Below are 57,671 nucleotides of genomic sequence, written 5' to 3'. Positions count from 1 at the left end.
TTGTGGAAGCAACAGGCGCTAGTTATGAAGTAGCGACAGAGTATTATGAAAAGGCAGAACGTAACGTAAAAGCTGCCATTGTTATGGTGTTGTTGCAGTGTGAATATGGGGAAGCACTGGAGAAACTAAAATACGCTAAAGGGTTTGTGAAGAAAGCACTATAAAATAATAGGGAGGGGGATTCTATTATGAAGAAAGAAGAGAGAATGGCCAAGGAAATTTCGGAGCAACTTGGAGGAATAAAAAATATTCGTAGTATTGCTCATTGTATGACGAGACTACGATTAACGCTTCATGATGAAAGTAAAGTAAACATGGACATTTTGAAAAAAGTTGAAGGCGTTATGGGTGTTATAGAAGATGAGACGCTTCAAGTTGTCGTTGGTCCAGGAACAGTAAATAAAGTGGCAGCTGAAATGGAAGGTTTGACAGGACTACGAATTGGTGAGGTAGCAGATCATCACCTTGAAGATATTGGGCAAGAGATGAAATCAGAGATTAAGAAGAAAAATAATACACCGGTGAAAAACTTTTTACGAAAAATAGGAAGTATTTTCATCCCATTAATTCCAGGTCTTGTTGCGTCAGGAATTATAAACGGGGTTGCTAACTTTGCGAAAAACGCTGGTGCTGATCCAAATGCAACGTGGTTACAAATGTTACTACTCATTGGCGGGGGTATCTTTACATTCTTAGGAATTTTAGTTGGTTGGAATACAGCGAAAGAGTTCGGCGGGACACCGGTTCTTGGGGCAATTGCTGGCATTTTAATTTTCAATCCGGCGATGGCAAACGTAAAATTGTTTGGTGAAGCATTAGTGCCCGGACGGGGCGGATTGTTCGCAGTTATTTTTGCAGCATGGCTTATGGTTGTAGTGGAAAGACAAGTTCGAAAAGCAGTGCCGAATGCAGTTGATATAATCGTGACACCACTCATTACTGTATTAGTTGTAAGTATCGTAACGATGTTAGCAATTCAGCCATTAGCAGGTTTCTTATCAGATGGTATTACGAGCGGAATTAATGCGATTTTAAATATTGGCGGAGCATTTGCTGGCGCAGTACTTGCGGGAACATTTTTACCTCTCGTTATGGTCGGATTGCATCACGGTTTAACACCAATTCATATGGAATTTATTAATCAAACACACGTAACACCTTTATTACCAGTACTAGCAATGGCTGGTGCTGGCCAAGTGGGCGCAGCAATTGCGATTTATGTGAAAACAAAAAACAAACGACTTCGAAATGTAATTAAAGGTGGATTGCCAGTTGGCTTTTTAGGAATTGGTGAGCCGTTATTATACGGGGTTACATTACCACTTGGGAAACCGTTTATTACTGCTTGTTTAGGAGCGGCTGTCGGTGGTGCATTCCAAGCAGTTATGCAAACAGCTTCTCTTGGAATTGGCGTATCAGGGCTATCTTTAATTCCGTTAATTGCTGACAATAAATATTTACTATATTTCTTAGGTTTAGTAATTGCATATGCTTTCGGATTTATCTTTACGTACTTCTTCGGATTTAAAGAAGAAATGGCAGAAAACATATAGAGAAAGGGATTCCTTTCTCTTTTTCTATTAATAGAGAGGGAGATTTATATGATCGGAGTTTCCATTTATCTTTCAAAAGAACGAGTAGAGAAACAAGAAGAGTGGCTAAAAGTAGCGAAGGAACATGGGTTTACATCTATTTTTACATCACTGCACATCCCAGAAGATGATCCAAATACGTATAAAGAGTTAATTCAAATATTAGGGAAACAAGCTTTTGCACATGAAATGGAGCTAATGGTTGATGTTTCTCCAAAATCGTTACACCATTTAGGGCTAACATATGAAAATGTGGAAGAGCTATTGGACTGGGGCATTACCGGTTTAAGAATGGATTACGGCATTGCGCCAAAAGAAATTGCAAGCGTATCTCATAAGATGAAAGTAGCTTTAAATGCGAGTACGATTACAAATTCATTTTGGAAAGAATTACTTGCAGAACATATAAGAGTAGAGAATGTAGAAGCATGGCATAATTTTTACCCACGTCCAGAGACAGGACTAGCAAAGTCCTTCTTACAAAAACAAAATCAATATTTACAGAAGTGCGGAATAAAGACGATGGCATTTATTCCAGGAGATGCGGAAAAACGAGGTCCGTTATATGAAGGGTTACCAACGTTAGAAAAACATCGCAATATGCGCCCGCTTGAAGCGTACTTAGAACTTGTTCAAGATTGTGGTGTTGATAAAGTGTTGATTGGAGATATAAGCGCAAGTTTGGAAAGTATGCAAGAAGTAGCTAGTGCGAGTAGAGGGATTATTCCATTGCGTTACAAATCATTTATAACTGATAAAGAAGTATTAAAAGTGGTGGAGCAAGTGCATACAAATAGACTAGATCCGGCTCGTGATGTTATTCGATCTGTAGAATCAAGGGAAGGAAATAGAGTGGTGATAAAGCCGATGCATACAATTGTAAGAAAGAAAGGTAGCATTACAATTGATAATGAATTGTACGGTAGATATGCAGGGGAGATGCAAGTTGCCACACATGATTTACCTGTAGATGAGAAAGTGAATGTTGTTGGAATGGTTGTGGAAGAGGACGTTTCTTTGCTGCCTTATATTGGCGCTGGAAAAATGTTTCAACTTTTTCTATGCGATAGAATAAAAGCTTGAATTAGCGCTATTTTGTAAGAAAACATTATCCGTAAAACGGATAATGTTTTTTGTTTTCTTTAAAAAAGTATTTGACGAATGAAATAAAATACCGTATTGTTTTGACTTGTGAATAAAAGTTCACCATAACGAAACAAAAAGGAGAGTTCAAAATGAATCAATATATTGGGAATTTAATTATTCGTATCGTGTTAGGAGTTACGTTTTTTGCACACGGTTTAGCAAAGTTTCAATCAGGTATCGATAATGTAGCAGGGTGGTTTACAAGCATCGGTTTACCAGGTGGCCTTGCATACGGCGTAGCAACTGTAGAATTAGTTGGTGGTATATTATTAATTATCGGTTTAGGTGTACGATATGTAGGATTGTTATTCGCTCTTATTTTAGCTGGAGCTATCGTAAAGGTAAATGGAGCAGCAGGTTTATTAGGAGATGGAAAGAATCCAGGATATGAATTAGATCTTGCATTATTATCAATGGGTGCGTATTTATTCGTAGTAAAAGCAGAAGGATATGTAGATCGTTTCTTAAAAGAGAAAGTAATGAAAACGAAGTAAATTTTATTTATAAATTGTTGACTTGAAGAATTATTGTAACTATAATGATTACAACTGATGAATTACGAATGAAACAATTTAAATATTTTTTTACACAAGATGTAACTACATTGGTTACGTCTTGTGTAAAAATAAATAAACGGGAGGAAGTAATATGCCTAAATCAAATTTAGAAATTATTCAAAGCACGTATGAAGGATCAGCTTCTTCGAATGCAAAGCATTTAGCAGAAGCCCTCTCTGAAAAAGTGGAATGGACAGAGGCAGAAGGTTTCCCGTATGGCGGAACATATACAGGCGTAGAAGCTATAATGGAAAATGTATTTAGCCGTTTAGGATCAGAATGGGATGATTATAAAGCAAGTGTAAATACATATCATGAAGTAAGCGGAAAAGATGTAATTATTGCTGAAGGTATGTATTCTGGAGTTTATAAAGAAATAGAAAAATCATTTGAAGCAGAATTTGTTCATGTATGGCAACTTGAGAACGGAAAAATCGTGAAGTTTAAGCAATATGTAGATAGTTATATTGTTAAGGAAGCGATGAAGAGATAATGCTTTTTAAATGGATCGTAGGTATATGCATTACAATTATAGTAATTTTCTCGTCTATAGTTGGCGGAAAGAAATTGCTTGCATATGTGGAAAAAGAAAATAAAAATATTCAAACCGAGCGAGCGACAAACGAAAAAGAGAAGAAAGCTGCAGAAGAGGTCCCGCAAATTAGTGAAGGTGAAATTATTTCTACTATGCATAAAATGGTGCACCAAAAGGTAAAATCCTCTGAAAAATGGGGATTTGTAGAGATGACAAAAAAGGAAATTTCTAATGTAAAAAGAGATATTGAAAATAGTACAGGTTTTCAATATAAAATGAAGTTATTTTCTATTATAAATAGATGGGAAAAAGGAGATTTTTCTCAAACTGTTGAGGAGCATAACTTTTTATGGAGCCTTCAAGGTGGAGATACTGGCAAGGCGACGGAACGTTTATCGCCAGAAGAGGAAAAGCAGTATATAAGAGAAATGAAGAGTAAATAAAAACATCGCCAACCTAGATGACGATGTTTTTTCATTAAGAATGTTTTCGTATTAAAGGTCTAGTTGGCTGAACGGCAACAGTTTTGAAATGAGAAAATAAATAACATCCTGTTACAACGACAATTGTCCCTAAAATTTGTATCCACGTTAATTCTTCTCCGAGAAATATGAATGCTAAAATGGCTGTGAAAATTGGATTGAAGTTTAGAAAAATACCTGATGTAGTTGCGCCTAATTTTTGTACGCCAATATTCCAAAATACCATACAAAGAACTGTCGAAATAAGCCCAGTATATAAAAGTGATGTGATGAAAGAAGTATTTATATTTGAAACAGTGAAGCTACCTATGTTAAACGGTAGTAATAAAATAACGCCGAAAATACCAGAGTACAACGTTGCCATAAGTGGTGTAGTTGTTTTTGTTGCCCATTTACTACAAACAGAATAGATTCCCCAAATACAAACTGCTGCAATCATCCATAAATCACCGCTATTAAAATGTAGTGAAAATAAAAGCGAGAAATCACCTTTTAATAGGACGAGGATGACCCCGAAGAATGAAAGAATCATGGATAGGATTTGAAGTGTATTTATTTTTTCTTTTAGAAATAATACTGAAAATAATGCGATTGAAATTGCATTCAATGTAGAGATAAGACCTACATTCGTAGCGGATGTTTTTTCTAATGCTAAAAATTGAAAGATGTTAAAAAGAGCGACTCCTGAAATTCCCATGAATATTAACGGAAGTATCGCGGTACGTGGTGGAAGGATTTTCTTTTCTTTAAACCATACCATTGGTAATAAACAAACAATCGCAATCAGCCACCTTAAACTTGTCAGTGTCATCGGTGATGCATGATCGACGAGTGATTTTCCAACGACGAAATTTCCTCCCCATAATAGGCTCGTTAGTAATAGTAAAAAGACGTAAAAATAAGGCATGATAAAATCCCCTTTTTTGTAATCAATACTAATTGTAAATAATTTTAGCATTTTTCTTTATTATGTAATATATTCTTTTGTATAATGGTGAAAACTCGATAAAATATTTAGTTTAAAATGATATTTACAGAAAAATATTCAGTTTTATATAAATTATAAGTTGTTTTTTCGAATAATCATCGGTAAGAAAAAAGGAGGAATTGTAATGGAGTCGTCTGTTATTAAAGTGTTGGATGATTTGGATGTACAAATTTTAGATATATTGCAGAAGGATTCACAAGTAAGTAATGCAGAGCTGGCACGTCGCGTTAATTTATCACCGGCTGCGATGCATGCAAGAATAAAAAGGTTAGATGGGGAAGGTTTCATCGATAAGCAAGTTGCGATTTTAAATCAAGAAAAGCTTGGGTTTGATTTATTATGCTTTATTTTTATGAGTACGAATATTCATCAATTTGACAAGTTGGAAGTGTTGGAGAAAGAATTAGAATCAATGCCGGAAGTGTTAGAATGTCACTGTTTAACAGGAGAGTACGATTATTTATTAAAGGTTGCAAATCGTGATCGTAAAGAACTAGAGCAGTTTATTAGAAAGCTGAATAAGCTTGGTATTACACGTATACAGACGAGTTTGGCACTTCGTGAAATTAAATATTCAACAGTATTGCCGATACGAGATGAGGAACCGAGCATCGATTAGATTGCTTGGTTTTTTGTTTGTATAAAGTGATTGACGAGGAGAAAAGAGAGCTGTATTATTATATAAAATTATGAATTAAAATTCATTTAAAGTTATAAATATTAATATCGAGGGCAAGGGGATGTAATATGAAAATCTGTAATGCGGTGACGAGTGATGTGAAAGAAATTTATAGTCTTATTGAGGTTTATGCAAAAGAGGGAGTTGTTTTACCACGTTCTCTTTTGTCTCTTTATCAATATTTGCAATGTTTATATGTTATGAAAGAAGATGAGAGAATTGTTGGAGTTGCTGGATTGCATGTATTAGGGGAAGATCTTGCAGAAATACGATCGTTAGTAGTTTCGCATACATATGCAGGGAAAGGAATAGGGCGTATGCTCGTAAATCATGTAATGGAGGAAGCTACGAAAATAAATGTAAGAAGAGTAATTTCCTTAACATATGAAACAGTATTTTTTCAAAAGTGTGGATTTGATTTTGTAAATAAAGAAACGTTGCCAGAGAAAGTATGGATTGATTGTAGACATTGCCCAAAGATGGATTATTGTGATGAGGTGGCGATGGTTCGGTATGTTGGATAAAAAATTTATAGAGAAAAAGTTCCCACTATTATTTACAGATATAGTGGGAACATATATTTCCATAAGAAATGGATAGGTTATTAAGAATTTGAATTCGTTTGTCTTACGGCAAAATTATAAAGTGGATCTTTAAGTTCATAGTTATACGTTAAACCGTCGACAATTCCTACAACTTTATCATTATCATAAAGGTCGAGCATAAATTGTGCCATTTGTTTTGCAGTGTGGAATTTTGGTACAACATTATCGTATTGGAATTCATCAATATCAAATGAACGCTTCGCAAATTCTGTTTCAGTTGCAGCAGGAGCTAAAACTTTTGCTTGCAGTTTTGCGCCTTGTTCTTTCAGTTCGTGAGACAGCCCTTCTGTAAAGGCACTTACATAAAATTTTGTAGCGCAATACGTAACAGCATCAGCAACAATCGTGTATCCGCCGCCCGATGAAACGTTAATAAGCTGTGTTCCGTCAACCATTGAATAATCTCGAACGAAAAGAGAAGAGAGTATTGTTAGTGCTTCTATATTGACATGCAACATCGTCTCGATTTTATTTAAATTTTGTTCGGCAATTGAGGCGAAATTACCAAAACCTGCGTTATTAATCCACGTTTCAATTTGAAAAGCTTGTAGGCTTTCATAAAGTTTATAAACATCTTCAGTAACAGATAAATCAGTTCGTCGAATGACAACATCTAACTCTGGATGCATTTCGTTAATTTTCAATTTTAATCCATCTAATTCTTCTTGTCTTCGAGCTACAAGTACTAAATTTTTCCCGCGAGATGCAAATGCTAAAGCTGCTTCATAACCAATTCCGGAACTTGCACCAGTAATAACAGTGTATTTCATATAAAATCCCCCTAAATTCAAATTTATTTATGGTTAGATTGTATTTGTTAGAGTATACTCTAAGTCAAATGTTTTTTATAAATTTGATACGTTCATAAAATATATAAGGATAAGCATGTGGAGGGAGTTTAGTATGTATACAATTAGTGAGGTAGCAAAATTATTAGGATTGAGCACACATACACTACGTTATTATGAAAAGGAAAATATATTGATTGCAAATCGTGATACAAATGGAAATCGACTTTACGAAGAGTCACATATAAAGTGGTTGCAGTTTGTAATGAAATTAAAACAAACGCAAATGCCAATAGCGAAAATAAGAGAATACGCTAGATTATATACAGAAGGGGCGCATACAACAGAAGCTCGTTTACAGCTCCTAGAAGATCATAGGAAATCTATTCAGATTCAAAGAGAAAACTTAGAGGTTACAGAGAAGATGCTTGAGAATAAAATTCGTGCATACAAAGGCTCATTGGAAAATAAATAGATGGTTGTTATGTGATGAAAAATGGATTTTATCTATGAGTATTTCATCATAGTGTATGGATAAATAAAAAAGAGCAGCTAGCAAAAGCTAACTGCTCCATTCAAGGGATCTCTCCAAGGGGGAGTGGAGAAAATATTATGTTACTAGCATTATTGACAGATTATTAGGAAATATACAAATAGGATGAAAGAAATTTTAAATAAACTTTCGGCATTGACAATTTTTAAAATGTTCATGTACAATATATATGAATGACATTCAGTCATTTTCATGTGACAGGATGCAGTTAGCTTAGAAATGGAACAAATACAATGGTAAATGAGGATGATAGTTGTTTTTATATAGTATTGATGAAAGAGTATATTTTTTTAAAATAAAAATGACTGATAGTCAGTCATGAAGGGTGAGAGGTATGAAAAATAGAGCTTGGTTATATGTCATATTAACATGTATCTTTGAAATTTTTTGGGTGTTTGGTTTTAATACGGCCGATACTTGGTGGCATTGGATTATTATTTTAGGAGTTATTGCTGTTGATTTTCACTTCCTTTCTAAAGCGTGTGAACATCTTGCAACAGGAACTGTATATGCTATTTTCGCTGGAGCTGGTACGGTAGGTACTTTCTTAATGGATGTATTTCTTTTCGGTGGAAGTTTCAGCGCAGGCAAACTATTCTTCATTCTTATGGTAGTAGCCGGCGTTATCGGTTTAAAGTTAGCTGACAATAAAGAAGAAACTGTGGAAGGAGTTGCTTAAAAATGGGTTGGTTTTTCGTATTTTGTGCTGCAATTAGTGAAATAGTCGGTGTGATAGGACTTAAAATGTATAGTAAAGATAAGACATTAGCCAATGGTGCGATTTATATAGGTGGGTTTGCTACATCCTTCGCATTTTTGTATACTTCCTTCTTATTTTTACAAGTAAGTGTCGCGTATGCGGTTTGGATTGGTATCGGAACAGCAGGTGCAGTTTTGTTAAACATGTTCTTGTTTGGTGAGTCGAAAAGTAAAGCGCGTATCATTAGTGTGTTTCTTATTGTATGTGGAGTGACAGGATTAAAGGCACTTTCTTAAAGATATATTGTATTTTTATCTCCTAATTGTTTATTAGGAGATTTTATTATAAAAAAATGATTTCCTCTTAGAGTTCACTATCATTGACAGTACAATCGATTATCTTATAAAATGAGTGACAGTCATTCAATATGCGTGTGAAAGGGTTTAGATGATGAATAAAAAAGAGAAAATTGTCTATGCAGCTATTGAAGTGTTTCAGGAAAAGGGCGTCGAAAAAACGAAGATTTCTGATATCGTGAAATTAGCTGGCATTGCGCAAGGAACTTTCTATTTATATTTTCCTTCTAAGTTATCTGTTATGCCTGCAATAGCAGAAGTGATGGTTGAAAAGATGATACTTGCAGTGAAAGAAAAAGTGCAAAACGATGCGCCTTTCTCAAGTAAAGTGACGCAAGTAATAGATGCGGTGTTTCACTTTATAGCTGAATATCGTGAAATACAGGCTTTAATGTATGCTGGTCTTGCATCTACAGAACATATAAAAGAATGGGAAGCTGTGTATGAGCCCCTTTATATGTGGCTAAGTGAATTTTTAAATGAGGCAAAAGAAGCTGGTGAAATTCGTGATTCGGTTCACGCAGAGCGAACAGCGAAGTTATTTATCGCTCTAGTTGAATCAGCAGCGGAACAAGTGTATTTATATGATCATAAAGATGATGAGCAAGTCGATTTGCAAAAGGCAGAAGTACTAGATTTTTTAACACATGCACTACATATAAAGAAATAGTGAGATGAACCTGTCTGAAAAGGTAGGTTCATTTTTGAGGAAAACTGAATGATAGTCATTCATCTAATGCGTATGTATGTGTGGAAGGATAGTGTGAAATTCTAACGAGTAGGGGGGCATCTCTACTCATGACTAGCCCACAAATAGAAGGATAAAGAAAAAGCTTCTTGGGCATTATTTTTTGAGAGGAACTTACGGGAAGAGGTGTTAAAAAGTGAAGAAACCGATAAAAGAACAAAAGATGGTATTGGTCATTCTTTTGAGTAATATATTTATCGCTTTTTTAGGGATTGGATTAATCATTCCGGTTATGCCGTCCTTTATGAATGATATGCATTTAACAGGGAAGACGATGGGATATCTCGTTGCAGTGTTTGCAATGGCACAGCTCATTACTTCACCTATTACAGGCCGGTGGGTTGATCTTTACGGTAGAAAGAAAATGATAATCATTGGATTATTTATTTTTGGTGTTTCAGAGCTTCTTTTTGGATTAGGAAAAGATGTATGGATGCTTTATGTAGCAAGGGTATTAGGCGGAATTAGTGCTGCTTTTATTATGCCTGGTGTTACGGCGTATGTTGCGGATATTACATCTATTCAGGAACGTCCAAAGGCGATGGGATACTTATCTGCGGCTATTAGTACTGGATTCATTATAGGGCCTGGAATCGGCGGATTTATTGCAGAATACGGTATACGTGTGCCGTTTTTCGTTGCAGCAGTAATTGCTTTTATAGCATGTGTGATTTCGATCTTTATTTTAAAAGAACCGTTAACGAAAGAAGAACTTGCAGAGATTTCTTCTAATACGAAGGAATCAAGTTTTATTGGTGATTTAAAGAAATCATTACATCCAATGTATGCAATTGCATTTATTATCGTATTTGTACTCGCATTCGGATTATCAGCGTATGAAACAGTGTTTAGCTTATTCTCTGATCATAAATTTGGCTTCTCGCCGAAAGATATCGCAGCAATTATTACAATTAGTTCAATCTTTGGGGTAGTTGTGCAAGTATTTATGTTTGGCAAATTGGTAGACATGTTCGGTGAGAAAGTGTTAATTCAAATATGTTTAATTGTAGGTGCAGTATTAGCATTCGTCTCAACTGTAGTCTTTAATTATTGGATTGTACTTCTCGTTACTTGCTTCATTTTCTTAGCATTTGATCTACTTCGTCCAGCTTTAACGACATTTTTATCAAAAGCAGCCGGAAAAGAGCAAGGATTCGTCGCTGGTATGAACTCGACTTATACGAGTTTAGGGAATATCGCAGGACCAGCGATGGGCGGAATATTATTTGATATGAATATTCATTATCCATATGCATTTTCAGGCGTTGTTTTAATAGTTGGTCTCGGCATTACATTTATGTGGAGAGAGAAACAGTTGGCTGAAAGTTTTGCGAAGTAATAAAACCCCTTACGACGTGAGGTAAAGTGACCCCCGACAACGGGACACATATCAAAACACCTAAACCATCTGTTCCCTAAATTCTTTAGGGGATAGGTGGTTTGGTTTTCATTGAATTTTCACATAATTGTAGTGATGAATGTATTCTAGCACAATCTTTCGCACAGTTTGGATACTTTTGTTATCTTTTGTGAATTGAAAGCTTCACTTTTTAAATGGCCAAAGAAGCTTTCCATGACGGCATTATCATGGCAATTTCTTTTACGGGACATGCTGGTGATGATGCCGTTTTGTTTGGCATACGCTTGAAATTCCTTCGCAGTATAAATACTTCCTTGATATGAGTGAAGGATGATATTTTTTACTTTTCACTCTCTCATTGCTTGTTTCAATGTCTTCGTCGCTAATGTCAGTGTTTGTAATTCGTTGATGACACAACTAATAATTTCGCGATTAAGGGCATCCATGATCGTTGATAAATATAAGGTACGCTCTCCTAATAAGAGATACGTCACATCCGTAAACCTGGATGTATTGAATTGGCACTCCAATCGATCAGGGGCTACCATTGGTTCCGCACCATTGATATATTTCTTTTTTTCGACGTCCTTTACTTTCTCTTCTAAATGGGATACCACCCGCATTTTAACGAAAGTATACGCTAAGCAAATTTTGACATAAAAAAAGCCGATTTTTCTACTCTAAGAAATTTTCGATTCTAATTCGTTATAGGTTAGTTGTTACTTTGTGTGCTTCATATTCTTTCACTATTTTATAAAAGTATTTTTCTTCAGTTTTAATAGTTTCATAAACTTAACTCCTGTTATTTCACTATTTTTCTACCTTGGATAAATTTCTTGTGTGAATATTTTACATATAAAATTATCTATTTACATTTTCTACCATAATTATACCTCTACAAACTAATATTGATTTCCTAATAATCCGTTTTAATATTAAAATCTTAAAAGTAATTAATCTTTTGTAGGAAGATATTTTTAAGCACATTTATTTTGCTTAAAGGTATCTTTAAATAGCATAAGTGAACAAGACTTGCTGGAAGTAATGAAATAAGAGCAATATTTAAAATAAGATTGCAAAATGCAGAGAGTTTAAAAATTTAATGAAAATTTTATATTTGCCCTACATTTTATTTAATTAATTTTCTCTATCTTATACATGTTGGAATTCATATAATACCTTTCTGTTAAAGAAGGAATTGTACTAAGTTACGCATTAGATAAAAAGTGATAATGAAAGGTAAATGTATAATGAAAAAAATAAAAAAGTTAATTGTTCCAATTAGCTTCAGTTTATTGCTAATTGGATGTAGCGGTAAAGAATTGAATGGGAATTGGAGATTAGCGGATAATGACACTACTTGTCCGGTTTCTTACCAGTTTGATAAAAAAATCGAAGTTAATCCAGAAAATAAAAAAAAGAAAACTATATGGTTAATAGAGATGCATACTCAAAAAATATCAAATGAATATAAAAATGCAGGGACATACACTTGGCTTGATAATGAATGGATAAATATTGATTACGGCAACAATTTTACTCAAAAACAAAAAATGGTACAAGATAAAGACAAATTAACAATTTATTTTCCATGGGTAGAAAAAGTATGTACGTATAAAAAAACAAAGTAGGATGCCTTCAAAATTATAGAAGAAACTATGGATTGATAAAGGAACTTTAGATGTATGGCTAAAAAGTAATCTAGATATTATATATATTTGATATGTATGTAATGGAATACGAGCTGGTTTTGCTTGTTATCTATTCAATGATACTTTATTCCAAACTTGACTGTATGCGATAAGTTCTATTTATAATGGAGCTACATTTTCAATGAGGGAAAATATTAGAATGATGCTAGTAAGGTATTTAAAAATATGCTTTATTAGAGACATTCTGCACTTTCCTTCTGAAAATGATAAGATTTCAATGTAGAAACGTGGAATTTTATAGCCATTCAAAAAATACTAAAAGAATTTGTCTTTTTAAGGGAATGATAGGAATTCAAACTATTTTCAAAAAGAATGAATTACACATTAGTAATTTTGCAGATGAAATTAATAGAGTAATCAATTTTTTTATTTGAATATAAGGAAAAAAAGAAGAGGTAGGATAAAATGAAGCCGATTACAATTCTAATAGCTGATGATGACTTGAAGATTGCTGAATTAATTGAAATACATTTAAAAAAAGAAGGATACCAGGTTGTAAAAGCAACTGATGGAGAAGCCGCAATTGAAATTATTCAATCGCAGGCAATTGATTTAGTGGTTTTAGACATCATGATGCCAAAAATGGATGGTTATGAGGTGACGCGTCAAATCCGTACTAAACAAAATATGCCAATTATTTTCTTAAGCGCGAAAACATCTGATTTTGATAAAGTGACGGGTCTTGTACTAGGTGCAGATGATTATATGACGAAACCTTTTACACCAATTGAATTAGTTGCACGTGTGAATGCTCAACTCCGCCGATTTTTTACGTTAAATCAGTCGAAAGTAGAAGAAACATCTGTTTTAGAGGCTGGAGGCATTGTTATTGATTTTGAGAAAAGAACGGTACATGTATACGGAGAACGAATTGATTTGACACCAAAAGAGTTTGATATTTTATATTTATTGGCAAGTCATCCGAAAAAAGTATATAGCCTTGAAAATATTTTTCAGCAGATATGGACAAATGATTATTATGATGATAACAATAATACAGTTACGGTGCATATTCGTACTTTACGAAAGAAACTTGGAGAAGATAAAAGGAAGAACAAGTTAATAAAAACGATATGGGGAGTAGGTTATACTTTCAATGGCTAAAATAGTAAAAAGTTTTAGGTTTAAAATGATTGCCTTGTTTGCACTAAGTATGATGTTAGCAGCTTTCGGAACATATATAATTTATAAAACATTAGGGTTCTCTTTTAGAATGATGGTTAGTCATGAAGACTATGTAGCAAATAGAGTGGTTGGGGGAAGTATTTATTTCTCTTTCCTTTCCTTCACTTTGCTATCTATTTTATTCTTTTTCTTTTTAACGAAACCTTATTTAAGGTATTTTGATGAAATTTCTAATGGCATTCATCATCTCTCTAAAGGAGATTTCACACATAAAGTTTATATTTCATCAAATGATGAATTCAGCGATATTGCACGCGCAATTAATATTGCAAGTGAAAAATTAAAAGAGGCGGTTGAACGAGGAGACTTTGCAGAAAGTAGTAAAGATCAACTTGTTGTTAACTTAGCTCATGATTTAAGAACACCATTAACATCTGTCCTAGGTTATTTAGATTTAATTCTCAATGAGAAAAACTTAACTGCGGAACAAATTAAATATTATTCTACAATTGCATTCGCAAAATCACAACGACTTGAAAGTTTAATTGATGAGTTATTTGAAATTACACGAATGAACTATGGTGTACAACAAATAGATAAAAAAAACATTAATATAAGTGAATTGCTCGTGCAATTAGATTTGGAATTATATCCATTATTAGAGAAAAATCAATTAGAGGCTAGATTACATGTTGCACCAAATTTAACTATCAACGGTGACGGGAATTTGTTAGCACGAGTATTTGAAAATCTTCTAACAAATGCGGTTCGATATGGAAATAATGGGAAGTTTGTTGATATGAATGGATACATTGAAGATGGAGACGTTGTTGTACAGATTATTAATTATGGAGAAAGTATACCAGAAGAAGAGTTACCTTATCTTTTTGATATGTTTTATACAGGTGATAAAGCAAGAACAGTACAGAAAAATAGTACGGGTCTTGGATTGTTTATTGCTAAAAATATTGTTGAGAAACATAATGGGAAGATTTCTGCAGAAAGTAATGTAGTGAGAACAATTTTTGAAGTGAGATTACCAAAAGAAGAGAATTGAAAAATTTAATAAATATTTAATTATTACCCCACTTTTTATTTAATTAATTTCTTCTATCCTATTTATAGGTTAGGCCAAAGAGAAATTACTAATAAAAGGTGGGGCTTTTTATATTGCGAAAAGTATACGCCTAGATTTTTATCACAATTTGATTTTAAAAGAGATATGTTAATACTTTGAAATCTAATTTATATATAATTTCTAAAAATGTTAACTAATTATACAAACGGAAATAATGGTCTCCAAAAATAAAGTACAAGAAATAGTGAGGATAATATGAAGACAGTAAATAAGGTAGTCATTGTTGGTGTATTAACAGTTGGTATAGGAGCTGGGGCTTATATGAATTTTGCCGGAAGTTCTGAACCAGTTATGACCTATAAAACATCTGAAGTACTAGAAAAACAAATCGAAAATAAGCAAAAGTTTGCTGGTGAAGTGATTCCAAATGGAATGGAGATCATTTCATTTGATCCAACAAAAGGTACGAATGAACTAGCTGTTAAAAAAGGCGATGAAGTAAAGAAAGGACAGCTTCTGTTTAAATACAATGATCCAACTGTTAAACAAGGTGTAACAGAAGTGGAAATGCAAAAGAAAATTGCACAAAAAGAAGTAACATTACAACAAAAACAAATTGATGCAGCAAAACAAAAGCTACAAAAAGATAAAAATGCTGGTCTTCCTGCAGAAGCAGTAAAAGCGTCAGAGATTGAAATTCAACAATTAGAATCACAGCTTGAAATGAAGAAGTTTGAAGTAGAAAAAGCGGATGAAATGATTAAAGTAGCAAAAGAGAAAGTAAACACACTTTCTGTTATGAGTCCTGCTGACGGTGTAATTGATGATATTATTACAGCTTCTAATGAAAGAAACGGTATGAGCGGAATTACACTTCGCCATGCAGGTCCATTTAAAGTAGCAGGTCAAATGTCTGAATTTGAACTTGCTAATGTAAAAATTGGACAAGAAATAACAGTTTCATCAAAAACTGTAGCGGGTAAAACATGGACAGGAAAAGTAACAGAAATTGGTTCTACACCATTAAAAAGTATGGATGAAAACAAAACAGTTTCTAGTTATCCATTTACTGTGACGTTAGACAATAGTGAAGGCTTACAAAATGGTTTCCACGTATACGTAGAAACTAAATCAGGCGAAGCAAAGGGTACAGTCATTCCAAAGACCAGTATTTTAAAAAAAGGTGATAAAAACGTTGTCTTTGTTGTAAAAGACGGAAAAGCAAAAGAACAAGTTGTTACGGTTGAATTTGAAACAAGTAATGAAGCAAAAATTTCCGGAGTGAAAAAAGGAGAAAAAATTATCTCTAGACCTACTGTAAATCTAAAAGATGGTATGGAGGTTGCCACGCAATGATTAATTTACAAGGCATTACAAAATCTTTTCAAAATGGTGAAGAATCCATTCAAATATTGCACGGAATTGATGTAACGCTAAATCAGGGAGATTTCACTTCTATCATGGGGCCTTCTGGTTCTGGTAAATCAACATTAATGAATATTATTGGGTGTTTAGATAAGCCTACGACAGGTTCCTATGAATTAGCTGGACAAAATATTTCAAACATGTCTGAAACCGAGCTTGCGCATGTTCGTAATAAAGAGATTGGATTCGTATTTCAAAACTTCATGTTACTGCCACGACTTACAGCGTTGCAAAACATTGAATTACCACTTATTTATGCGGGAGTCGATAAAAAGGAAAGACAAGAGCGTTCATTAGCAGCCTTAACAAAAGTTGGTTTAGCTGATCGCGCTACCCACTTTCCAAATGAATTGTCAGGTGGACAAAAACAACGCGTTGCAGTTGCACGCGCAATTGTAAATAACCCGAAATTTATTTTGGCAGATGAACCAACAGGTGCACTAGATACGAAAACAAGTGAACAAATTGTAAATCTATTTTATGAATTAAACAAGCAAGGTTCAACGATTATTATGATTACTCACGATCGTGAAATCGGGGAAGCCGCAGCACGTCAAATCGTTATTCGTGACGGAAACATTGTTCAGGATTGGAGAGAATAAAATTGAATATACATGAAAATATACGTATGGCTATCTCTTCTATCTTTGCCCATAAAATGAGATCTATTTTAACGATGCTGGGAATTATTATTGGAATCAGTGCGATTATTACAATTCTCGCAACGGGGGATGGAAATACTGCAAAGATGCAAAAAGAGATTGAAGAGAGCCGCCATATGGATGAAATTAATATAGAGTATATCAACCCAGATTTTCCGCTGGAAATAGCGAAGATTACACCAGATATGGTAAAGCAATTAGAAGTAATACCAGGTGTAAAGGATGTGTACCCACATGTAAATATGGACGTAAAAGCATATGTAGGTTCAAAAGAAGCTTCTCTTAATTTAAATGTGGGAACAGGTAATTTTATGCAGGATCACAAACTACGAATGATACATGGGCGTGAGTTAACAGAGACTGAGCTGGAAAAACCAATTCCTGTTTTGATTATCAGTGAAGCTCTATTTAAAAAACTATATGATACATGGGAAAATGATTTATATATAGATATAAAAGGAAAACCATATAATATTGTCGGGGTGTACAAATATGATAATATATGGCAATCAAATGTGTATGCAGGATATACCTCGGTTGACAATGCACCGTTGATCTCAGGTGTTGAGGAATATAATGCAGTGACCATTAAGTTATCTTCTTCTAGCGAGCGAGAAATTGTAGGGAAACAAGCTGTATCTGTATTAAATGGATTGAAACCACCAGAATTTGAGCATCTATTTACAGTAGAGGATGAGACAAAAAACGATTTGGTCGTAGAAGAATCATTAGATACGATGAAAATGGTATTCACTGGTGTTGCTGGAATCTCTTTAATCGTAGGTGGTATTGGTGTGATGAATATCATGCTTGTATCTGTTACAGAGCGTACACGTGAAATAGGTGTTCGAAAAGCACTTGGTGCAACGAGAAGGGAAATATTAATGCAATTTCTTATTGAAGCTTGTATTTTAACAGCATTAGGTGGAGTAATTGGTTTTGTGTTAGGTATTTTCTTTGCTTGGGTATCGGCAATCGTAGGTGGATGGCCACTTGTTATTTCTGTAAATCTCGGTCTACTATCTGTTGGAATATCTATATTGATTGGCATTGCCTCTGGTATACTTCCAGCAAATAAAGCAGCTAAACTAGACCCAATTGATTGTCTACGATATGAATAATAGTTGTAGGTGAAAGATAAGATATTTTAGAAAAGAGTAAATACCCCTATGAGTATTTACTCTTTTTAAAAATAAGGATTTTCATGATATAAGCAAAAATTTAAACAATCTTAATTCTAATTTTATATAGATTTCTTGGCTGTAAATACTAAGAGGAGAGAGGAATATAAAATGAAAACAGTGCTAGAAGCAAAAAATATTAAAAAAGTATATGACACAGGTGGAAATACATTTGAAGCGTTAAAAGGGATTAACTTACAAGTAAAAGAAGGAGAATTTGTTGGAATTATGGGCCCTTCTGGTTCAGGTAAGACAACTCTATTAAATGTTCTTTCGACAATTGATCATGTGACGAGTGGTGAGATTTTAATAGATGGAAAAGATATTGTAAAAATGAGTGATGATACGTTGGCATTATTTCGGCGCAATCATTTAGGTTTTATTTTTCAAGATTATAACTTATTAGATACGTTAACGGTCAAAGAAAATATCGCATTGCCTCTCGCTTTATCAAAGGTGAAGGTTAGTGAAATTGATCGGCTTGTTCTTGAAATCTCTAAGAAGTTTGGCATGGATCATATCTTAAGTCAATACCCATATCAAGTATCTGGGGGACAGAAACAACGCTGCGCAGCATCACGTGCCATGGTTACGAATCCGAGTATGATTTTTGGGGATGAGCCAACTGGGGCGCTTGACTCTAAATCAGCAACGGATTTATTAGAAAGTATGAAGTCATTAAATGAATATGATAACTCAACCATATTAATGGTAACGCATGATGCGTTTGCGGCAAGTTATTGTAAACGAGTGATTATGATTAAAGATGGTGAATTATATAAAGAATTACACCGTGGAGAATTAACACGTAAGCAATTCTTCCAACAAGTCATTGATGTAATGTCTTCCATTTCTGAAGATAAGGCTGATGATCTTATCTAATATGGCCATTTATAACATAATGTGTGATTAAAATAATGTATATTTTGTAGAAATAGTTTTTAGGAGGTTAAAATAAATGATTTTAATTGAAATCGTTCAACGAAATATAAGGCGAAATTTTAAGGAGTATATACTTTATTTTATATCTTTAGCTTCGAGTATGCTGATTTATTTTATATTTGCGTCACTTCGATATAGTACGCAAATAAAAAAAGAAATGCTTAATAATGTAATGATTAATAGTGTTCTTCAGTCTTCAAAAGTGATACTCATTATTTTTATAGCCATATTTATTATTTACTCTACTAATTTTTTTATAAGAAAACGTAAAAAAGAGATAGGGTTATATTCTTTACTAGGTATTACTAAAAAACAAATTGGTACGATGTTATTTTGTGAAACATTAATAATGGGGGGCGTAGCTTTAATAGTTGGGATATTGATTGGCAGTATAAGTTTTAAGTTATTTTTAGAACTTCTAATGAGTTTGATGAAATTAAATGTGCCAATTACGTTCGAGTTATCTATAAAGGCCATAATAGACACAATTATTGTTTTTTTATCGATTCTATTATATACAGCTTGGAAAAACTCGCGCTTAATTTATCAATTTCCATTAATTGAAATGTTCCAAGCGAATCATAAAGGAGAGAGTATGCCAAAAGGATCTAAATATTTGGCATATATAGGTCTTATTTTAATTGGCTTTGGTTATGTTTTAGCATTCTTTTTTCGCGAAGTCGTAAAATTTGTGCAGAACCCTGAGGACCCTATGCGTCCGCTAATGGATCCTAAAATAATCCCGTTATGTATTTTGATTGCGATTGTTCTTGCAACCTACTGTCTATTCACGTCTTATACAGTTATTGTATTAAAGAAAATTAAAAGTAAGAGCAATATCTATTTTAACGGTATGAATATACTAAATATTTCACAGTTGTTATATCGAGTAAAAGGAAATGCCAAATTACTTGCGACTATTGCTATCTTAAGTGCCACAGCTTTAACGGCTGTTAGTACAGTTGTATCAGGATATTATGTAGGGCAATCTGAAACAAATGAAGATTTTATGCAACTGTATGGAGTTACATTATTTATTGGAAGCTTTTTAGGAATTATATTTGTACTAGCAACTGGTTCTATTATTTATTATAAACAACTATCTGAAGCACATGCTAATCAGAAATACTATGAGGTTCTTCGTAAGATAGGTGTTACGAAAAAAGAAGTAAGAAAGTCAATTTCTAACCAAGTTAGCTTTAGTTTTATTTCACCTATAATAGTCGGACTTACTCATAGCTTATTTGCTTTACCAATAATAAACAACATGCCTATATACAGTATTATGATTCCTATTTCCATTAGTTCTATTGCATATTGCATAATCTATTTTGGATATTATATATTAACTGTTAATTCGTATTTTAGAATTGTGTATAAATAATAAATTCTTTTGATATTGCGTAATAAAATTAGGAAATACAACCTATCAAGTTCTAAAGAATAATGAAATGAACAAAAGCCGATACCCTTAACGTGTAGGGAATCGTTTTTTTCTATATGGGGTACCGCCACATCGCTATCAAGCTAAGAAAACAAAATTCCTCCTAAAATGAAAAAATAAGCTATTCTTTCTGTAGAATCGTAGGAAAGGATGGCGTTTTTTAATTTTTATAGATACTTTGTGGTAACCTCAAGTAGGAGGATTTAGCACAGTCAAATAATAATATCTTTTGTCTAGAAAGGAGAATGTTTTTTGAAATATAAATTAAGAAAAAAATTAAGCGTGTTTTTTATAGGAGTACTAGTACTAGTACTAATCGCTTCTATTTTCGTTTATTATAAGTTTTTAACACCTTCAGCAGATATTCAACAATACAAGGCATATTATGCTCCAAAAACAACACAAAAAGTATTGAATCACGGTGAGGTAAAGGTCACATTCTTAGGAACATCATCTTTACTATTTGATGATGGAAATACGCAAGTAATGATTGATGGTTTTATTTCTAGGCCATCCTTACCAAAAATATTGTTCAGCAATATAAAAACAGATGAAGATACTGTGGATAAAATTTTTAATCAAATAGGGGCTGATAATAATAAACTTAAGGGATTATTTATTGCACATACACATTATGATCATGCGTTTGATTTAGCTTATATAGCTAAACGAACTGGAACACATGTATATGGTTCAGAGTCAGCAATTAACATAGGTATTGGTGGTGATATAAATAAGAACCAGATGTCTGTATATGAAGTAAATAGGGCTATGAAGTTTGGTGATTTTACTGTTACTGTCCTTCCATCGAAACATTCACCAACCTTTGATGAAGGAGAAAAAATAAAAAAGCCACTTAAACAACCAGCTAAAGCACTAGACTATCATGAAGACTCTTCATATGATTACTTGATTACGTATAATAATAAAACTTTCCTTGTTAAACCAAGTGCTAACTATATAGAAGGTGTATTAGATGATATTCGAGCTGATGTCCTGTTTTTAGGAATAGGGGGATTAGGAAAGCAGGAAAGTGCTTTCCTAAATATGTATTACGAGCAAACTGTACGAAAAGTACAACCGAAGCTTGTTATTCCAATACATTGGGACGATTTCACCAAACCATTGACAGATACTCTTGAAGCAATGCCTAAATATGCGGACAATACTAAAAATGGATTAGATTTTATAATTCAAAGGACAAAAGCAGATAAAATTGATCTTCAAATACTACAAGGTGTTAGAAGTATTTACTTCTAAAAAAGGATCCACCACACCTCTATCAAGTTAAGAAACATAAAAAAACGATAATAATGAAATTCCGTGCTAAAAAAGCTACAAAATTTTCGTTTAGGGGCAATCTGTTCTGTTAGCTTGATGGCGATGTGTCTGTACCCCTATATCATCTTTCAGATCTTCCGTTCGTTGTAATGAGCGATAAAATATGGAACGGGGTAATTCTAATACGTTACGCAATTCTTTTACTGTTATTTTTGTTTGTACATTTTTCCATAAAGTAACTACAGTTTCTGATTTCAGCCCCTTTCGATTTCCAGATACTTTCCCCATACAAGTAATTTTGTTTTAGGTGTTTATTTTCTATACGTAGCTATTCTAATTCACTGAGCTCTTTTGGTCTTTTTCCATAAGAATATTGTTTTCCTACAGGTTGTGGAAACCGATACGTTTGATCTGTACGATACCATTTCATTTCATTTCATCTATGTCTTAATTTGGGAAACATTTTTAATTCCGAGTTTCTCCATAATGGTCCGATTGGAATACCCATCCTTTTTCATTTCAATCACTTTCCACTTTACTTCTTCTGGGTAATGAACTCTTATTTTTTTCATGTACCACTATTCGGGTTCACTTCACTTTAACGGTAAGGCTTTTTTGTTTTATAAGCTTAATCCAAACCGTTTTAATTCAATAAAAATCCCCTCTAATTGCTTTCCTTTATCCGTTAATGTGTACTCTACACGAGGCGGAACTTCTGGATATACTTTTCTCGTTATAATGCCTTGAGACTCTAATTCTTTTAGTCGAAGTGATAATGTTTTTGGACTAATACCATCCATTGATTTTTGTAAATCACTAAAGCGTAATGTTCCTTCGATAAGAAGATCACGAATGATTAAAAACGTCCATTTTGTACTAATTACATCAAGCGTTTTAGCGATAGGGCAAGGTATGCCCGGTAAACCTTTCGTTAATTCAACTGGATCTATATTGCTCATGGAACTAGCCTCCATAAAATTTTTTTGGATGAATTTGCTTTATAGTATCACAAAACTATACTTTTGGTAACTATATGAAAAAAATATCACTACTTCCATAAAGGAAGTTAGTGCATATACAATAGCAATACGAAACAAAAAGGATTTATATAAGGAGGTGGTGATTTCCATGGGGTTAAAAAAGTTACTTGGATTTCTTAGTTTGTTTGTTATTTGTATTGTGCTTGTAGCATGTGGTGTGGAACAAAAAACTGAAGTTCAGTTATTAAAAGAAATGCCAAAGCCAAAAGCAATGACAATTGATCCCTCACTAAGTAAAAAAGAAGCGACAGAAATGGTTCATGCGGCGCAGCGTTTTTATGCATTTTGGGATACAGGTAAGGAGGAACTTATTCCGCAGACTGTTACTAAAGATTTCTTCGATAATACATTGCCGAAAGGGCGACCACAAGGCATTGAAGGATTAAAGTTTGCAGCGCAAAATTTTCGTAAAGTTGTGCCTGATATACATTGCGAGATTGAAGACTTATTAGTTGTTGGTGATAAAGTAACGGCCCGTCTTTCTTTTACAGGAACGCATAATGGTAAGAAAATTAATTTTTTTGCAATTGATATTTTACATGTGAAAGACGGAAAGATAACAGACGATTGGCATTTAGAAGATAATCTTACACTACAGCAGCAACTCGGCTTAATAGCTGAAGAGTAGATCATATAGGGGAGAGAAAAACGATGAAAAATATATTTATTATAAATGGACATGAAAAATACGGTACAAAGGAAGGACGATTAAATAAAACGTTAGTAGATTATATGGTTACTGTATTAGGCGAGAATCATCATGTGAAAACAACAACGATTCAAGATGGTTACAATATTAAAGAAGAACAAGATAAGTTTTTATGGGCTGATGTTGTGATTTATCAAACACCAATTTACTGGTTTAGTGTTCCAGGCTTATTTAAAACGTATATGGATGAAGTATATGAATACGGTTTGTTCTTTAAAGGTGCAGATGAATATGGAACAGGTGGTTTATTAAAAGAGAAAGAGTATATGTTCTCTACAACTTGGAATGCACCTGAAAAAGCATTTGGAGATAAGACAAAGTTCTTTGAAGGAGAAAGTTTAGAATCAGCGCTTAGTCATTTACATCGCGTGCAAAAGTTTCTCGGTATGAGTCCGTTAAAGAGTTTTGCTTGTTATGATGTGGTGAAGAATCCGGATATAGAGAAGTTTTTAGTGAACTTGAAAGATCACTTAGATGGAGTAATTAAATAATAGTATGTGAAGAAGGTACTGCTAAGGATGTAGTACCTTCTCCTTTTATAATGACTCACATTTTAAGACATGGATGGCTGTATCCATAACTTCGCAAAATTTGCCCAACCGAATGAATCAATTGTTACGTTTTTTAAAGAAGAAGGGTATGTTTTTCTTTTTAAAACGTGATAGTTAAATAAAATGATGTGTTCTGCTTGTAAAAACTCTTCAATCTCATACATGAGTTCATAACGCTTTTCTTTATTTTTTTCTAGTAAAAATGTATCTAGTAAACAGTTAATTTGTTTTTCGTAGTGCGGGTCCATGAACCGATTTACGAAGCAACTTTTATTTTTAAATACATTTAAGAATGCAATTTCATGATTGGCAGCAAATACTTCTCCCATGAAAATAATATGAGCATGTTTATCAATAGAGCGATTCATATAATCTGAAACGGGAAATGGGTGAAGCTCTACTTGTATACCTAAACTTTCACATCGTTCTTTTAAGAAATACGCATCATTTGCACTATCTTTAAATGCGAAGAAGTAAATATGTATCGTTTCTCCATTATATGTACTCTTTTTCAAATACTCTTTTGCCTTTTCTAAAGAGTAGGATCTTCTTGTTGCAAGGCGGCTTCTATCAGGGAAAAAGCTTGATGCAGCAATTGTCCGTCTACCCTCTATGTTACGAAGTATCATTTCAACATCATATAGTTCTCTCCAAGCTTTTCGAAAGTAAATGTCGTGATGAGGACCAGGTTTTGTAAAGTTGAAGCTAGCATAAATACAACCTATTTCTTCTATTTGTATATCATGCCTTTCATTTTCCTCTTCGTTTGGTAGTTCATAATCAGCATCTATTTGCACATGGTCAGGAATACCCCAAAATTCAATACGGTCTAATAACGCGCGCTCTTTAAAATAATGGGTGAACGCTTCGAGTATGATATTATCTTCAGAGTAATGAGCAAGTTTGAAAGGTCCAGTACCTATATAATGATGATTTTGAATACTCGTATCACGCGGTAAAATTGCGAGCTGCATTGAACTTACATAGTGTAAGAAAAATAAATTTGGTTTTGCTAAATGGAATCGAATTTGCAGTGGTGATGGTGTTTCAATTTCAACAATTTCTTCTGTTAACCATTCGAAAGGGGATTGAACTTGCTTTAGTCTTTCAAATGAAAACTGTACATCTTTAGAAGTTAAAATTGATTCATTGTGAAAATATATATCTTTTCGTAAATAAAAGGTCCACGTAAGTCCATCTTCACTTAATTCCCACGTATGCGCAATGTGAGGCTCCATTTTTTCAGTAACATCGTTATAGACAACTAACGTATCAAAAATTTGACTCGTAAGATGACTCTCTGTAGTTACAGCCACAAAAGCCGGATCTAATGGGAATATCTTTCTCGATATAGGAATCTTTAATACGTCGTACATATCATTTGAAGGTTCGTATCCAAAATGATGATGTAGTTTATTTTCTATCTTTTTTTGAAGTGCAAGGGGTAGGGGTTCTTTTAAAAGAAGAAAGATATCTTTTAATTTTTCTTGTGCTAACAGTTCATCTGTATAGGACTCAATCGCTTCTACGAAATTATGTATAAATAGAATTTCCGTTTTATTTCCGCGGCCTCGCCCTGGAGTCCAGCTAATTAATTGCTCCTCGCTCATTTTCTTTAATAAAATCTTTACGTTTTTCGTACTGCAATATAAAACATCCGCTAATTCTTGTAAGCTATTTCGCATATGTTGTTGATCTTGTGCATGTAGTCTTAGTCTAATGTAATAGTCCATAATTTTCATATATACACTTCCTTCTATCATAAAAGGGGAAACTCTTTAGAATATTCTAACCTTTTTCTTCCTTTTTTTCAAAGTAAAATAAGTAAGCATAAGGAGGGGAAACAATGGGATTTTGGAGTATGCATCGAAATATAAAAATTAGAATTATAACATCGTTTTTAACACGTACTGTGTCCACGATGATTTTTCCATTTATGGCGATTTATTTTTCCGTAAAGTTAGGTAGCGCGATTGCTGGTGCGTTACTACTTATTAATGTCATAGCTTCATTAGTAATTGGTTTATACGGTGGATATGTTGGAGACCGGCTTGGGCGTAAAAAGGTTATGATTATCGGTCAAAGTATACAAGTCATTTCCATTGCTTGTATGGGAGTTGCGAATTCGGATTACGTTGACTCACCGTGGTTAACATTTATCTTTATGCTAGTGAATAGTTTAGGGTCTGGACTTATGAATCCTGCGACAGAGGCGATGTTAATTGATGTGAGTACACTTGAAAATCGAAAAGTGATGTACAGCATTAATTACTGGGCTATTAACTTATCCATTGCAATTGGAGCGATATTTGGTGGATTACTATTTGAAAACTATAGATTACAATTGTTTATCGTATTAACTCTTGTTGCCATTATGACTTTATATGTGATGGCTGTGTATATGGAAGAAGTGTATGTAGCACGAAAAACGATGGAGAAGAAAAATGTATTAAAAGATATGGCAGATAGTTATAAAGTCGTGATGAAAGATAAAGCATTTTTAATTTTTTGTGCAGCGAGTATATGTACATTATCGTTAGAGTTTCAAATTAATAATTATTTAGGGGTACGTTTGCAGAAGGAATTTGAAACGGTTCACTTTTTATTCGGGAATGGTTTTACGTTTGATTTAACAGGGATTCGCATGTTGAGCTGGATTTCTGCAGAGAATACAATTTTAGTTGTGTTATGTTCAGCACTTCTTATTAAAATGCTGAAAAGCTTCAACGATTTGAAAATCTTATATGTAGGCTTATTTATTTACACGATTGGATTTACAATACTCGGAACGAGCAATAGCTTATGGATTTTATTAATTGCAGGGCTTTTCCAAACGGTAGGCGAGATGATGTATGTGCCAGTGCGTCAATCTATTATGGCAGATATGGTGCCAAATGAGGCAAGAGGTTCTTATATGGCGATTAACGGAATGGTCTTTCAAGTTGCAAAAATGAACGGGGCATTAGGTGTTATGCTAGGTTCATTTATTGCATCTTGGGGCATGAGTGCTCTGTACTTTATCGTTGGTATGAGCAGTATTTTATTATTTATGAAGGCGATAGGGAAAGAGAAGTATGAGGGGGAGGTTTCTCAGATTGGATAAAACGATATGAAAAGCGATGCTAGAAATCGCTTTTCATATGGCTTTTAAAACGGATCAACTTCAGCTAAATCAGGATTGCTATTTGGGTTTGTTAATAAGACTTTCAGCTCACCTACTTCAGAGAGCGCAACGAGGATATAACCACTAATAAGGACGACGAGTCCGATGACCCTTAATGTTTGCAGTGTAATATCACGGCTATTGTTTTCGGAGTTGTCTTGGGGCGTTGAAGGTGGATTGTTATTCATAAATAGGGCTCCCATCTTTTGTATTTATATATGTGCGAAATCATTATTTAACTTATGGATAGGAATTATATAGTCATTTTCACTATATGAGAAATGCCTATGAAAAGTGATAAGGAATTTTGGGGCGAGAAAAGGGGGGAATCCAAAAGATTATTAAAACTGAACTTTTGGATTCCCCTCTTTTTATTTATCTTGCTATTTGTGGTGGTCGGATTTCCTGTAAACGACCAGTTGGTGAGGGCTAATTAATTATTTTCATGTAAATACAAGGAGGTTAGTTAACCAAAGTAGTTATCCTAATATACGCAACGATTCTTCAATAAACGCTGGGATGTCCTCTGGCTGTCTACTTGTTACTAGCTGATTTTGACATACGACAACCTCTTTGTCATGAAAGTTCCCGCCGGCATTTTTCAAATCGACTTCAATAGATTTATATCCAGTTACATCGCGTCCTTCAAGTGTTTGTGCAGTGGTGAGTAGCTGAGGTCCGTGACAAATAGCGAAAACAGGTTTTTCCGCATCCATAAATGCTTTACTAAAGTGAACAAAACGTTCATCGGCACGAAGTATATCTGGAGAAAATCCACCCGGTATGAAGAGGGCATCAAAGTTCTCTGGAGAAACATCATCAATACTTTTATCAATCACGACTTCACTTTTTCCTTGCTTACCGTGTACCGTTTTCCCTTTTTCCATTTCAATAGTTGTGAATTCATATCCCTTTTGTTTAAAAGCTTCTACTGGCTCTGTGTATTCTGTATCCTCGAAATAATCCGTTATTAAAATAGCAATTTTTTTACTCATTCTAATCCGCTCCTTATATTATATTATCGGCTCCAGAATCTTCCTTGGGCAATGCCTTCTATAAATGATTCAATTGAAGTATTTGTTAAGTTGTAAACTCCTGCTCCATCCAGTTTAATCTTACTATGGTCCAAAGCATGAGGATTACTAAGGACATGAGCTATCGGTTTAAAATGTTTAAAAGTAGTTTCTGCAAATTCTAAAACAGGGGGTTGAATGACAGACTCACTACTAAACACTAATACTGCATCAAAAAGGGAGGAGTCTGTTGTTGTATAAGTATCAGTTACTTTAATGGAATCATTGAACTGATAAATTTTATTATCTATGATACTATAGTTAATTCGGTGTTGTACAAAAGCTTGAATCCATTCGGACAGAAGTGAGACGCTTGGATCACCATTTAATAGAATTGCAACATTTTTGGAATCAGATTTAAAAATAGTATTGGACATACTTAGTGCAGGTGATTTTGCATCTGAATTTACTTCGTGATTTTCCTTAGGTAAAGGAGCTCCAATAATGTTAGCGACTTCTTGTGCTAATTGACGATCGACGTGGTTTAAGAGAGCAATTACATTTGCCTTCACCATGTCTGATTTACACTTCCCAACTTCAAAGCAAAAAGCTTCTTTTATGTGCTGCTTTTCAATAGGGCTCATACTATTGTAGAAAAGTTTAGCCTGAGAATAAAAGTTAAGAAAGCTTTTACTGCGACCTCTAATTTTATGCCCATCAATCTTTTCTTGATAATGTTCATATCCTCCTTGTTCGGCTTGGACGGTTGCAGGTTGATTGTTATTTAATCCATTAGGATGATAGCTTGTTTGACCGCGATGAATCTGCATTTGATGCATACCATCACGTTGATTATTATGAAAAGGACATACAGGCTGATTAATAGGAATTTGATGGAAATTAGGGCCCCCTAAACGAGATAATTGTGTATCTGTATAGGAGAATAATCTTCCTTGCAGAAGAGGGTCATTTGAAAAATCAATACCTGGTACGACATGACCAGGGTGAAAAGCTACCTGCTCTGTTTCAGCAAAGAAGTTATCAACATTTTTGTTCAGTGTCATTTTACCAACTAATTTTACGGGAACTTCTTCTTCTGGCCATAATTTCGTTGGATCTAAAATATCAAAATCAAATTTATGTTCATCTTCTTCTGGAATTAGCTGTAATCCAAGCTCCCATTCAGGATAATCCCCTTTTTCAATTGCTTCGTATAAATCTTGACGATGAAAATCAGGATTTTTCCCGGCAATCTTTTGAGCTTCATCCCATACTAATGAATGAATCCCGAGGGTAGGTTTCCAGTGAAACTTTACGAAATGGGCTTTTCCTTCTGCGTTAATGAGTCGAAATGTGTGAACTCCAAAACCTTCCATCATTCGTAAACTACGCGGAATAGCTCGGTCGCTCATTTGCCACATGACCATATGAGTGGACTCAGGATTATGAGCAACAAAGTCCCAAAAGGTATCATGAGCGCTAGCTCCTTGAGGAATATCATTATGTGGTTCTGGTTTAACTGCATGGACAAAATCAGGAAATTTAATAGCATCTTGGATAAAGAATACTGGCATATTATTACCCACTAAATCATAGTTTCCTTCATCTGTATAAAATTTTGTGGCGAATCCGCGTACATCTCTTACTGTGTCGTTGGATCCTTTAGAACCTTGAACGGTTGAGAACCGTACAAATACAGGTGTTTTCTTTGAAGGATTAGTAAGAAAATCTGCTTTCGTATATGTTTCTAAAGATTCATAAAGCTGAAAATAACCATGAGCGCCAACCCCGCGTGCATGAACAATCCTTTCGGGAATTCGTTCGTGATCAAAGTGGGTCATTTTCTCACGAAAGTGAAAATCCTCCATTAAGGTTGGGCCTCTTAAGCCCATCTTTAAAGAAAATTCATCTTCAGCTATTTTTACCCCTTGATTTGTTGTTAAAGCATGTTTGCATTGATTGTCAGTAACGTGATGCTTCAATTGTTCCGTTTTTTTATTCACAATATAGGCCCCTCCTTTACTCTGTTAATTAATAGATACCCTTTTTATTAGGTCGTAAACATGTATTATCGTTTTTGTATGTAAAAATCATAAAATATCGGTTGTTTCAGTGATTCTTGTTTGAGGAAGCAAAATAAAAAAGCCAAGGATAATTTATTTTCTCCTTGGCGTTTAAGATATTTCTTTTCGTTAAAACGAAGAAACGCGTTGCTTCGTTTTTGGTACAATAATAAATTTGATCCAGAGTAACCCGACAATCATAATGATAAGGCTATGTAAAAATTGACCTGTAGCAATGAGTATAACACTCGAAAATACAATGAGTTGAATACTTAGCAATATAAAGATTAAGCTAAGAAATTGTTTCATTCTTTCTTCAGTATGGATTGGATATAATGCTGCAATAATATTTCCCGAAAAATATTTCCATAGTGAACGAAGCTGCATAGAGATCATATATAGAACGATGTAAGTGATAGCACCTTTTACGTATATATTTGGTATGAAATATAAGGCGAAAGCACCGATCAATCCTAAGCGAATATATATACCGAAATAATCATTTCCACGTAAAAATGCTAGTGTATGTAAGTAGAAGAAAGTTGCTCGTTTTTTATGTAATAAAGGTTCAATCCAATTTGTAAGCCATTTTCTTTTATTTACTTGTTTATTCAGTTGCGGAACATCTGTGAAAATGCTAGCAAATTGATAAAAACGAACGTTCATTTTTTCTTCTTGCTCAATTATGTAATCCCACGGTATTCGTTTTGTAGGCTGTTTTTTCGTATATAGAAGTAGGAAAGCAAGTAGTAAGAGTAGTCCGCCCAATATGAGAACATTTGCGGAATAAAACAGCATGTAAATGATTAGGGCGTTACAAGTAATACGAATGATCAGCCATATATTTTTTTCGTGACTATCACGCCACATCCAATGTATGTACATGTTCCAGGCTTTCGTAATCATTAACACGATAAAGATTGTACATAAAAAAGGTACAGTTAATTGTAATGATTGCATAGCAAGTGGAACGAGAATAAGGAACGTAAATAACAATGGGAAAAGCTGAATGATGTAATTGTATAGAAGAGATTTGTTGAAATAAGATGTTAATTTCTCTTCTAGTGCTAGTAAATAGACAGCATCAGGTTTTTGAATAAATGTACGGATAGGGCATCTCGTTATAAGGAATGTAAGTACAATCGTTATAATTATTAAAGATATTCCTTTAGAAGGAGATGCTTTTAGAAACTGAGCATAATAATATGCGCCAACGCATGAAATAAAGATAAAGCTATATAGTAAACCGTTAATCATACGTGCAAAGTATGTAATGATATTTTGAATATGTTGTTGGAAGCGACTGCTCCATAGCGATTCGATTGACATGTTTTTCACCTCTTTGTTCTATTATATATGTTTTACAAAAGAAAAAACGAGCAAATTGCGTTATGCAACTTGCCCGTTTTTCTTTTCGTTATTTTTTTTCTGATCACGATTCATTAATGGATAGAAAGCAAATCCAATTACGAATAAACCAATTCCGAGAAGGAACGTTTTTATATCGGATGCGCCAGTTTTAATAACCCATAGTGCGTAGCAAAGTGCGATAACTGCGACTATGCCATCTGTAATTCTTGCCCGCATTTCATTTTTATATGTTTCACCAGTTGCGACTAGTTTTAACTGGAAGATTGGTGAAACGAGATATGGAATGAGGTAGGCCAGTGTTGATACGGTAATAACGAATGTATAAGCTTCCGCAATGGTTCCTGATAATGTTGAGAATAGGAATACTTGCGACATAATGTTTGTTAATCGTAATGAGTAAATTGGACTTCCTTTTTTATTTGTTTTCGTGAAGAAGGAAGGGAAGAAACCTTCTTTTGCTGCTTGATAAGGTACTTCTGAGCTTAATAAAATCCAGCCTAAGATAGAACCGAACAGGGAAGTAAGAGCAAGTAATGCCATCAGTTTCCCGCCGCCGTGACCCATTGCAGCATTTAGTGCATCTGCTAATGGACGTTCAGAAGCTTGTAATTTATCAACGTGAAGTACACCCATTGTTAAAATTGTAATTCCTAGGTAAATCGCAACTGTAATAAGTAATCCCGCAACTGTTGCACGTTTTACCGTTTTTGGAGAAACAGCACGGTTTGATAAAAGAACGGCTGATTCAATTCCGATAAACGCCCAAAGCGTTGTAAGAGCAGCTAAATTTACTTGTGAAAGAAGACCATGTGATGCACCTGATTTATCAATCATCGGTGTGTACCATTGTCCAAACTTAGAAGCTTCGAATGCAAATAACGTAACGACGATGAATAAAAGGAATCCAGTTACTTTCGTTGTTGTTGCTAAGAAGTTTAGTTTTCCAGCTCCGCTTACACCGTTTGTTAATATAATATGAGTTCCCCAAAGTAAGATGGAACAAATCGTAAATGTAATTAGTTTTCCGACTTCTACGTTAAACGAGCCGATTGAAAATAGTAGTCGCGTATCTTTCATAATTGGGAAGAAGAGTGATAAATATCCCGCAAATGATGTAATGATGGCAACGTTACTTGCCCAGTTTGCAACCCAATATCCCCATACCATACTGAAGCCAGCCATTTTTTTCTTTTTTGGTGTTGAGAATAAAGCATATGCATGACTTTGTGGCCCTGTCGTTAAATCAGGACGACGAATTGCTAAATTACCGAAAACAAGAGCTAGCATTAAAACACCAAACCCTGTAGTTAACCAAGCTAAAGTGACACCGAGTGGGCTTGCTGTTTGTGCCAACGTACTTGGTACCATGAAAATACCAGCGCCAACCATGTTACCGACAACGAAAGCTGTTAGTACCCAAAAGCCCCATTTTTTTTGTTGCATAGAAAAATACCTCCAAAGTTAGTATAACCAAGTCAAGCGAGGAGATATGTATGTCTTCCTGAGTCAGGAAGAGAAGTCCCAAACAAAACAAAAAAAGCACGTAATCTGCCGCTACATGCTTTCTATCTTATAAGAAACCCACGACATACCTCTCGATAGCTCTCCACAAACGAAACGTTTGTGACAGTTCTGCACTTATTAAATGCAGACCCAGCAAGCGTGCATGGTGGACACGACTTACTTCGGCAACCATTCCTTTCTCATTCCTTCATCAATGCCACTACATCTCCTGAAATGATACTCTTAATGACTGCAACCTCTACCTCACCGAGATACGAATGAGGATTTAAATATTAAATTAACGTATTTAAGAGTAACAAATGAATTTTTATACGTCAATGGATATAGTAATAATCAGATTATAGAGAACAGTTTGTGATTAAAAGTAAGAGGGATTGTTATGTGATATTTGAATTTTCGTAATATAATACATGTTATTAGCGCTAGATGATTGAAAAGGGGATGAAGTATATGTCTGTATGTCATAAACATTCAGTAATAGGTGTGCTAGATTCGGGTGTTGGGGGATTAACAGTTGCGAGCGAAATTATAAGACAATTGCCTAAAGAAAGCATTTATTATATTGGTGATAATAAGCGTTGTCCGTATGGGCCAAGAAGTGTAGAGGAGGTGCAATCTTTCGTATTTGAAATGGTTGAGTTCCTCAAACAGTTTCCATTAAAAGCGCTAGTCGTAGCATGTAATACTGCTGCAGCTGCTGCATTGAATGCGCTACAAGAAGCACTTTCCATTCCAGTTATTGGCGTTATACATCCAGGAGCAAGAGCGGCAATTAAAGTTACAAAGAAAGGGGAAATCGGGGTAATTGGAACTGTAGGTACGATAAAATCTAATATGTATGAAAAAGCATTACACGAGCTGGATACATATTTGGAAGTGCATAGCTATGCTTGCCCGACTTTAGCCACAGTTGTAGAAAATCAATTAGAAGATACAGCATATGTCACGCAGCAAGTGAAACAAGCTTTACTTCCATTAACGAAAGAAGATATAGATACGTTAATTCTTGGATGTACGCATTATCCACTTTTAGAGTCCTATATAAAAAAGGAACTAGGAGAAGACATAACGATTATTAGTTCTGCAGAAGAAACAGCGATAGAGTTAAGTACCATTTTACAGCATAAAGGAATTTTGTCTGACAATCTGAATCTGAAGCATCGCTTTTTTACAACGGGATCTGTTTTATCATTTGAACATATTGCTGAGCGATGGCTAGGGTATCAAATTTCTGTAGAATGTGTACATTTGCCTATGAAAAATGCGTGTATATATAATTAAGATTTAGTAAATTACTTTTTTAAATAAATGAGGTTCGTTTCATAAGAAGGAAAGAATAAGCTTTTAATTGAAGTGTTTAAGGGCAGTTCAATTAAAGGGGAGATTGGATTATGGAATTATTAAGATCTCAATTATTTGCTTTAGAGTATATTTCAAAATATGCAGAGAACAAAAAACGTGGGGCTAAAGCAACGATTAATCATATACTTAAAATGTCTAATATTACAGATGAAATATTTGAAGAAGCTGTCGCTAATTTAAAATCTCATGCAAGGATTGCTTTACACTTTCATCCAGACAGACTAGATTCGAATATGAAAAGTGTTGCTGAAGCACTGTTTGAGCAAGGAGTATATAAAAGTCAGTTTGAAACATTGCTATCTAATGGAAGCGTATCTGCTTACCCTGGTGGTGAACGTGACCTTTGGGAAAAGAGAATATTTGGAGGAGCATATCAATTAGAAGGCGTAACGAATGATCAACGGCCAAAATATGGAGCGCTAAATTTAATGTTACATCCAGATGGGCCGGCTCCGCGTTTTGGTTCATGTTATTTTCTCTTATCTCCAAAAGTTTCTTCGCGCTCTACATATACGTATTTAGATTCGCATCAAGATCCGAAAGAAAAGGGGACTTATGAGGAGTTTGATATGATTTTAGCTGCTCTTTTGGAAGAGACATTTGTAGGAGATTTTGCAATTGGTGAAGGGAATTTGACTCCAACAATATTAATTAATCATTTACTGGCTAACCTGAAAAGGCCGTTTATAGATTTAGTAAGCAAAGAGCCAGCCCGTAATCTTAATCATTATATCGAAGCGCAAATTCATGGAGAGATTTCTCTTAAAGAAGACGTAGAGGTGCTTGTTGCAGATCCTTCATTTAAGGGTACGGATGTAGGAAGAGTTTTAGAAGAAATTTGCCTGAAGTATGCGATTGATTTGTATTGGCACATCGGTTTTGTACTTGCGGTAGACGAAGTTCCGATGGATTTTAGAGGTTCAAAAATGCCATCTTTAGCAAGACGCATTGCACGGAATCATTGCATCGATGCAAATATAATTGGCTCTGCTGTAGTGGATTTGAAACGCAATCCATTATCTTGGAGTGATCGTGGAACTTATGAAGAAGTGCTTCAGGAATTAAAATTATTATGGCATGTTTTAGTTCGATTTGGAAAACCAAATCGGAAGTAGAACGAAATACTCCGTTTTTCGGAAGTATTTATATAGAAAAGAAGCTGATCTAAAAATAGATCAGCTTCTTTTTATAAGATTAAACTAAGTTTAATACAGTTACTTTTTCACGTGTCATAGACTCAAGGCTCTTACGAATACCTTGTGCGCCCATACCTGAACCTTTTACACCGATGAATGGGAAGTGGTCAGGGCCGCGCTCTGTGCGTCCGTTAATTTGTACAGAACCAGTTTCGATTTTGTTAGCAATTGCAAATGCTTTGTTAATGTCTTTAGTGAAGACACTTGCTTGCAGACCGAACTCTGATTTGTTAGCAATTTCAATTGCTTGTTCATCTGAAGAAACACGGATGATTGGAAGGATTGGGCCGAATGGCTCTTCCCAAGCAACTTTCATCTCTTCTGTTACGTGATCGATTAATGTTGGGTAAATTAAGTTACGCTCACGTTTGTTACCGATAACGATTGTAGCACCTTTTTCTACAGCGTCGTCAACTAAACCTTGAACGAAGTCAGCAGACTTGTCGTCAATTAATGGAACGATTGTGCTGTCTTGTTCTGGAGATCCAACTGATAGTTCAGCTACTTGCGCTTTTAATAAGCTAACAAGCTCGTCCGCTACGTTTTCGTGTACAAGTACACGTTTAATAGCTGTACAACGTTGACCAGAGTAAGAGAATGCACCGCTTACGATATGGTTTGCAGCATCTTGTAAGTCAGCATCTTCACGAACGATACCAGGATCTTTACCACCAAGTTCTAATACAAGTGGAATCATTGAAGCTTTTTTCGCTAAATGTTTACCTGTGTTTGTACCACCTGTGAACGATACCATATTGATGCCTTCGTGCTCTACTAAGTAGTCACCAATTACAGAACCGCGTCCTGTAGCTACGTTTACAAGACCTTTTGGAAGGCCAGCTTTGTGAAGTGCTTCAACCATTTTAATACCACTAATTGCACCTTGAGTTGCTGGTTTGAAAATAACAGCGTTACCCATAATTAATGCTGGTGCAAGTTTTGCAGCAGATAAGTTTACTGGGTAGTTAAATGGTGCGATTGCTAATACAACACCAAGTGGTGCGCGTTGGATAATCGCAAGTTTAGATTTTGTACCGCCCGGGAAGCTATCGCCCATCATGCTTTCTCCGTGCATATGTAAAGCTTCTTCGATCGTGTAACGAATGAAGTCAGCTGTACGAACAACTTCTTTCTTCGCATCTTTATATCCTTTACCGACTTCTTTCATAATGATATCGGCAATTTCATCCTGCATATTTACGAGCTCATCAGCCCATTTATATAAGTATTTTGCGCGATCTTGTAGGGAAGCTTCAGCCCATGATTTTTGAGCTTCTTTTGCAGATGCAATTGCTTCATCCACTTCTCCGCGAGTAATTGCTTGTACTTGTCCAATTACTTCGTGTAAGTATGGAGATGGAATTTCGATTGTTTCTCCTGAAGAGCTTTCTCTCCATTCTCCATTTAAATAAAATTTGTACGTATTGCTAGTTGTCATGATTAGTCCTCCTAAAATAGCAACTTGTAAGAGTGAGTATAAGGTGATTGTAGGGGGTTTGATAACATTTTTCAAATGAAATGTTTGTGAAAACGATTTCTTATTCTTTTTTTATTTTGTATACCCTTTCTTACAGAACATTCCTTTATTTCAGAATGATGTAGCGTATATTTTCATGCGGTTTGTGAAAAAATAATTGACAGAATACTCAATAAAGTTGTAAGATTATAAATGGAAAATAAATGAAGGGGGTGTGCGTAATGATTGTAATCGTAAATGTAATGGGCTTAGCTCTGTTAAATGGCAGAAAACATTCATATCATTACGCAACCCGTACGGATATATAGGGCATCTTTGTCTTATAAAAAGCGTACGTTGCGTATATCGTAACGTACGCTTTTTATGCATTCCTGTGCATATCGTCAAGCGGCGGTATGCTTTTTTTTGTTTATTTTCCCTTGTTTAGTTCCGATAAAAAACTTTGGAAGGTGGAAAAATGTGATGAGATTGTATGGGTTACGAAATGTAAATGTGATGGGTCTGGATAGTGGATAAAGAAATGAGAGGTAAACGAGAACGAGAAGGGAGAGGTTACATTGTTATCAGTATTACTAAAGTTAAAATGGTTTTTTAGGGAGCACTGGAAGAGATATAGTATTGCCATTGGAGCTCTTTTAATTGTGAATATAGTTGAAGTTATTCCCCCGAAAGTGTTAGGGGTTACGATAGATAATATAAAAACAGGAACGTTATCGAACGAAGCAATTATGCAATCTATTCTTATTTTAATAGGGGTTACAATCGTTGGGTATGGTCTTACTTTCGTATGGCAACATCAATTGTTTGGAGGTGCATTTGTACTTGAGAAAACGATGCGCTCTAAATTTATGGGGCATTTACTTAAGATGACGCCGACTTTTTATCAAAAAAATCGTACTGGCGACTTAATGGCGAGGGCAACGAATGATTTAAAAGCAATCGCTATGACAGCTGGTTTTGGTATATTAACACTTGTGGATTCTAGTTTATACATGCTTACGATCGTTTTTATGATGGGATTTACAATTAGTTGGGAGCTTACATTTGCAGCGCTTATTCCGCTTCCAATTATGGCGTATGCGATGAATATATATGGAAAGAAATTGCATGAAAGATTTACCGTTGCGCAAGATGCGTTTGGTGATATGAACGATAAAGTGCTTGAATCAATCGCTGGTGTGCGTGTTATTCGTGCATACGTACAAGAGAATGCAGATGAGGAAAGATTTCATCACTTAGGAGATGACGTCTACGAAAAAAATATGAAAGTAGCGAGAATTGACGCATTATTCCAACCAACCGTGAAAATGCTTGTTGGCCTTAGTTATTTAATCGGTTTAGTGTACGGGGCATATCTTGTATTTCAATCAAAGGTAACACTTGGTGAACTTGTTTCATTTAACGTGTATTTAGGGATGATGATTTGGCCGATGTTTGCAATTGGTGAATTAATTAATGTTATGCAAAGAGGAAATGCTTCGCTTGACCGTGTGAATGAAACGTTAGCGTATGAACCAGATGTAAAGGATCCGAAACATCCAAAGCTTGTGCAAGAGCCGGATTATATTCAGTTTGATGACGTTACCTTTTCATATCCTTCATCAACTGAAACAAATTTAAAAAAGGTTTCGTTTACCTTAAAACAAGGGGAGACGCTTGGGGTTGTCGGAAAAACAGGAAGCGGGAAAACGACGCTTGTACGTCAGCTTCTTCGTCAATATCCACTTGGAGATGGAGATATTGCAGTTTCTGATGTGACATTAGATAAAATGACGAATGAAAATGTACTCGGCTGGATTGGTTATGTACCGCAGGAGCATATTTTGTTCTCAAAAACAGCGCGAGAAAATATTTTATTCGGAAATAGGGAAGCGACTGAAGAAGAACTAGAGAAAGCAATTGAAATTGCTGCGTTTAAAAAGGATTTAGAGTTTTTACCAGAAGGGTTAGAAACGCTCGTTGGAGAGAAAGGTGTTTCTTTATCAGGAGGGCAAAAACAAAGGATCTCGATTGCAAGAGCTGTTATTCAAAATCCAGAAATTTTAATTTTGGACGATTCTTTATCAGCTGTAGATGCTCGTACGGAAGCAGCGATCATTGAAAATATAAGAACGGAAAGAAGCGGAAAGACGACGATTATTACGACGCATCGTTTATCAGCAGTGCAACATGCGGATTGGATTCTCGTTATGGATGAAGGCGCAGTTATAGAAGAAGGTACGCATGCTCAGCTTATCCAAAAGGGAGGCTGGTATGCCGAACAGTTTGAAAGACAACAAGGTGAAAGTGAAAGTGCGGATAGTGGGGTGAAAATATGAGCGTTTCAAAACGATTGTTTCAATACGCGATGAAAGTGAAAGGGACGATTTTTGCTGCGATGTTAATGTTATTTATTTTCGTCATCGCAGAGCTTGCTGGTCCTTTCGTCGCTAAAACGATGATTGACGATCATATCGTCGGGATAGAGAAACCTTGGTATGAAACAGAACAGAGTGAAGATGCTGTTTCGTATAATGGGGCTTTTTATAAGCGAAGTGATCGCTTTGAACAAGGCGAGAAAAAAGGAAAAGAAGTACGCGTGATGCAAGTCGGTTTTCAATATTATTTTGTACCGAATAAAGTAAATGTAGAAGGATCACGTACTGTAAAAGGGGATATGATTACCGTTCAAAATGGTAAGGCGGTGCAAGTTTATAAAGCGAAAGCATTAACAAAGGAAGAAGTATTTGCATTTTATAAGCCAGAAATAAACCGTCTATTATTACTTGGTGGTGGCTATTTTGCTTTATTAGTAGTCGTATCATTATTTGCATACGGAAAGCAGTTCTTCTTGCAAAAGGCAGCGAACAAAATTATTCAAATTATGAGGGAAGATGTGTTTTCTCATATTCAAACGTTGCCGATTCGTTATTTCGATCATTTACCAGCAGGGAAAATTGTATCGCGTGTCACGAATGATACGGAAGCCATTCGTGATTTATATGTAACGGTACTTGCGACATTCGTCTCTAGTATCATCTATATTATAGGGATATTTGCGGCATTATTTTTACTCGATGTAAAATTGGCAACGATATGTTTACTCATTATCCCGATATTAATCGTTTGGGCAATTCTTTATAGAAAATACGCGTCTGTATACAATCATAAAATGCGCTCTCGTTTATCTGATATTAACGGAACAGTAAATGAATCCATTCAAGGGATGCCAATTATTCAAGCGTTCCGTCAAGAGCGTGAAACGAAAAAAGAGTTTGAAGAATTAAATGGCGATTATTTTAAGTATCAAAATAAAATTTTGAATTTAAATGCAGCAACTTCACACAATTTGGTATCCGTATTAAGAAATATCGCTTTCACAGGTGTGATTTGGTATTTCGGTGGCGCTTCATTAAGTGCTACAGGCGTCATTTCTCTAGGGATACTGTATGCGTTCGTTGATTATTTAACACGATTGTTCTCACCGATTACAAATATGGTGAATCAGCTTGCTAACTTAGAACAATCGCGTGTTGCATCAGAGCGTGTTTTTGAATTGTTAGAGGAAAAAGGAGAAGCAGTAGAAGAAGAGCGTATGCCTCGCTTACAAGGAAATGTGAAGTTTGATAATGTATCGTTTTCTTATAATGGGAAAGATGAAGTGTTAAAAAATATTTCTTTTGAAGCGAAACAAGGGGAGACCGTGGCACTTGTCGGTCATACTGGATCAGGAAAAAGTTCTATTATGAACGTACTCTTTCAGTTTTACGAGTTTGAAAAAGGAAAGCTTACGATTGATGGTCATGATGTAAAAGAGATGCCGAAACAAGCAACTCGTGAACATATGGGAATTGTACTGCAAGATCCGTTTTTATTTAGCGGAACAGTAGCATCTAATGTAAGTTTAGAAAATGAAAAAATTTCAAAAGAGCGCATCGTAAAAGCATTGCGTGATGTTGGTGCTGAAAGATTTGCGAACAATATAAATGAAGAAATTACGGAGAAAGGAAGTACTCTTTCAACCGGAGAACGTCAGCTTATATCGTTTGCTAGGGCGCTCGCTTTTGACCCAGCCATTTTAATTTTAGATGAAGCGACATCTAGTATCGATACAGAAACAGAGGCGATGATTCAACAAGCGCTAGAAGTTGTGAAAAAAGGAAGAACGACATTTATTATCGCTCACCGACTTTCAACAATTAAAAGCGCAGATCAAATTATTGTGCTTGATAGAGGAACCATTTTAGAAAAAGGGTCTCATGATGAGCTAATGAAAAAGCGCGGGCGTTATTATGATATGTACAAAACGCAAATGGAAGGGAACCAGAGCGCTTAATAGGTAAGGTGGAGAACTTGTGATTTTCACAAGTTCTTTTTTTAGTGAATCAGGGCAGTTAAATAAGAAGTATTATTTTACCTTTCGTACAATAAATGCTATATTAAAAAATGTTACTTATTTTTTGTATGTAGCATTATTTTTCCCTTTTGTTTGATTATGAAGAAAAAGGATAAACTAAATAAGAACATTTTCATTGAAAAATTGTTCAAGATTGCATACAATCAATATAGTTTTTAAATTCCTATCAGAATACTTGGAGGATTACTATCATGAAGAAATTATTTTCAGTGCTTGCAGTAACTACATTAGCGATCGGGATTGTAGCCGGCTGCGGTAAAGAAGAGAAAAAAGATACAGCTAGTCAAGACGCGTTACAAAAGATAAAACAAAGCGGTGAACTTGTAATTGGAACAGAAGGTACATACGCACCGTTCACATTCCATGATTCAAGCAATAAATTAACTGGATTTGACGTTGAACTATCAGAAGAAGTTGCAAAACGTTTAGGTGTAAAACCTGTATTTAAAGAAACACAATGGGATAGCTTACTTGCTGGTTTAGATGCAAAACGTTTTGATATGGTTGCAAACGAAGTTGGTATTCGTGAAGATCGTCAAAAGAAATACGATTTCTCTAAACCATACATTTCATCTTCAGCGGCATTAGTTATTGCAAAAGATAAAGATAAGCCTGCTACATTTGCTGATGTAAAAGGTTTAAAAGGAGCACAATCTTTAACGAGTAACTATGCAGATATTGCTAAGAAAAACGGTGCGGAAATTATTGGGGTAGAAGGATTTAGCCAAGCGGCAGAATTATTAGCTTCAGGACGCGTTGATTTTACAATTAATGATAAGTTATCAGTATTAAATTATTTAGAAACGAAAAAAGATGCAAAAATTAAAATTGTAGATACTGAAAAAGAAGCTTCAGAAAGTGGATTCTTATTCCGTAAAGGTAGCACTAAGCTTGTACAAGAAGTAGATAAAGCGTTAGAAGATATGAAAAAAGACGGTACGTATGACAAAATAACGAAAAAATGGTTCGGTGAAAATGTATCTAAGTAGTGCATTAGTTTCAGATCGATTGTCTACTTGGATAGATATTATGCAGACTTCCTTCATGCCTATGCTGAAGGAAGCTGTTTTTACAACAATTCCATTAACGCTTATTACATTTATTATCGGGATTATACTGGCAACGTTAACAGCGCTCGCACGTATTTCTGGTAGTCGTATTTTACAATGGATTGCTCGTATCTATGTATCTATCATTCGCGGAACGCCACTTCTTGTACAGCTATTTATTATTTTCTATGGTCTTCCAACTCTTAATATTGAAGTTGAGCCATATACAGCAGCAGTTGTTGGATTTTCATTAAATGTCGGTGCATATGCATCTGAAATTATTCGTGCTTCTATCCTTTCCATTCCGAAAGGGCAGTGGGAAGCAGCTTATACAATTGGGATGACATATCCACAAGCATTAAAACGTGTTATTTTACCACAAGCAACGCGCGTATCAATCCCGCCGCTTTCGAATACATTTATTAGCTTAGTGAAAGATACTTCGTTAGCATCGTTAATTTTAGTAACAGAAATGTTCCGAAAAGCGCAGGAAATTGCGGCGATGAACTACGAGTTTTTAATTGTTTATTTTGAAGCAGGTCTTATTTATTGGGTTATTTGTTTCTTATTATCAATCGTACAACAGATGTTAGAAAAGCGTTCAGAACGCTACACATTAAAATAATCCTTTTACAAAAGGAGTTTTTGTTTTTATGATTTCAATTCAGCATTTACAAAAAAGTTTCGGAGATAATACCGTACTAAAGCATATAGATTTAACAGTTGAGAAGGGCGAGGTTGTTGTTATTATTGGGCCGTCTGGATCTGGTAAAACGACATTCTTACGTTGTCTCAATGTATTAGAAACACCAAACGCTGGTAATATTCGTATCGGTAATAAAGAGCTTAACTTCTCTCAAAAAGTAACGAAGAAAGATATTGTTAATCTTCGTACGCAAACAGGTATGGTATTCCAGCACCATAATTTATTCCCGCATTTAACAGCACTTCAAAATGTAATGGAAGGGCTCGTTACAGTGAAAAAGATGGGGAAAGAAGAAGCGAAGAAAAAAGCAAACTATTTCCTTGAAAAGGTTGGTCTTGCGGATAAAGTAGACTTATATCCGTTCCAATTATCAGGCGGACAACAACAGCGCGTTGGAATTGCGCGTGCGCTTGCGATGGAGCCGGAAGTGTTACTATTTGATGAGCCGACATCAGCGCTTGATCCTGAACTCGTTCAAGAAGTTCTGAAAGTAATGAAAGAACTTGCTAAAGAAGGCATGACGATGGTTATTGTAACGCACGAAATGCGTTTTGCACATCAAATTGCGAACCGTGTTATTTTCATGGATGGTGGTGTCGTTGTCGAACAAGGTACACCAGAAGAAGTATTTACAAATCCAAAAGAAGAACGTACGAAGAAGTTTTTACAAATGTTGCAATAAATTAAGGAAGGTCTCAAGGCATATGCCTTGAGACCTTTTTGCCATATATATTTATTTGTGGAATCCGCCAAGGCTTTGCTCAGCCATTGCAACTAGACGTTTTGTGATTTCTCCACCAACTGAACCGTTAGCGCGAGCCGTAGAATCTGCTCCTAATTGTACACCAAATTCTTGAGCGATTTCGTACTTCATTTGATCGATTGCAGCTGTTGCACCTGGTACTACTAATTGATTTGAAGAATTTTGGTTTGCCATAGGAATATATCCTCCTTAGAGTTATAAAAGTTTTTTTGGTTGGACTAGCTGGAGTTGAACCAGATTATCGCCCCGATTGGCGCTAATCCATCGGTAATTAAGTTTGTACTCATAGTATGGATGTTACCTAGAAAGATATACAAAATAATAATTTGTAAATTTTGTCAAAAAAACTTATTGATTTCGTAAATTATGAAATAAGAGTAATCGTTGTATTTTTAAGAAAACAGGCCAAACTAAGGAGGATATTAAATATAATTTTCTCATTGTAGCCTGCTACTTGTAGGCTAATTATTAGCTTCTTATTTATGATTTATTGAAATAAAAATGAAATCGGTAGCAACTTTATAGTTCTATTTTTAAGTAGGGATGGAGTGGGCACTCCTATGTCTGGATAGGTTGCTCTCTTCACTCTAAAAAAGAGAGGCTTTAAACGATAAAGTATGGAGGAATCATGATGGGGATTTGCCCGCTTTGCAACGCATTAGAATCACAAACATATTCTTGTCAAAATTGCCAAAGTATACTCCAAGATTATGGGAAGTCTGTAGATTATATAGACGATTATAGTGCCTATATGGATCAAGAATTATTAAGTGCAGTAGATGGTTTAACGCATAATAATTCAAATGAATATTGCAATCATATTTTTTATTGCGGAGTATGTAATGTGGAAACTGAGGTTGTAGTAAAACTTGTGTAAATAGAAAACTTCCACCTTATTATCTAGGTGGAAGTTTTTGTTTTTGCATTTGTGAGTGAATCATAGGAGAAGGGATACATTCGGTGTTTGATGAAGTCCCGGATTTTATTTGGGACATTTTTTCTTTTGTATCACGTAAAGAATGTTCAGTTAAGTAGATGGCATATTCGTAAAATAACTGGCGTGTCAGTTCACTTTGTTCTTTTAATTTGGCATCTTGGAATACAGTTCGCCCAGGTTTAGAGTTGGCTTCAAATAACCACGGATTTTCCTTTGTGTCTAAACCGATATCGAAACCAATCTCACCGATGTTTCCAGTTACTTGCTCGTCGAGTGCATAACTTATTTGCAGAGCTGTTTGTTTTAATTTATTTTCAATTTGAACTTGCTTCGTTGAATCTGGAAAAAGCTCTTGTAGCAATTTTGTATTACCGCCGCTATTTACATGCGTTGTTAAACTGCCTTTGCCGGCGATTTTGGCGACGATTGCACTAACTATCCAATTACCGAAATGATTTTTATTTGTATGAATGCGGAAATCAACAGGTTGACCATCAAAGCGAAGTAACGAAATACCTTGCTGTACGATAAACTTTTTTAAATCATGCCCTTTTAGTACATGGTTTAGAAGAGTTTCTAATGATTGATACTTTCTCAGTTTGTTTTCTTCATTTTCGCGATAACGACAGTAGTAGCAATTTTCTGTTTGAGAATAAAATATTTGATGAATATTTCTACCAAAGCTCCCGTGTATTGGTTTCATGTACACTGATTTATATGTGCCAAGAAACCGTTCTACTTGTTCGAAATGCTGAAATGCTTCTGTATTTGGTAATAAGGGTTTAATTGATTCTTCTTTCATAAGAAGTTGATGAACTTCCCATTTATTGAAAAACCCTGGGTTAAACCATGGAATGGAGTAGTCTTGTTCTAATTTTCTTTTTGCTCTGACAATTGGTTTGTAATTTTCCGCTTGTCGATTCGGTAGTCGATCGTAAATGACGTTTGGTAAAGGAACCTTTTTCTTTATCCATTGTTTCTCTCGAAAGAAATATCCTTCAATTGTTTCTTCTTCCCAGTTTATATGTTGAACGCCAAAGACGAATACGAACGGTCGTAATGAGAATGGTGGTGTTAACAACTCACTGAGAGCAATTGAACGATTTCCTAAAGGATTAGAAGAATCATCGTTAAAGCCAGTTGTGAAAATGCCGATCAATGGTCCGAAAATAATCGTTTGGTTTTGTGTGAATGCATGAATAGTAGTTGATTGAGGCAGTAAAAGTTTTTCGGCAATATGCTTTCCGATAATAATTTCGCGAGTAAAGGAATAATGAATTTTTACTTCTTCACTTGCTATATGACGTATGCCGAAGGAGAGGGATGTAATAGGTGGTGTAATAGAAAAAACGTAAGGTAAAGTAATGCTATTTGGATGTTCATCTGAAATATTTAATGTATATATATGTTCTTTCAAAATAGGTTTACCTCCTTTCATTATGGTGTAAAGCGACTGAATTTAAGTGGTCCGTGAAATATCTTTTCAGCTAATGAATCACTATGACGAATGTATTGTTCGTAAGGAGGGATCGTGTTGACATACATAAGCCAGATTGCACCTTTTTGATCCATAATTGTGGAAAGTTCTAGTTCAAATAACGAAGAATAAGACTGATCTAGTGTTTGGAATACTTCATTTATAATATCGTGTAAAGCGTCGTGCAATAGTTGCACACCTGTACTAGATAGTACGTATTTAATTTTTGAAAATGAATGTAATGAATCATCGTCCGTTGTTGAGGGTAAAAGCTGATTAGGAAATGAGCTTTTTTGTATAAATTGACCGATAACATTCCAAGTTTGTTCTTTGTTTTTTTGCAAAATGGTTCGAATGTGCAGTGGATATGTTAATTGATTTGGTGGTTGTAGCATAGTGTGCGCTATGTAACGTGATGAACGTATGTTAGATTTACACCAAGATATAAATTCGTCTGTGCGTTTGATTGGAATAGAAGTATGGTATTTTTCATTTACTGTATCGATCTGAAACGTTTTATTTTTGTAAGCGACTCGATATAAGTTATCTTTAGAATGTATATTAGTGGGGCGTATAATAATATCTTTAGTTTTTAACAACAGTTTGAAAATGTTTTGTATCGTCGCAATTTCAAATTTTGGTATATAAGGAGACAGTTTTTTATTAGTGAGAAATAAATCATGTAGTTCACTTGAATTAATAAGTGTGTTATTTAAAAAGGTAGTGGAAGGACGATTGTGCAAAGAGTGAATAATTGATTTTACTTTTTCAAAGTCTGTTTCCTCTTGAAAAGAATAACGATCATATATATAAGAAGGAATAGGGAATGTTTGCTTTTTCCATTTTCCTGTATCTGTATCGTAAATAAGACCAGAAACAAGGTCTGTTTTAGGATCAATACAAAATGGCGTAAACTGGGCAACGACATTATGATAAAGCCGAGCGCGTTTAGCGATTTCGGTGTAATACGTTTGCTCATAATGAAGTTTAGAAGTTAAAAGGCCGAGAACCAACGAAATCACTCCTTTACTACTATTTGCATAATAGGCGAAGCTATATATTGCAAATACGTTTTTATACCATTATACTTTTGTCCGTATGATGATATGCTATAGTTTTGGAGAAGTGAAAGGTTGATTGTAATGAATATATGGTTAAATATGTTAACGACGACAGGACTCGGAGCAATTATTGGAGGATATACGAATCATTTAGCGATAAAAATGTTATTTCGCCCTCATCGTCCTATTTATATCGGAAAGTTTCAAGTTCCATTTACACCAGGGTTAATTCCGAAGCGGCGTGATGAACTTGCTGTTCAATTAGGAAAAATGGTTGTAGAACATTTGTTAACACCAGAAGGAATCGGAAAAAAGCTAACAAATGAAGAGTTTCAAAAAGGTTTAATTCACTGGGCGCAAGTGGAAGTGGATAAAGTAATTACGAATGAACAATCACTGCGATATATGTTAGAAAAATGGAATGTAGCACATGTAGAAGAAGAAGCAACTCGAAAAATCGAACATGTGATTACAGAAAAAATTCATGCATTTTTAGCAGAGTATTATACATATACATGGGAACAGGCTTTACCTCATTCTGTACATGAAAAGATAGAGAATGCGATTCCGAATGCCTCGGCGTTTATTTTAGAGCGAGGAATTAGCTTTTTTGAAAGTGAAGAAGGGAAAGCTCGTTTTTCAAAAATGATTGATGATTTCTTTGCTTCTCGCGGAACGCTACTTAACTTAGTTGGGATGTTTTTAGGAAATGTAAGTGTTGTGGATCGTGTGCAGCCAGAAGTTATTAAGTTTTTAGGGCAAGATGCTACAAAGCAGCTTTTAACTGACGTACTGCAAAAAGAGTGGGAAAAGTTAAAAGGAAGAGATGTAAAAGAATTAGAAGCATTTGTAGAGAAAGAAATGATTGTAAGCTCCGTGCTGTCAGCAGTTAAAGTAGAGGAAACAGTGAGTAAGTTTTTAAATCAATCTGTTCAGCAAGTATGTGAACCAGTTCGAGAAACAATTATTGAAAAAGTGGTTCCAAGTGCAGTAACGAAAGGCTTAAAGTGGGGAACAGAAAATGTAGAGAGTATACTAAACAATCTACACCTTGCGGAAATTGTCCAGCAAGAAGTGTCTACATTCTCAACAGAAAGATTAGAAGACTTAGTTCTGTCTATTACGAAAAACGAATTAAAAATGATTACGTATTTAGGAGCGTTATTAGGCGGAATGATCGGGCTCGTACAAGGATTGTTACTATTGTTTCTTAGATAATAAGGTGAGTACATAGAAATAAAAGTGAAATTTCTTCACATCTCTTGCATAGTTTGATATGGTAAGAAGAGGTGCGTATGTAAATGCACTGAAAAGGCAGTGCGTATGAAAAGCGCTAGCCTTCTAAAGGAGGAAAAATAAAATGACAAAGAACATTCATGATGTTGCATATGAATTACAAAAAGCAATCGCTGAAAACGATGACTTCAAAACTTTAAAAGAGAGCTACGCAGCAGTTCAAGCTGACACAGCTTCAAAGAACTTATTCGATGAGTTCCGTACAATGCAACTTAGCCTACAACAAAAAATGATGCAAGGCCAAGAAATCACTGAAGAAGACAACCAACAAGCACAAGAAGTTGTAGCTCGCATTCAACAAGATGCTAAAATTACAAAATTAATGGAAACTGAGCAACGCCTAAACGTTGTAATCGGTGACGTTAACAAAATTATCATGAAGCCACTTGAAGAATTATATAGCGCGCAACAACAAGCGTAATAGTGGAAGACGCTCCTAGGGGAGCGTCTTTTTTGTTTAGGGAATTTAATAGTTATATCACAAAAACTCCCTTTCAAAATAGCCATTTCTTATTGATTATTTTGAAAGGGATATGTAACACATCGGTTAAATTTTTTTATTGCTGTTAATTGAAGTTTTAATATTTTTTTCGTTCAAAAACTTTTCAATCTCTTTTTGTTTCCTCCCATTTATTTTCTCAAGGCGTTTCGTAAAAGAAAAATTCGCCTTGAATAAGTTACCATCTTGGGCGAGTTTGTCTAACTCTTGATCTAGTTCTACTGAAAGTGCTGTAGACGATGAAATAAATTCATAGATTTCTTTTGAAGGCTTTTTGTAATCATCAGGGATTGTATTGTTACTAATAAAATTATGGAAGTTTGCATCATTTTGCTTCGCTAACTCTATTAGTTTTTGTAATTTTTCTCGGTCAGATTCAGTGAAATTCTTATCAGAATTTGTTGAAGCGAGAGGAATTATATTTTCAGATAACTCCCAACTATAATCTATATAATTTTTTATATTTTGTCTCATTTCGTCTTCACTAATATTTTCATTTTTCTTTGAGGAACTAAATATATTTTCTGGAACTTTAATAGCAACATCTTTGATAGATTGTACATCATTTTTTTCCTTAGGCTGTACACTGTTTGAACAAGCTGATAGAAATAACATTGTAAGTAACATGAATGGGTATAAAATATAATTTTTCATCTTAATCTCCTTTTGCATTAGTGTCGTTGCAAAATAGCTACATTCCATTTCAAATACTTAACTAAAGCTACGTATAGATGTTTTATTATTTGATAACATATGACTGATATTAGTAAGCCGATGCAAAAAGCTATGAATACATTGTAAACATCGGAATAACTGATTTGGTGAAACCCTTTAAAGAATCCTAACCCTATTAATAAGATAGGTGAAATAATTAATAACGGTGTAGCAATTATAAGTGCTAGAAGAAGCGGTAATAGAAAGAGTAATACGAAAAAGGCGATAATGATAAATATAAAGTTTAAAAGACTTAAGCTCATAACAGAAAACAGTGCTGTCATAATGTTTTTTAGGCTGCGCCTATTGTCAGCGTTGCTTATTGCATATGAAACGTTAAGTTCTTTAGCGATAGTTTTAGGGTTTCCTAGCTTTTTAGAAATTTCCTCTTCAGATATTCCATCTTGTTTACCACTAATAAAATGAGTTTCGTACTCCGAGATAATATCCTCCTTTTCTAAATTAGGCATATTCTGCAGAGAGGAACTAAGTTGTTCCAAAAATTCATTTTTGTTCATAACAATCACTTTCCTTTATAGAATGATGAATTACAGTTGAGAATCTTATCTTCTTTCTAAACAGCACAATCTGTATCTACCTTTTGAAGGGTATATATAAATTATAAAAAGGATTCCAAATAATGGTTATTCCATTATTTACAAATATATCACTTGCTATTATTCTTTGCAAGGTACTATAAATTTGTTAATAATGTGAATAGGTGGAAGTATTTTTGTACATTTTTAGAAGAGATATAAAAATGTTATTTTAAGATAAACAAAAGGTTGTAAGCGCATTCTTTAAATCTTGTCAAAATAATATCGAATTCATATTGTTGGAAAAATAATGCATTTGTAATATAATGATAAATGATACTTCACCACATTAATTAACTAGGTGAAATTAAAAATCTTTATTACACAAATTATGAAACAAAGGAATGATTAGTTTGAGTACAGGTGTAAAAGTAAACGACGTGAAGACAAAAACAAAAGGAGCAGATCTTGTTGTTGATTGTTTAATTAAACAAGGTGTTACACATGTTTTCGGTATTCCAGGAGCAAAGATTGACTCTGTATTTGATGTATTGCAAGAAAGAGGACCAGAGTTAATTGTTTGTCGTCATGAACAAAATGCAGCATTTATGGCAGCTGCTATTGGTAGATTAACAGGAAAACCGGGCGTATGTCTTGTAACTTCAGGACCAGGGACATCAAATTTAGCGACAGGTCTTGTTACTGCGAATGCGGAGAGTGATCCCGTTGTTGCTTTAGCTGGTGCAGTACCGCGTACGGATCGATTAAAACGTACGCATCAATCTATGGATAATGCTGCACTATTCGAACCAATCACAAAATATAGCGTAGAAGTAGAGCATCCTGATAATGTGCCAGAAGCACTTAGTAATGCATTTCGAAGTGCGACTTCCACAAATCCGGGAGCTACTTTAGTAAGTCTTCCGCAAGACGTTATGACTGCGGAAACAACTGTAGAGTCTATCGGTGCGCTTTCTAAGCCACAGCTTGGAATCGCTCCCACAAATGATATTACATATGTAGTAGAAAAAATAAAATCAGCGAAATTACCAGTTATTTTACTCGGTATGAGAGCGAGCACAAATGAAGTGACGAAAGCTGTTCGTAAATTAATTGCGGATACAGAACTTCCTGTCGTTGAAACATATCAAGCAGCTGGTGCGATTTCACGTGAGTTAGAAGATCATTTCTTCGGCCGCGTTGGATTATTCCGTAACCAACCAGGTGATATTTTACTAGAAGAAGCAGACCTTGTTATTTCTATCGGTTATGATCCAATCGAGTATGATCCAAAGTTCTGGAATAAACTTGGCGACAGAACGATTATTCATCTTGACGACCATCAAGCAGATATTGATCATGATTACCAACCAGAGCGTGAATTAATTGGTGATATTGCCTTAACGGTAAATAGCATCGCAGAAAAGTTACCGAAACTTGTGTTAAGTACGAAATCAGAAGCGGTATTAGAACGATTACGCGCAAAATTATCAGAACAAGCAGAAGTTCCAAATCGTCCTGCAGAAGGTGTTACGCATCCACTTCAAGTGATTCGTACACTTCGTTCTTTAATTAGTGACGATACAACTGTTACATGTGACATCGGTTCCCATTCTATTTGGATGGCGAGATGTTTCCGTTCTTATGAACCACGTAGATTATTATTTAGTAACGGCATGCAAACGTTAGGTGTTGCACTTCCTTGGGCAATCGCAGCGACTTTAGTAGAACCAGGTAAAAAAGTAGTTTCCGTATCAGGTGACGGTGGTTTCTTATTCTCAGCGATGGAGTTAGAAACGGCGGTACGTTTAAATTCTCCAATCGTCCATCTTGTTTGGAGAGACGGCACATATGATATGGTTGCATTCCAACAAATGATGAAATACGGCAGAACATCAGCTACAGAGTTTGGCGATGTTGATCTTGTTAAATATGCGGAAAGTTTCGGGGCGTTAGGTCTTCGTGTTAACACGCCTGATGAATTAGAAGGTGTATTAAAAGAAGCATTAGCAGCAGACGGTCCTGTCATTATTGATATTCCAATCGACTACCGTGATAACATTAAATTAAGCGAAAAATTATTACCAAACCAATTAAACTAATGGAGGCAGATTTGAGATGACTGTTGCGCAATTAATCGATATTGATGCAAAAAGAACGAAAACGAGTAATGAAGTATATCAAACATCTACAATGCTTGCGCTATTAGATGGTATATATGATGGTGTGATTAGCTTTGAGGAATTGAAAGAACGTGGTGATTTCGGCATCGGCACATTTGATCAATTAGATGGTGAAATGATTGCATTTGATAACGAATTTTATCATTTACGTTCAGACGGTTCAGCAGAAAAAGTAGAGCCAGAAGAAACAACACCGTTTGCGACTGTAACGTTTTTTGAAAAAGAAATGAGTTATACGGTAGAGCGTCCGATGAATCGTGAAGAAGTTGAAGCGTTATTACATGAATTAATGCCAAGTAAAAACTTATTTTACGCTATTCGAATGGACGGTACGTTCCGTGAAGTAAGAACGAGAACTGTTCCAAGACAAGAAAAACCGTATACACCACTCGTTGAAGTGACGAAATCGCAACCAATCTTTTCGTTTGAAAATACAGAAGGTACGCTTGCTGGATTTTGGACACCAGATTACGCACAAGGTATTGGGGTAGCTGGATTCCACTTACATTACATTGATGATGAAAGAAGCGGAGGCGGACATGTTTTCGACTATGTTGTAGAAAACTGCACGATCCAAATTTGTCAAAAAGCTCATATGCATTTAGCACTTCCAGAAACAGCAGATTTTATGGCGGCTGAATTATCAAGAGAAAATTTAGAGGATAATATTGCAACTGCGGAAGGTGCAGAGTAAAAGGGAGAGACTGTTCCATTTTGGAACAGTCTTCTTTTATTCGTAATGTTATTATTTGTCGATAAATCGATATTTCTTGTCGAGCCGTTGATATCGCTTATTTCTTTGAAACAAACGGATGCCCCTCATAATAAAAACGCCACGGATAATGTACAGCTTCTTCTGCATAGTCGATGTTAATACGAGGTCCCGCTGTTATTTTATATTGTGATGATATGTGTTCTTCTTTTGGAACTAATTCAATATGTAACGTATCACTTTGTAACGATACACCGCGTTCTTCTAAAGTAATTCCGAGGGCACGGCATAGTTTGCCAGGACCGTTCGTTAAATTTTTGTACTGCGCTTTTGTAATTTCGGTCTTATTGTAGCGCGCTAGTTTTATTTCTTCTATTCCATCTACCGGCTCAAGGGCTCGAATGAGAACACCTTGCGGGGTGCCTACTGGCGCTGTAATAACGTTAAAGCAATGATACATACCGTAAATCAAATATACGTAAGCATGCCCTGGTGCACCAAACATAACTTCTGTGCGATCTGTCCGTCTGCCTCCGTAACTATGTGCTGCCTTATCATCTGGGCCTTTATATGCTTCTACTTCTACAATGATTCCGCTTCGCTTTATTCCGTCTACAATATGAACAAGTTTTTGTCCGAGTAATTTTTTTGCGACTTCTAACGTATCGCCTTCATAAAAAGAAGGAGGTGCCTGCATTGTACTATCTCCTTTGCTAAGTGTATATGTATATAGTAAACCAAATTTTCAGTAGTAATTCTAACTCGTTCTATTTATCGGGTTTATTTCATAAATTATGGATAGAGTACAACAGCGAAGAGGGGGAGTGCGACATGATTTATCGCTTACTAGCTCTTAATATAGATGGGACACTACTATACAACAATGGAAAAATTGCAAAAGGATTACGAGAAACAATTGAATTTGTGAAAAGAAAAGATGTATACGTTACGTTATTTACGAGTCGTAATTTTCAATCCGCTCATAAAGTAGCAAAGGCGTTAAAATTAGATTCTATATTAGTGACACATGGTGGTGCTTTCGTTTCAGCAACGTTAGATAAGCCGTACGTTCAAAGAAGATTGTCTGAAGAGAAGACTTTTAACATTGTGCAAGTGTTAGAGCACTTTGATTGTAACGTACGTATTTCTCATGAACGGTTTTCAATAGGAAATCGTGAGAGAAATACACCAAACTTAATTGCGCGCACTGTATTATCAAGCGCAGATCCGTTATTTTATCCAGTTCAATTTGTAGATTCGTTAGGTGACGCGCTTCGTGACCATCCGGTAGCAGCGCCAAAAATTGATGTTCTTTTCCAAAGTAAAGGTGAAAAAGAAAGAGGACTGAACACATTAAGAAAAGCGTTCCAAGATGTAGAGTATGTTGAATGTGATTCAAAACGAATAGAAATTTTACCGCAAAATGTATCAAAGTTACGTGGATTACAATTGCTTGGAGAGCATTTAAATATTTCGCTAAATGAAATGGTTGCGATTGGAGATAGTATGGAAGATTTAGAGGTTATTGAAAACGTGGGACTTGGGGTAGCGATGGGGAACGCGCCTGTAGAATTAAAGCAAGCAGCAGATTGGATTACACGTTCAAATAGCGAAAACGGTGTAGAGTATATGATTAAAGAGCATTTCCGTAAGCAATTCCCGCTTCCGTTTTTGAAGAATCATAAAAATACACCGAAACGATGAAAGAAAAACGTAGCTTTTTGGCTACGTTTTTTTGTTTATCTTATTAAAAGCAGTGAAAGCGTTTTAAAATATGAATTGTGTATGAAATCTATACAATTCACTTGAATCCTTTAGAAAACTAATGTAAAGTGGATGATGTTGCCAAAATAGTTACACCACATGAAATATTCTTCAGATTAATTTTATTGGGCTCCCATATGTAAAAGTATTTCCGCATGACAGTTTAGTTCACGTATTATTTCAAAAATGAATTGTAGCAATCTTATTAAGTAGTTGTAGTGTTTCTTTGTTTTATTTAAATGGATTATTTTAAGTTAATGTGAGTAAGGTTTGGTACATATGATATGTACTTCTTTTTGTGGTTTTAGGAAGTTTAAAAGGGGGAATGAATTTCTTGAGGAAATCATTTAATCAAAAAATTAAAAAGTTAAGTAGTAGTTTAATAGTTGTATTACTAATATGTATGAATTTTTTAATCCACTTACCATTTAAAGCAGAGGCAGCTACAACAGAATTAAAAGGTTTAGGTGATGTATCTTATTACAATGCCATCATTTTTGGAGATCATAGTGCAACGAGTGCGGATATTGAAGGTGCGATGGCTGTTCAGAAAAATATGAACGCATCAAGTTATACAGTCGTAGCGGCTGCAACTGGAGCAAATAACTTAGCTGGAGCAACTTGGGTAGATGAAGGATATCCATCATTATTACTAGGCGGTCAATTTACGAAAGCGGGAGCAGGACAAGTAATTATTCAAGATGGAACAGTGGCGATGACAAAAGACGGTGACCCAGATGGCGCAATGAAAACATCATATGACCGTATCTCTTATAAAGAGCAAGCGGAGATTGATGCTAAGTTTAAAGAATTTAGAAAAGACGTTGATGGTGTAATCGGGGATGCAAGTAAACTACAGACTGATAAGCCAAAACCTAATATGAGCTTTGGCATCGGTGAAGATGTAAATAACCCTAATATTTATGTCTCTTCAGGCCAAACTGGAAAGAAAACATTTGATGTAAAAGACGTTTTTCTTCCGAATGTAGAGAATAAAGACTTTATTGTTATTTATTCAGATGCAGAAGAAGTGAGTTTTGGTGGCGGTGCAATTTTGTATGATACAAGAAATACTGGGATGGCGACGGATTTAATTAATACATCTCAAGCATACGATCCTAATTCATCTTTTACTGAGTTAGCTAGTAAGGTAATTTGGGTATTTCCTAATGCTACAAAGATAACAACTAAAGGTTATGGTGTAGTAGGTAGTGTGTTTGCACCTAATGCAGTTGTAGAAACAAAAGGTGGTTCTATTAATGGACAAGCCTATGTTGGAGGATTACACCAAAGAGATGGTTTTGAGGTTCATAACTTTAAATTTAACTGGCCAAAGTGGAATAAGCCAGCAACTGAAAAAGGACATTTACAAATTAAAAAAGTTGATGAAAACGATGAAAACATTGTTTTAAAAGACGCAAAATTTGATGTTATAGACAAAGATAATAACGTTGTGGCTACTGTTACAACAAACGAAAAGGGTATTGCGGAAGTTAAAGATTTACCACTTGGTGACTATTTTGTAAAAGAAATAAATGCACCAGAAGGATATATAAAAGTTGATACACCAGTCAAAGTAACAATTGATAATACAAACGTAATTGAACTTGTTATGAAGAATACGAGAAAAGTAGAGAATGGCCAATTTAAATTATTGAAAAAAGATAGTGAATCTGGTCAACTTCTACCAGGTGCAAAATTTGATGTTATCGATAAAGATGGGAAAGTTGTGGAAACAATTGTTACAGATGATAAAGGTGAAGCCTTATCGAAACAACTTCCAGTTGGAAGCTATACATTAAAAGAAGTAGAAGCACCGAAAGGATATGAATTATCATCTAGTTCAGTTTCTGTTGATGTAGAGGCTAATAAAGTAGTGACTGTAGATGTGGTGAATAAAAAGATCTCCGAAAAAGTAACGGGTCAATTTGAAATCGTGAAAGTAGATGCGGAAGATAAAACGAAAGTATTATCAGATGCAGAATTCGAAGTGTATAAAGATGGTAAAAAAGTAGATACGTTACGAACAGATAAAACAGGTAAAGTAATTTCTCAGAAATTAGAGCCAGGAACATACACATTAAAAGAAACGAAAGCACCACAAGGATATAAGTTGTTAAAAGAAGAAATTGAAGTCGTTGTGGAAGCAAACAAAGTAGTAGAAGTACAA

At 35.0% G+C, this 57,671-nt stretch carries 55 protein-coding genes, 2 pseudogenes and 1 riboswitch (1 of these 58 running past the window's edge); of the genes and pseudogenes, 39 read left to right on the top strand and 18 right to left on the bottom strand.

The genetic code is table 11. The annotated features are described in order from the left end of the window. The 6 genes from murQ to ACK1U5_RS14510 all read left to right on the top strand — a co-directional run. Window positions 1-164, top strand: the 3' portion of a protein-coding gene (gene murQ / locus ACK1U5_RS14535) for an N-acetylmuramic acid 6-phosphate etherase (protein ID WP_000892348.1). Its footprint begins 721 nt before the window's first position; the window shows 164 of its 885 coding nt (coding positions 722-885); the start codon falls outside the window, past its left edge; its stop codon occupies window positions 162-164. A gap of 24 nt (window positions 165-188) precedes the next feature. Continuing rightward, complete coding sequence (locus ACK1U5_RS14530; protein WP_046392375.1) at window positions 189-1,553, top strand: PTS transporter subunit EIIC; 1,365 nt, start codon at window positions 189-191, stop codon at window positions 1,551-1,553. A gap of 48 nt (window positions 1,554-1,601) precedes the next feature. Further along, entirely contained in the window at window positions 1,602-2,675 is a 1,074-nt protein-coding gene (locus ACK1U5_RS14525; protein WP_030023426.1) for a DUF871 domain-containing protein, read from the top strand. A gap of 152 nt (window positions 2,676-2,827) precedes the next feature. After that, window positions 2,828-3,232: a DoxX family protein gene (locus ACK1U5_RS14520; RefSeq protein ID WP_001077751.1), complete on the top strand. Its 405-nt coding sequence runs from the start codon at window positions 2,828-2,830 to the stop codon at window positions 3,230-3,232. 154 nt (window positions 3,233-3,386) lie between these two features. After that, window positions 3,387-3,788: a nuclear transport factor 2 family protein gene (locus ACK1U5_RS14515; protein WP_274416355.1), complete on the top strand. Its 402-nt coding sequence runs from the start codon at window positions 3,387-3,389 to the stop codon at window positions 3,786-3,788. Beyond that, window positions 3,788-4,273: a PRK06770 family protein gene (locus ACK1U5_RS14510; RefSeq protein ID WP_000897982.1), complete on the top strand. Its 486-nt coding sequence runs from the start codon at window positions 3,788-3,790 to the stop codon at window positions 4,271-4,273. Before ACK1U5_RS14515 ends, ACK1U5_RS14510 begins: the two co-directional genes overlap by 1 nt. Before the next feature lie 34 nt (window positions 4,274-4,307). Here the strand turns inward: ACK1U5_RS14510 and ACK1U5_RS14505 are convergent, their stop codons facing one another. Further along, on the bottom strand, window positions 4,308-5,219 hold the full coding sequence (locus ACK1U5_RS14505; RefSeq protein ID WP_030023432.1) for a DMT family transporter: 912 nt from the start codon (window positions 5,217-5,219) through the stop codon (window positions 4,308-4,310). Between the two features lie 205 nt (window positions 5,220-5,424). Between ACK1U5_RS14505 and ACK1U5_RS14500 the strand changes: the two genes are divergently transcribed. Continuing rightward, the gene (locus ACK1U5_RS14500; RefSeq protein WP_000446088.1) at window positions 5,425-5,919 is read left to right on the top strand and encodes an Lrp/AsnC family transcriptional regulator; all 495 of its coding nucleotides are present in this window, start codon (window positions 5,425-5,427) and stop codon (window positions 5,917-5,919) included. A gap of 128 nt (window positions 5,920-6,047) precedes the next feature. Further along, window positions 6,048-6,503 (top strand): N-acetyltransferase, encoded by a 456-nt coding sequence (locus ACK1U5_RS14495; protein WP_088361311.1) that lies wholly within the window; start codon window positions 6,048-6,050, stop codon window positions 6,501-6,503. Between the two features lie 80 nt (window positions 6,504-6,583). On the opposite strand, the gene ACK1U5_RS14490 is transcribed toward ACK1U5_RS14495, so the two are convergent. Beyond that, window positions 6,584-7,354 carry an SDR family NAD(P)-dependent oxidoreductase gene (locus ACK1U5_RS14490; protein ID WP_000878071.1) on the bottom strand — a complete coding sequence of 257 codons (771 nt, stop codon included), beginning with the start codon at window positions 7,352-7,354 and terminating at the stop codon, window positions 6,584-6,586. A gap of 133 nt (window positions 7,355-7,487) precedes the next feature. Between ACK1U5_RS14490 and ACK1U5_RS14485 the strand changes: the two genes are divergently transcribed. The 5 genes from ACK1U5_RS14485 to ACK1U5_RS14465 all read left to right on the top strand — a co-directional run bounded on the left by ACK1U5_RS14485 (window position 7,488) and on the right by ACK1U5_RS14465 (window position 11,068). Next, on the top strand, window positions 7,488-7,847 hold the full coding sequence (locus tag ACK1U5_RS14485; RefSeq protein ID WP_000288059.1) for a MerR family transcriptional regulator: 360 nt from the start codon (window positions 7,488-7,490) through the stop codon (window positions 7,845-7,847). 412 nt (window positions 7,848-8,259) lie between these two features. Next, complete coding sequence (locus ACK1U5_RS14480; RefSeq protein WP_000796011.1) at window positions 8,260-8,604, top strand: DMT family transporter; 345 nt, start codon at window positions 8,260-8,262, stop codon at window positions 8,602-8,604. Window positions 8,605-8,606: 2 nt separating this feature from the next. After that, window positions 8,607-8,921, top strand: coding sequence for a DMT family transporter (locus ACK1U5_RS14475; protein ID WP_000539671.1), 315 nt, complete (start codon window positions 8,607-8,609; stop codon window positions 8,919-8,921). A gap of 151 nt (window positions 8,922-9,072) precedes the next feature. Further along, window positions 9,073-9,651 carry a TetR family transcriptional regulator gene (locus tag ACK1U5_RS14470; protein WP_001999151.1) on the top strand — a complete coding sequence of 193 codons (579 nt, stop codon included), beginning with the start codon at window positions 9,073-9,075 and terminating at the stop codon, window positions 9,649-9,651. Between the two features lie 214 nt (window positions 9,652-9,865). Then, window positions 9,866-11,068, top strand: a complete 1,203-nt coding sequence (locus ACK1U5_RS14465; protein ID WP_000742956.1) for an MFS transporter — start codon at window positions 9,866-9,868, stop codon at window positions 11,066-11,068. 108 nt (window positions 11,069-11,176) lie between these two features. On the opposite strand, the pseudogene ACK1U5_RS14460 reads toward ACK1U5_RS14465, so the two are convergent. Next, window positions 11,177-11,670: pseudogene (locus ACK1U5_RS14460) on the bottom strand (DDE-type integrase/transposase/recombinase); the annotation flags it as partial. 669 nt (window positions 11,671-12,339) lie between these two features. Here ACK1U5_RS14460 and ACK1U5_RS14455 point away from each other — a divergent pair. From ACK1U5_RS14455 to ACK1U5_RS14415, 9 genes are all read left to right on the top strand, one after another. Then, window positions 12,340-12,720 (top strand): hypothetical protein, encoded by a 381-nt coding sequence (locus tag ACK1U5_RS14455; protein ID WP_098348088.1) that lies wholly within the window; start codon window positions 12,340-12,342, stop codon window positions 12,718-12,720. Window positions 12,721-13,206: 486 nt separating this feature from the next. After that, window positions 13,207-13,905 carry a response regulator transcription factor gene (locus tag ACK1U5_RS14450; RefSeq protein WP_048567861.1) on the top strand — a complete coding sequence of 233 codons (699 nt, stop codon included), beginning with the start codon at window positions 13,207-13,209 and terminating at the stop codon, window positions 13,903-13,905. After that, on the top strand, window positions 13,898-14,983 hold the full coding sequence (locus ACK1U5_RS14445; RefSeq protein ID WP_001074332.1) for a HAMP domain-containing sensor histidine kinase: 1,086 nt from the start codon (window positions 13,898-13,900) through the stop codon (window positions 14,981-14,983). The genes ACK1U5_RS14450 and ACK1U5_RS14445 overlap by 8 nt, the downstream gene beginning before the upstream one ends. Window positions 14,984-15,259: 276 nt before the next feature. Further along, a complete protein-coding gene (locus ACK1U5_RS14440; RefSeq protein ID WP_000859791.1) occupies window positions 15,260-16,360 on the top strand; it encodes an efflux RND transporter periplasmic adaptor subunit in 1,101 nt (366 codons plus the stop codon). Then, window positions 16,357-17,031 carry an ABC transporter ATP-binding protein gene (locus tag ACK1U5_RS14435; protein ID WP_000609180.1) on the top strand — a complete coding sequence of 225 codons (675 nt, stop codon included), beginning with the start codon at window positions 16,357-16,359 and terminating at the stop codon, window positions 17,029-17,031. The genes ACK1U5_RS14440 and ACK1U5_RS14435 overlap by 4 nt, the downstream gene beginning before the upstream one ends. Before the next feature lie 2 nt (window positions 17,032-17,033). Continuing rightward, window positions 17,034-18,212: an ABC transporter permease gene (locus tag ACK1U5_RS14430; RefSeq protein ID WP_113710795.1), complete on the top strand. Its 1,179-nt coding sequence runs from the start codon at window positions 17,034-17,036 to the stop codon at window positions 18,210-18,212. 171 nt (window positions 18,213-18,383) lie between these two features. Continuing rightward, the gene (locus tag ACK1U5_RS14425) at window positions 18,384-19,154 is read left to right on the top strand and encodes an ABC transporter ATP-binding protein (RefSeq protein ID WP_000859665.1); all 771 of its coding nucleotides are present in this window, start codon (window positions 18,384-18,386) and stop codon (window positions 19,152-19,154) included. 76 nt (window positions 19,155-19,230) lie between these two features. Continuing rightward, the gene (locus ACK1U5_RS14420) at window positions 19,231-20,598 is read left to right on the top strand and encodes an FtsX-like permease family protein (protein ID WP_448814826.1); all 1,368 of its coding nucleotides are present in this window, start codon (window positions 19,231-19,233) and stop codon (window positions 20,596-20,598) included. Window positions 20,599-20,910: 312 nt separating this feature from the next. Beyond that, complete coding sequence (locus tag ACK1U5_RS14415) at window positions 20,911-21,918, top strand: MBL fold metallo-hydrolase (RefSeq protein ID WP_113710794.1); 1,008 nt, start codon at window positions 20,911-20,913, stop codon at window positions 21,916-21,918. Window positions 21,919-22,056: 138 nt separating this feature from the next. On the opposite strand, the pseudogene ACK1U5_RS14410 reads toward ACK1U5_RS14415, so the two are convergent. Then, window positions 22,057-22,511, bottom strand: a pseudogene (locus ACK1U5_RS14410) (IS3-like element ISBt2 family transposase); the annotation flags it as partial. A 48-nt stretch (window positions 22,512-22,559) separates the two neighbouring features. Next, window positions 22,560-22,898, bottom strand: a complete 339-nt coding sequence (locus ACK1U5_RS14405) for a winged helix-turn-helix transcriptional regulator (RefSeq protein ID WP_000065115.1) — start codon at window positions 22,896-22,898, stop codon at window positions 22,560-22,562. Window positions 22,899-23,067: 169 nt separating this feature from the next. Between ACK1U5_RS14405 and ACK1U5_RS14400 the strand changes: the two genes are divergently transcribed. Both ACK1U5_RS14400 and ACK1U5_RS14395 read left to right on the top strand, forming a co-directional pair. Then, window positions 23,068-23,607, top strand: a complete 540-nt coding sequence (locus ACK1U5_RS14400) for an ester cyclase (protein WP_000523324.1) — start codon at window positions 23,068-23,070, stop codon at window positions 23,605-23,607. Window positions 23,608-23,630: 23 nt separating this feature from the next. Beyond that, complete coding sequence (locus tag ACK1U5_RS14395; RefSeq protein WP_000789179.1) at window positions 23,631-24,179, top strand: NAD(P)H-dependent oxidoreductase; 549 nt, start codon at window positions 23,631-23,633, stop codon at window positions 24,177-24,179. Window positions 24,180-24,241: 62 nt separating this feature from the next. Here the strand turns inward: ACK1U5_RS14395 and ACK1U5_RS14390 are convergent, their stop codons facing one another. Then, window positions 24,242-26,002: an SgrR family transcriptional regulator gene (locus ACK1U5_RS14390; RefSeq protein WP_113710793.1), complete on the bottom strand. Its 1,761-nt coding sequence runs from the start codon at window positions 26,000-26,002 to the stop codon at window positions 24,242-24,244. 83 nt (window positions 26,003-26,085) lie between these two features. Here ACK1U5_RS14390 and ACK1U5_RS14385 point away from each other — a divergent pair, with 83 nt between their 5' ends. After that, window positions 26,086-27,342 (top strand): MDR family MFS transporter, encoded by a 1,257-nt coding sequence (locus tag ACK1U5_RS14385; protein ID WP_113710792.1) that lies wholly within the window; start codon window positions 26,086-26,088, stop codon window positions 27,340-27,342. Window positions 27,343-27,386: 44 nt separating this feature from the next. Here the strand turns inward: ACK1U5_RS14385 and ACK1U5_RS14380 are convergent, their stop codons facing one another. The 5 genes from ACK1U5_RS14380 to ACK1U5_RS14360 form a co-directional block, all read right to left on the bottom strand. Beyond that, on the bottom strand, window positions 27,387-27,590 hold the full coding sequence (locus tag ACK1U5_RS14380; RefSeq protein WP_001063872.1) for a hypothetical protein: 204 nt from the start codon (window positions 27,588-27,590) through the stop codon (window positions 27,387-27,389). 291 nt (window positions 27,591-27,881) lie between these two features. Beyond that, entirely contained in the window at window positions 27,882-28,397 is a 516-nt protein-coding gene (locus ACK1U5_RS14375; protein WP_113710791.1) for a type 1 glutamine amidotransferase domain-containing protein, read from the bottom strand. A 23-nt stretch (window positions 28,398-28,420) separates the two neighbouring features. Then, a complete protein-coding gene (locus tag ACK1U5_RS14370) occupies window positions 28,421-30,418 on the bottom strand; it encodes a catalase (protein ID WP_097814287.1) in 1,998 nt (665 codons plus the stop codon). 189 nt (window positions 30,419-30,607) lie between these two features. Next, window positions 30,608-31,807 carry an ABC transporter permease gene (locus ACK1U5_RS14365; protein ID WP_113710790.1) on the bottom strand — a complete coding sequence of 400 codons (1,200 nt, stop codon included), beginning with the start codon at window positions 31,805-31,807 and terminating at the stop codon, window positions 30,608-30,610. A 60-nt stretch (window positions 31,808-31,867) separates the two neighbouring features. Next, complete coding sequence (locus ACK1U5_RS14360; protein WP_001186301.1) at window positions 31,868-33,292, bottom strand: amino acid permease; 1,425 nt, start codon at window positions 33,290-33,292, stop codon at window positions 31,868-31,870. Window positions 33,293-33,440: 148 nt separating this feature from the next. Beyond that, window positions 33,441-33,622, bottom strand: a riboswitch (Lysine riboswitch). Window positions 33,623-33,823: 201 nt separating this feature from the next. Here ACK1U5_RS14360 and racE point away from each other — a divergent pair. Beyond that, complete coding sequence (gene racE, locus ACK1U5_RS14355; RefSeq protein ID WP_048567849.1) at window positions 33,824-34,654, top strand: glutamate racemase; 831 nt, start codon at window positions 33,824-33,826, stop codon at window positions 34,652-34,654. A gap of 110 nt (window positions 34,655-34,764) precedes the next feature. Next, window positions 34,765-35,850: a DUF3626 domain-containing protein gene (locus tag ACK1U5_RS14350; protein WP_113710789.1), complete on the top strand. Its 1,086-nt coding sequence runs from the start codon at window positions 34,765-34,767 to the stop codon at window positions 35,848-35,850. Window positions 35,851-35,929: 79 nt separating this feature from the next. Here the strand turns inward: ACK1U5_RS14350 and gapN are convergent, their stop codons facing one another. Then, complete coding sequence (gapN, locus tag ACK1U5_RS14345) at window positions 35,930-37,369, bottom strand: NADP-dependent glyceraldehyde-3-phosphate dehydrogenase (RefSeq protein WP_000213634.1); 1,440 nt, start codon at window positions 37,367-37,369, stop codon at window positions 35,930-35,932. A gap of 596 nt (window positions 37,370-37,965) precedes the next feature. Here gapN and ACK1U5_RS14340 point away from each other — a divergent pair. From ACK1U5_RS14340 to ACK1U5_RS14320, 5 genes are all read left to right on the top strand, one after another. Continuing rightward, a complete protein-coding gene (locus ACK1U5_RS14340; protein WP_000953785.1) occupies window positions 37,966-39,726 on the top strand; it encodes an ABC transporter ATP-binding protein in 1,761 nt (586 codons plus the stop codon). Further along, window positions 39,723-41,723, top strand: coding sequence for an ABC transporter ATP-binding protein (locus ACK1U5_RS14335; protein ID WP_070757334.1), 2,001 nt, complete (start codon window positions 39,723-39,725; stop codon window positions 41,721-41,723). Before ACK1U5_RS14340 ends, ACK1U5_RS14335 begins: the two co-directional genes overlap by 4 nt. A 272-nt stretch (window positions 41,724-41,995) precedes the next feature. Beyond that, complete coding sequence (locus ACK1U5_RS14330; protein ID WP_070757333.1) at window positions 41,996-42,793, top strand: amino acid ABC transporter substrate-binding protein; 798 nt, start codon at window positions 41,996-41,998, stop codon at window positions 42,791-42,793. Further along, on the top strand, window positions 42,780-43,478 hold the full coding sequence (locus ACK1U5_RS14325) for an amino acid ABC transporter permease (RefSeq protein WP_000281499.1): 699 nt from the start codon (window positions 42,780-42,782) through the stop codon (window positions 43,476-43,478). Before ACK1U5_RS14330 ends, ACK1U5_RS14325 begins: the two co-directional genes overlap by 14 nt. A 28-nt stretch (window positions 43,479-43,506) precedes the next feature. Continuing rightward, window positions 43,507-44,241, top strand: a complete 735-nt coding sequence (locus ACK1U5_RS14320; RefSeq protein ID WP_000623610.1) for an amino acid ABC transporter ATP-binding protein — start codon at window positions 43,507-43,509, stop codon at window positions 44,239-44,241. A gap of 51 nt (window positions 44,242-44,292) precedes the next feature. Here the strand turns inward: ACK1U5_RS14320 and sasP are convergent, their stop codons facing one another. Then, complete coding sequence (sasP, locus tag ACK1U5_RS14315) at window positions 44,293-44,496, bottom strand: small acid-soluble spore protein, SasP family (RefSeq protein ID WP_000013338.1); 204 nt, start codon at window positions 44,494-44,496, stop codon at window positions 44,293-44,295. Between the two features lie 457 nt (window positions 44,497-44,953). Between sasP and ACK1U5_RS14310 the strand changes: the two genes are divergently transcribed. Further along, complete coding sequence (locus ACK1U5_RS14310) at window positions 44,954-45,199, top strand: hypothetical protein (protein ID WP_000510474.1); 246 nt, start codon at window positions 44,954-44,956, stop codon at window positions 45,197-45,199. A 19-nt stretch (window positions 45,200-45,218) separates the two neighbouring features. On the opposite strand, the gene ACK1U5_RS14305 is transcribed toward ACK1U5_RS14310, so the two are convergent. Further along, window positions 45,219-46,676 (bottom strand): YheC/YheD family endospore coat-associated protein, encoded by a 1,458-nt coding sequence (locus tag ACK1U5_RS14305; protein ID WP_070757330.1) that lies wholly within the window; start codon window positions 46,674-46,676, stop codon window positions 45,219-45,221. A gap of 20 nt (window positions 46,677-46,696) precedes the next feature. Beyond that, the gene (locus ACK1U5_RS14300; RefSeq protein ID WP_000242813.1) at window positions 46,697-47,749 is read right to left on the bottom strand and encodes a YheC/YheD family endospore coat-associated protein; all 1,053 of its coding nucleotides are present in this window, start codon (window positions 47,747-47,749) and stop codon (window positions 46,697-46,699) included. Between the two features lie 129 nt (window positions 47,750-47,878). Here ACK1U5_RS14300 and ACK1U5_RS14295 point away from each other — a divergent pair, with 129 nt between their 5' ends. Further along, window positions 47,879-49,015: a DUF445 domain-containing protein gene (locus tag ACK1U5_RS14295; protein WP_113710843.1), complete on the top strand. Its 1,137-nt coding sequence runs from the start codon at window positions 47,879-47,881 to the stop codon at window positions 49,013-49,015. Window positions 49,016-49,157: 142 nt separating this feature from the next. Continuing rightward, entirely contained in the window at window positions 49,158-49,514 is a 357-nt protein-coding gene (locus ACK1U5_RS14290; protein ID WP_000164610.1) for a YlbF/YmcA family competence regulator, read from the top strand. Between the two features lie 126 nt (window positions 49,515-49,640). On the opposite strand, the gene ACK1U5_RS14285 is transcribed toward ACK1U5_RS14290, so the two are convergent. Both ACK1U5_RS14285 and ACK1U5_RS14280 read right to left on the bottom strand, forming a co-directional pair. Then, window positions 49,641-50,246: an NDxxF motif lipoprotein gene (locus ACK1U5_RS14285; RefSeq protein ID WP_113710788.1), complete on the bottom strand. Its 606-nt coding sequence runs from the start codon at window positions 50,244-50,246 to the stop codon at window positions 49,641-49,643. 17 nt (window positions 50,247-50,263) lie between these two features. Then, window positions 50,264-50,824, bottom strand: a complete 561-nt coding sequence (locus ACK1U5_RS14280) for an HAAS signaling domain-containing protein (protein ID WP_016117262.1) — start codon at window positions 50,822-50,824, stop codon at window positions 50,264-50,266. Window positions 50,825-51,255: 431 nt separating this feature from the next. Here ACK1U5_RS14280 and alsS point away from each other — a divergent pair, with 431 nt between their 5' ends. Both alsS and alsD read left to right on the top strand, forming a co-directional pair. Next, a complete protein-coding gene (gene alsS / locus ACK1U5_RS14275) occupies window positions 51,256-52,944 on the top strand; it encodes an acetolactate synthase AlsS (protein ID WP_000103546.1) in 1,689 nt (562 codons plus the stop codon). A 16-nt stretch (window positions 52,945-52,960) separates the two neighbouring features. Then, window positions 52,961-53,719 carry an alpha-acetolactate decarboxylase gene (alsD, locus tag ACK1U5_RS14270; protein WP_000215044.1) on the top strand — a complete coding sequence of 253 codons (759 nt, stop codon included), beginning with the start codon at window positions 52,961-52,963 and terminating at the stop codon, window positions 53,717-53,719. Between the two features lie 97 nt (window positions 53,720-53,816). On the opposite strand, the gene ACK1U5_RS14265 is transcribed toward alsD, so the two are convergent. After that, window positions 53,817-54,434 carry a DNA-3-methyladenine glycosylase gene (locus ACK1U5_RS14265; RefSeq protein WP_016109307.1) on the bottom strand — a complete coding sequence of 206 codons (618 nt, stop codon included), beginning with the start codon at window positions 54,432-54,434 and terminating at the stop codon, window positions 53,817-53,819. Between the two features lie 134 nt (window positions 54,435-54,568). On the opposite strand from ACK1U5_RS14265, the gene ACK1U5_RS14260 reads away from it, so the two are divergent. Further along, window positions 54,569-55,441: a Cof-type HAD-IIB family hydrolase gene (locus tag ACK1U5_RS14260; protein WP_000640419.1), complete on the top strand. Its 873-nt coding sequence runs from the start codon at window positions 54,569-54,571 to the stop codon at window positions 55,439-55,441. 394 nt (window positions 55,442-55,835) lie between these two features. Then, the coding region (locus tag ACK1U5_RS14255; protein WP_448814825.1) for an MSCRAMM family protein at window positions 55,836-57,671 on the top strand (1,836 nt) is incomplete at its 3' end.

It is taken from the genome of Bacillus sp. XB1, assembly GCF_053557995.1.
This window is presented reverse-complemented; position numbering and strand designations above follow the sequence as displayed.

Coding starts and splice junctions, on each gene's coding strand:
- ACK1U5_RS14530 (WP_046392375.1), top strand. CDS start 189: ATGAAGAAAGAAGAGAGAATGGCCAAGGAAATTTCGGAGCAACTTGGA.
- ACK1U5_RS14525 (WP_030023426.1), top strand. CDS start 1,602: ATGATCGGAGTTTCCATTTATCTTTCAAAAGAACGAGTAGAGAAACAA.
- ACK1U5_RS14520 (WP_001077751.1), top strand. CDS start 2,828: ATGAATCAATATATTGGGAATTTAATTATTCGTATCGTGTTAGGAGTT.
- ACK1U5_RS14515 (WP_274416355.1), top strand. CDS start 3,387: ATGCCTAAATCAAATTTAGAAATTATTCAAAGCACGTATGAAGGATCA.
- ACK1U5_RS14510 (WP_000897982.1), top strand. CDS start 3,788: ATGCTTTTTAAATGGATCGTAGGTATATGCATTACAATTATAGTAATT.
- ACK1U5_RS14505 (WP_030023432.1), bottom strand. CDS start 5,219: ATGCCTTATTTTTACGTCTTTTTACTATTACTAACGAGCCTATTATGG.
- ACK1U5_RS14500 (WP_000446088.1), top strand. CDS start 5,425: ATGGAGTCGTCTGTTATTAAAGTGTTGGATGATTTGGATGTACAAATT.
- ACK1U5_RS14495 (WP_088361311.1), top strand. CDS start 6,048: ATGAAAATCTGTAATGCGGTGACGAGTGATGTGAAAGAAATTTATAGT.
- ACK1U5_RS14490 (WP_000878071.1), bottom strand. CDS start 7,354: ATGAAATACACTGTTATTACTGGTGCAAGTTCCGGAATTGGTTATGAA.
- ACK1U5_RS14485 (WP_000288059.1), top strand. CDS start 7,488: ATGTATACAATTAGTGAGGTAGCAAAATTATTAGGATTGAGCACACAT.
- ACK1U5_RS14480 (WP_000796011.1), top strand. CDS start 8,260: ATGAAAAATAGAGCTTGGTTATATGTCATATTAACATGTATCTTTGAA.
- ACK1U5_RS14475 (WP_000539671.1), top strand. CDS start 8,607: ATGGGTTGGTTTTTCGTATTTTGTGCTGCAATTAGTGAAATAGTCGGT.
- ACK1U5_RS14470 (WP_001999151.1), top strand. CDS start 9,073: ATGATGAATAAAAAAGAGAAAATTGTCTATGCAGCTATTGAAGTGTTT.
- ACK1U5_RS14455 (WP_098348088.1), top strand. CDS start 12,340: ATGAAAAAAATAAAAAAGTTAATTGTTCCAATTAGCTTCAGTTTATTG.
- ACK1U5_RS14450 (WP_048567861.1), top strand. CDS start 13,207: ATGAAGCCGATTACAATTCTAATAGCTGATGATGACTTGAAGATTGCT.
- ACK1U5_RS14445 (WP_001074332.1), top strand. CDS start 13,898: ATGGCTAAAATAGTAAAAAGTTTTAGGTTTAAAATGATTGCCTTGTTT.
- ACK1U5_RS14440 (WP_000859791.1), top strand. CDS start 15,260: ATGAAGACAGTAAATAAGGTAGTCATTGTTGGTGTATTAACAGTTGGT.
- ACK1U5_RS14435 (WP_000609180.1), top strand. CDS start 16,357: ATGATTAATTTACAAGGCATTACAAAATCTTTTCAAAATGGTGAAGAA.
- ACK1U5_RS14425 (WP_000859665.1), top strand. CDS start 18,384: ATGAAAACAGTGCTAGAAGCAAAAAATATTAAAAAAGTATATGACACA.
- ACK1U5_RS14420 (WP_448814826.1), top strand. CDS start 19,231: ATGATTTTAATTGAAATCGTTCAACGAAATATAAGGCGAAATTTTAAG.
- ACK1U5_RS14405 (WP_000065115.1), bottom strand. CDS start 22,898: ATGAGCAATATAGATCCAGTTGAATTAACGAAAGGTTTACCGGGCATA.
- ACK1U5_RS14400 (WP_000523324.1), top strand. CDS start 23,068: ATGGGGTTAAAAAAGTTACTTGGATTTCTTAGTTTGTTTGTTATTTGT.
- ACK1U5_RS14395 (WP_000789179.1), top strand. CDS start 23,631: ATGAAAAATATATTTATTATAAATGGACATGAAAAATACGGTACAAAG.
- ACK1U5_RS14390 (WP_113710793.1), bottom strand. CDS start 26,002: ATGATAGAAGGAAGTGTATATATGAAAATTATGGACTATTACATTAGA.
- ACK1U5_RS14385 (WP_113710792.1), top strand. CDS start 26,086: ATGGGATTTTGGAGTATGCATCGAAATATAAAAATTAGAATTATAACA.
- ACK1U5_RS14380 (WP_001063872.1), bottom strand. CDS start 27,590: ATGAATAACAATCCACCTTCAACGCCCCAAGACAACTCCGAAAACAAT.
- ACK1U5_RS14375 (WP_113710791.1), bottom strand. CDS start 28,397: ATGAGTAAAAAAATTGCTATTTTAATAACGGATTATTTCGAGGATACA.
- ACK1U5_RS14365 (WP_113710790.1), bottom strand. CDS start 31,807: ATGTCAATCGAATCGCTATGGAGCAGTCGCTTCCAACAACATATTCAA.
- ACK1U5_RS14360 (WP_001186301.1), bottom strand. CDS start 33,292: ATGCAACAAAAAAAATGGGGCTTTTGGGTACTAACAGCTTTCGTTGTC.
- racE (WP_048567849.1), top strand. CDS start 33,824: ATGTCTGTATGTCATAAACATTCAGTAATAGGTGTGCTAGATTCGGGT.
- ACK1U5_RS14350 (WP_113710789.1), top strand. CDS start 34,765: ATGGAATTATTAAGATCTCAATTATTTGCTTTAGAGTATATTTCAAAA.
- gapN (WP_000213634.1), bottom strand. CDS start 37,369: ATGACAACTAGCAATACGTACAAATTTTATTTAAATGGAGAATGGAGA.
- ACK1U5_RS14335 (WP_070757334.1), top strand. CDS start 39,723: ATGAGCGTTTCAAAACGATTGTTTCAATACGCGATGAAAGTGAAAGGG.
- ACK1U5_RS14330 (WP_070757333.1), top strand. CDS start 41,996: ATGAAGAAATTATTTTCAGTGCTTGCAGTAACTACATTAGCGATCGGG.
- ACK1U5_RS14325 (WP_000281499.1), top strand. CDS start 42,780: ATGTATCTAAGTAGTGCATTAGTTTCAGATCGATTGTCTACTTGGATA.
- ACK1U5_RS14320 (WP_000623610.1), top strand. CDS start 43,507: ATGATTTCAATTCAGCATTTACAAAAAAGTTTCGGAGATAATACCGTA.
- sasP (WP_000013338.1), bottom strand. CDS start 44,496: ATGGCAAACCAAAATTCTTCAAATCAATTAGTAGTACCAGGTGCAACA.
- ACK1U5_RS14310 (WP_000510474.1), top strand. CDS start 44,954: ATGGGGATTTGCCCGCTTTGCAACGCATTAGAATCACAAACATATTCT.
- ACK1U5_RS14295 (WP_113710843.1), top strand. CDS start 47,879: ATGAATATATGGTTAAATATGTTAACGACGACAGGACTCGGAGCAATT.
- ACK1U5_RS14290 (WP_000164610.1), top strand. CDS start 49,158: ATGACAAAGAACATTCATGATGTTGCATATGAATTACAAAAAGCAATC.
- ACK1U5_RS14285 (WP_113710788.1), bottom strand. CDS start 50,246: ATGAAAAATTATATTTTATACCCATTCATGTTACTTACAATGTTATTT.
- ACK1U5_RS14280 (WP_016117262.1), bottom strand. CDS start 50,824: ATGAACAAAAATGAATTTTTGGAACAACTTAGTTCCTCTCTGCAGAAT.
- alsD (WP_000215044.1), top strand. CDS start 52,961: ATGACTGTTGCGCAATTAATCGATATTGATGCAAAAAGAACGAAAACG.
- ACK1U5_RS14265 (WP_016109307.1), bottom strand. CDS start 54,434: ATGCAGGCACCTCCTTCTTTTTATGAAGGCGATACGTTAGAAGTCGCA.
- ACK1U5_RS14260 (WP_000640419.1), top strand. CDS start 54,569: ATGATTTATCGCTTACTAGCTCTTAATATAGATGGGACACTACTATAC.